Raw genomic sequence first — 57,671 nt, forward strand, 5'->3', positions numbered from 1 at the left:
GTGGCTCGTATATTCACATAAACACGTATCCGCAATGACGACTAGATCTTTGTGTTCGGCTTTGATTTGGCGGATCGCCCGCTGAACAATCCCTGTTTCGCAATACGCCTGCGAACCGACTTCATCTTTTTCATTCGGCACGCCAAACACCATGACGGCGGGAATGCCAAGCTTGGCGATGTCGTCCACTTCCTCGGATAAGCGGTCAAGCGACAAATGGTAAACCCCTGGCATCGACGGCACTTCCCGCTTAATGCCGCTTCCCTCGACCACAAACAGCGGATAAATGAGATCCTCGACGCGAAGATGCGTCTCACGCACCATCGCCCGAATCGCAGCCGTTTGCCGCAGACGGCGATGGCGGTCAAATGACAGTGCCATTCATCGTCCCTCCATGGAAAAATATTGTTCCATCGCTTTGATTATACCATCCGTGGTGTAATCCGTCGGACAAATATGGACCGGAATGCCCGCCCGCTCGGCCGCTTCTTTCGTCACCGGTCCGATGCAGGCGACCGCAACACCGGAAAGAAGGACATCCGCTTCTTTGTCGAGAAGGCGGACAAGGCTGTCAACCGCCGACGGGCTCATCAAGGTGACCGCATCAAGCTCCCGCCGGCGCAGCAGCGACAACAACCGCTCCCGGCCGCTTTCATCAGGCTTGGTCTCATACACCGTGAGCTCGTCGACCGCGGCGCCGGCGTTTCGCAACGCCTCAGGCAAGGTCGGGCGCGCCAAATTGCCTTTGACAAACAGCACCCGGTCGCCTTGTTTGACGCGCGGCATGAGCAAGTCAGCCAGCCGTTCAGCCGTGTAATCATCCGGCACGAGCGCCGGGGAAAGACCATGCTCGGCGAGCGCCGCCGCTGTTTTCCGGCCGACGACAGCCATCTCCGGCAGCGGCCGCGGCAACGAAACATGTGGAAAAAAGAAGCGGACGGCGTTCGCGCTTGTGAAAACGAGCCAACGGTATTCGCCAAGCTGCTCAACCATAGAAGCGATTTCTTCCGGCGCCGCCGGTCGGATGGCAATGAGCGGGATCTCGACCGGCACGGCGCCGACAGCGCGCAGCTTGGCAGAAAATGACGCGGCCTGCTCTTTGCCGCGCGTCACAAGCACCGTTTTGCCGGCGAGCGCGCTGTGTGTCATGATTGGCTCAACTCCTGTTTCACCCGCTCGATGAGCGCTTTCGCCCCTTGTTCGATCAAGACAGCGGCCGCCTGCCGGCCGACGGCCTCCGGATCGGCGCCCGTGACCATTTCTTTATACTTTTCTTTTCCATCCGGCGAAGCGACAAGGGCCGTGAGGCGCACCATGCCGCCGTCTGCTTCAGCGTAGCCGGCAATCGGCACTTGACAGCCGCCTTCCATTTGCTGCAAAAAGGCGCGCTCCGCCCGAACAGCCCGCTCGGTTTGCTCGTCGTTTAACCGGCTGAGCCATTGGCGCAATTCGTCATCATCCTCCCGGCATTCGACCGCCAGCGCCCCTTGGCCGACCGCCGGAACACAGACATCAAAAGGAAGATAGTCGCTGATGACGTCATCGCCCCAACCCATGCGCGCAAGACCCGCCGCCGCCAGCACGATCGCATCGTACTCTTCGCTTTCGAGCTTCGCCAACCTTGTGTCAATATTGCCGCGAATCCATTTGATCGTCAAATCCGGGCGATAGGCAAGCAGCTGCGCCGAACGGCGCAAGCTGCTCGTGCCAATGACCGACCCAGGCGGCAAGTCGGAGAGCATCCGGTTTCCTTTGCTGACAAGCACATCGCGTGCATCTTCGCGGCGCGGAACCGCACCGATCACTAAACCTTCGGGCAGCACAGCCGGCATATCTTTCATGCTATGGACCGCCATATCGATGCCGCCGGCGAGCAATTCATGCTCAATCTCTTTCACAAACAACCCTTTGCCCCCGACTTTCGAGAGCGTAACATCAAGCACCCGATCTCCTTTCGTGACGATTTCTTTCACTTCAAACGTAAACGGCGCCCCAAGCTGTTTCAATTCGTTGATCACCCACTTCGTCTGGGTCAAGGCAAGCTTGCTGCGCCGCGAGCCAACGACAATGTTCCGCATCTCGTTCCACCTCAATTACGAATACCAAAAATGAAATTTTGACAAACTGCCAAACAAGAAAAAGTTGACAAGCAAAAATAAAAACGAACCGATATTCCATAGCGCGATCGCCTTCCCTTGCATCTGCCGGACGGCTCGCTTGTAAAAATAGACGCCATAGACGAGAAGAACGACAAACGACCCGAGCACTTTCGCATCATACCAATGGAAATGGTCGATTTGAATATACGCCCAAATCACGCCAAGAATGAGCCCTAATAACAACATAGGCAAGCCGAGCGCATTTAAAACATACGACAAAAAATCAAGCCGCAACAAATCCGCCATGCGCCAAAGGCGCGCCCCCCACTTTTTCTTTTTCAGCAAACTGTACTGCAACATGTAAAGCACCGAAAACAGAAACGACAGCGTAAACGCCGCATACGCTCCGAGCGAAAGGGTGATGTGGATGATAAGCAGCTCCGAAACGAGCCGCTCCGCAACAGCCGGCGACTGCGAAGACGGTGCGAACGTATGAATGGCCAAAATAAAAAAAGCAAGCACGTTCGTAAAAAAGACGATGAAATCGACGCGCAGCAGCCGATTGATGACGAGCGACAGCGTAATGAGCAGCCAAGCGTAAAAATAAAGCCCTTCCGACATCGTTAAAATCGGAAAGCGCTTCGTCTCCATGATGCGAGAAACAAACGTCACTGTCTGCAAAAGCCACACAATAGAAAGCAACCAGAAGGCGATGTCGTTCGCCTTCCGGTTTTGTTGCAAAAAATCGATGAAATAGAATAGGATCGAAGCGATGTAAAGCAAAATAGACAACTCATACAACAGCGCCACCATCCATCCCACCTTACAGCTGCCATGATGGGCGGGCGGCACGGACCGCTTCCGCGTCTTGTTCATCGTATTGCACGGATTTCGCCTGCTGCATATGCCGCTCGGCTTTCACCGCATCTTCGATATTGAAAATTTTCATAAACAGCAAAAGCGCCTCCTCGGCATTCGGGCCGGCAGCGAGTTCCTTCGCCTGCAAAATCGGATCGCGGAGCAGCTGGTTAATAATGCTTTTCGTATGCTTATTCAACACTTTCCAGTCGCGCTCCGACAAATGCGGCAGTTTCCGCTCCAAACTTTTCATCGTTTCCGCTTGGATGGCCAGCGCCTTTTCGCGCAATGCGGCAATGACTGGCACGACGCCGAGCGTCTGCAGCCATTGGCTGAACGCCATAAGTTCCGCTTCGATCATCATTTCAATGCGAGCCGCTGCCTTTTGCCGTTCCGCCAAGTTGGCCGCCACCACATCTTGCAAATCGTCAATGTCGTACAAAAACACCGTTTCCAAATCAGCCAACGCCGGATCCAAATCGCGCGGCACCGCGATGTCAACCATAAAGAGCGGGCGGCCTTTGCGCATTTTCTCAAGCGGCGCCACCATTTCCTTCGTCAAAATATAGCCTTTGGCTCCCGTCGAGCTGATGACGATATCCGCTTCCAGCAAAGCGCATGACAATTCGCCGAGCGGCTTCGCTTCGCCGGCAAACTGCTTAGCAAGCTGTTTCGCTTTTTCAAGCGTCCGATTGACGACCGTCACCTTCCCGACGCCGCTGCCGTACAAGTTTTGCGCCGCCAGCGTCCCCATTTTGCCGGCCCCGATAATCAAGACGTGCTTGCCGGCAAGGCGGCCGAAAATCTTCTTCGCCAGCTCAACCGCCGCATAGCTGACCGATACAGCGTGCGCGCCGATGCCCGTTTCCGAGTGGGCGCGCTTCGCAAACGTCACCGCCTGCTTGAACAGATGATTGAAAATCGTGCCGCTCGTCCCGACCTCTTGAGCGAGCAAATAGCTGTCTTTCACCTGCCCTAAAATTTGCGTTTCCCCAAGCACCATCGAATCAAGGCCGGCCGCCACGCGGAACAAATGCTTTATGGCCGCCTCTCCTTCAAGCACACGCAAATACGGAGCAATCGCTTCCACTTTGACGCCAAACCATTCGGCTAAAAATGCTTTCATATAGTAACGGCCGGTATGCAGTTGATCAACCACTGCATAAACTTCCGTCCGGTTGCACGTCGAGACGATCACATTTTCGAGCACGCTTTTTTGCTTGGCGAGCTGTTTCATCGCCGCACCGAGTTCCGCTTCCGCAAACGCGAGCTTTTCGCGGATTTCTACAGGGGCGGTTTTATAGTCGACGCCAACGACTACGATTTGCACGATGCCAACCCCCTTATTGACCGAATCCCTTTTATCATTATATCACAACCGTCCATCGTTCCGGTTTGAAAAAATTGTGAACATGCCTCCAAAGCTATGCTAAACTGTAGACAGTGATCATTCTATCATAAACATGTCCAAAAGGGAAACGGAGGACGCGACGATCATGAAAACCCGAACGGTATTCGCCGGCATCTTATTCATTGGCCTCGGGCTGTATTTTCTCGCCGGACAGATGGAATCCCCCCTTTTCCATTTCTTCCAAGGGTGGCCGGCCTTGCTTGCCATTTGCGGCGCGGCTTTGCTTGGCCAGGCGCATTCAGCGCGCGAATATGCTTACCTTTTCCCCGGCTTTCTTTTACTCGGATTTGGCGTTGAGTTGCTCCTTGCGAGTGCATTTTCGGCCTGGCCCCGCGGCGTGAACATGTTTTTTTTCCTCATCGCGCTCGCTTTTTTCGCCAGCAGCCGCAAACAAAAAGGCGGGGCCGGCTTTGGCGTGCTTTTTTTGCTTCTCGCTGTCGTGCTGACGTTTTCCGGGCGCGGCCAGCCATTCTTTCACCTCGTCCAAGCCGGACTTTCCTCTGTCTGGAAGTTTTGGCCGCTCGGACTCATCGCCATCGGCGTCTATATATTATGGACTAGGCGAAAATAGCCTTGGAAGTGAAAACACCAGCGGAATCGCTGGTGTTTTCGTCATGAGGCCACAAACGGCAAAAGCGCCGCCCATGCTTCGTCTTTCCCTTGTCCGGTCTCGGCGGAAAACAAAATGAGCGGGTCGCCGTCAGCCATCCGCAGCGTCTCGCGCGCGATTTTCGCGTGTTTTTGATGCTTGCCGCGCGGCACTTTATCCGCTTTCGTCGCGATGACGATCACCGGGATCTCGTAATGTTTTAAAAACTCGTACATCATCACATCGTCTTTCGTCGGCGGATGGCGCAAATCAACGAGCAGGACCGCCGCCTTAAGCACCTCGCGCGTCGTAAAGTACGTCTCCATCATGTTCCCCCATTTTTGCCGCTCCTGCTTCGACACGCGGGCGAACCCATAACCTGGCACGTCCACAAAGTAAAACGAGTCGTTAATCAAATAAAAATTCAACGTTTGCGTTTTACCTGGCTTTGAGGAGGTGCGCGCCAAGTTTTTCCGGTTGATCATTTTGTTGATGAATGATGATTTGCCGACGTTCGAACGGCCGGCGAGCGCCACCTCCGGCCGTCCGCCGTCCGGATATTGTTCCGGCTTGACGGCACTGGTCACAAGCTCTGCTTTCTTCACATTCATCGCTTCCACCCCACCAGCGCGTGCGGCAGCACCTCATCGAGATGAGAGACGAGCACAAAGCGCAAGTCGCGCTTCACCGTTTCCGGAATGTCAGCCAAATCTTTTTCATTGTCTTTCGGCAAAATGACGGTTTTCAATCCGGCACGATGGGCGCTTAACGTTTTCTCTTTCAGCCCCCCGATCGCAAGAACGCGGCCGCGCAGCGTAATTTCCCCGGTCATGCCGACAAAGCGGCTCACCGGCTTGCCCGTCAAAGCGGAAATGAGTGCGGTCGCAATCGTAATGCCGGCCGATGGCCCGTCTTTCGGCACCGCTCCTTCCGGAACGTGGATGTGAATATCATATTTCTCATGGAACTTCGGATCAATGTCAAGCTCCTCAGCGCGCGACCGCACGTAGCTGAACGCCGCTTGCGCTGATTCTTTCATGACATCGCCGAGCTTGCCGGTCAGCACGAGTTTCCCATTGCCTGGCGCGAGCGACACTTCGATGGCGAGCGTATCGCCGCCAAACGCCGTATACGCCAGCCCGGTCGCCACGCCAACTTGGTCTTCCGCCTCCGCTCGGCCGTAGCGGTATTTTCGCTTCCCTAAAAATTCCTCAAGATTGTTTTCTGTGATCACAACCCGCTTTTTCTCGCCGGAAACGATGAGGCGGGCCGCTTTTCGGCAGATAGCGGCGAGCTGCCGCTCAAGCTCCCGCACCCCGGCTTCGCGCGTATAATGGCGGATGATATCGAGCATCGCGTCATCGCGAATTTGCAACGCCGCCTTTTTCAGCCCGTGCTCGGTGATTTGTTTCGGCAGCAAATGCCGCTTGGCGATATGCAGCTTCTCCACTTCTGTGTAGCCTGGTATGTGGATCACTTCCATCCGGTCCAAGAGCGGCTGCGGAATCGCCGCCAAATGGTTGGCCGTGGCGATAAACATGACTTTCGATAGATCGTACGGCTCTTCAATGTAATGGTCGCTGAACGTATGATTTTGCTCCGGGTCAAGCACCTCCAGCATGGCCGCCGATGGATCGCCACGGAAATCGCTCGACATTTTGTCGATTTCATCAAGCAAGAAGACGGGGTTGATCGTGCCTGCTTTTTTCATCCCCTGGATAATGCGTCCCGGCATGGCGCCGACATACGTGCGGCGATGGCCGCGAATTTCTGATTCGTCGCGGACGCCGCCGAGCGAAACGCGGACGAAACGGCGGCCGAGCGCTTTGGCAATCGAGCGGGCGAGCGACGTTTTGCCGACCCCCGGCGGTCCGGCGAGGCAAAGAATCGGACCTTTTAACGATTTCGTCAGCTGCTTGACGGATAAAAATTCAAGCACCCGTTCTTTCACTTTATCGAGCCCGTAATGCTCCTCGTTTAAAATCGCTTCCGCCCGCTTAATGTCGTGGATGTCTTCCGTTTCTTTCGACCACGGCAAGGCGATGAGCCAATCGAGGTAGTTGCGAATGACTGCGCTTTCCGCTGAGGTCGCCGGAATTTTTTCATAGCGGTCAAGCTCTTTCAATGCCGTTTGTTTCACATGCTCCGGCATGCCGGCCGCCTCGATTTTTTCTTTCAGCTCCTCGACTTCGCCCGTTTTTCCTTCTTTTTCGCCAAGCTCTTTTTGAATCGCCTTCATTTGCTCGCGCAAATAATACTCTTTTTGCGTCCGCTCCATCGACTGCTTGACGCGGGCGCTGATCTTTTTCTCAAGCTGGAGCACTTCTTTTTCGTTGTGCAAAATTTGGATGATTTTGTTGAGGCGCTCTTTCACGTCGATCGTTTCTAAAATGCGCTGCTTTTCCTCAAGCTTAAGCGGCAAGTGCGAGGCGATGATGTCCGCCATTCGCCCCGGCTCATCGATGTCGACGATCGAGGCGTAAATGTCGACCGACAGCCGCTTGGACAAGTTTATGTACTGCTCGAAATATTCAAGCATCGTCCGCTTGAGCGCCTCATCTTCTAAATCTTTCGCCGCCCGATCAGCAAACTTTTCGACTTTGACGAGAAAGTACGGCTCCTCGCTGATCACTTCCGTAATGAGCGCCCGAGCGACGCCTTCGACAAGCACGCGGAACGTGCCGTTCGGGAGTTTTAGAAGTTGCTTGACGCGCGCGATCGTTCCCATTTTATATAAGTCATCCATGTCCGGTTCGTCGATGGCAACGTCTTTTTGCGACGTCAGCAAAATCATATGATCCTCAACCATGGCTTGTTCGAGCGCTTTGACCGATTTCTCGCGCCCGACATCCAAATGGAGCACCATCGTCGGAAACACGAGCAGCCCACGCAGCGGCAAAAGCGGAACGACCGTCTCCTTTTTCTTTCCGTTCACGCCGAACACCTCCATCTCTCGCTTCTATTCGTTTATTGTATAGTACGGCAGCCGGGTTTGTAAAATTTGACGAACGAAAAAGCGCGCGGCGCTCCGTCTGCAGGCAAAGAAAAACCGACTTCAGCGACGATCCGCTTGCGCCGAAGCCGTACATAAAAGAGAGGCCGGGCGAACCGCCCGACTCGGTTACGAGCGGACCGCCCGCTTTCGTTGCCAATCGTTCGCCTTGCCGCCGTTTCCTTTGGCTAGACGAGCTTTTTCTCCGAGCGGTCCATAGCCGCTGGCAGCAGCGCGGGGCCGCGGCGGAGCGCCTCTTCGCCGAACACATGGACGAGCACTTCCTCGAGGCGGCGGACGGCGATGATTTGAATGCCGCTGACTTCGCCTAGCAACGATTGCATATTCTCAATCGGGATGATGACTTTTTTCGCCCCGGCTTGTTTGGCCGCTTTGATTTTGGCGAACACGCCGCCGACCGGTTTCACGCAGCCACGGATGCTGATTTCTCCGGTCATCGCGACCGTATGATCGACTGGCAGCTGGTAGATGGCGGAATAAATGCCGACGGCAATCGCCACCCCGGCTGACGGGCCGTCAACCGGCACCCCGCCCGGAAAGTTGACATGAATGTCGTAGCGGTCCGCTGGCACGCCCATCGCCCGCAACACCGTAATGACGTTTTCCGCCGAGCCGCGCGCCATGCTTTTGCGCCGCACCGATTTTTCTGCACTGCCGATGCTTTCCTCCTCGACAATGCCGGTGACATTGATCGACCCTTTCCCTTTGGCCGGCAAAGCGGTCACCTCAATTTCCAACAGCGCGCCGGTGTTCGGGCCGTACACGGCAAGGCCATTGACGACGCCGACCGCCGGAGCGGAAGCGATTTTCTTCTCATAGCGCGGAGTCATTTGGCTCGATTGAATGACCCATTCAATATCTTTGTCCAAAATGTTTTCTCGGTTTTCCGTGATGGCCAGGCCAGCGGCAATTTGCATCATGTTGACCGCCTCCCGCCCGTTGCGCGCATAGGCGGCAAGGAGGCGAATGCCGCTTTCTGACACGTTCAAGCGGATTTTTTCCGCCGCCTTTTTCGCGATGAGGGCGATTTCATCTTGGTCCAATTCACGGAAAAATACTTCCAGGCAGCGAGAGCGAATGGCCGGAGGAATTTCGTTCGGCGTGCGCGTCGTCGCCCCGACAAGACGGAAATCAGCCGGCAGTCCATTTTGGAAAATATCGTGAATATGGCTTGGGATTTGCGGATTTTCTTTGCTGTAATAGGCGCTTTCAAAAAATACTTTCCGGTCCTCAAGCACTTTCAACAACTTGTTCATTTGGATCGGATGAAGCTCGCCGATTTCGTCGATGAATAAAACGCCCCCGTGGGCGTTCGTCACCGCCCCTTGCTTCGGCTGAGGAATGCCGGCTTGCCCCATCGCCCCGGCCCCCTGGTAAATCGGGTCGTGCACCGAGCCGATGAGGGGGTCGGCGATGCCGCGCTCGTCAAAGCGCGCCGTCGTCGCGTCAAGCTCCACGAACACCGCATTTTTCTTAAACGGGGAGAGCGGATTTTTTTTCGCTTCCTCAAGCACGAGCCGAGCAGCTGCCGTCTTGCCGACGCCGGGCGGCCCGTAAATGATGACATGTTGCGGGTTGGGGCCGCATAAAGCAGCTTTTAACGCCTTGATGCCGTCTTCCTGACCGACGATGTCGTCAAAACTTTTCGGCCGCACTTTTTCCGCCAGCGGCTCGGTGAGCGAAATCGAACGCAGCTTGCGGAGCTGTTCCATCTCTTTGCGCGACTCTTTATCAATCGAAACTTTTTGCACACGCTGCCCTCTTAGCAAATTCCAAAAATAAAGGCCGATGATGACCCCGAAAAACAGCTGGATGACCAGTACGATGTTCGTCCAATCCATGCCCCGATATCCTCCTGCCTTTAGATGGTATGTAGTATGATAGTATCTCCGCGAACTGGCGGGAATAAACCAAAAAAGCGCCGACCGGCGCCCAGGGCATGGGCGGCAAAAAAAGAAACCGCCGAAAAAAGGCGGTTTTCCCATCAGGCAGATGTTTTCCGTTCCAGCTCGATGACGGTGCCATCATGACGGATCAGCGTCGGCGGCTTTGTGCCGCGCACCGTGTCGAGCGTGATGATGCACTTTTGCACATCTTCGCGCGACGGCAGCTCAAACATCACATCGAGCATAATGCCTTCGATGATCGAGCGAAGGCCACGCGCGCCCGTTTTCCGCTCAATCGCTTTTTTCGCGATTTCACGGAGCGCCGCTTCTTCAAACTCGAGCTCAACGCCGTCAAGCTCAAGCATTTTTTGGTATTGCTTCACAATGGCATTTTTCGGTTTCGTCAAAATGTCGATCAACGCCTGTTCGTCGAGCGGCTCGAGCGTCGTAATGACCGGCAGACGGCCGATGAACTCCGGAATAAGTCCGAATTTGAGCAAGTCTTCCGGCAGCACTTTCGACAACAAGTTTTTCTCGTCGACATCCGTCTGGTTCATTTCCGCGCCAAAACCGATCACTTTTTTGCCAAGACGGCGCTTGATGATCGGCTCAATGCCATCAAACGCTCCACCGCAAATGAACAAAATGTTCGTCGTATCGATTTGAATGAATTCTTGATGCGGATGTTTGCGGCCGCCCTGCGGCGGAACGCTGGCAATGGTGCCTTCTAAAATTTTCAACAGCGCCTGTTGCACCCCTTCGCCGGATACGTCGCGAGTGATGGAAGGGTTTTCCGATTTGCGGGCGATTTTGTCAATTTCATCGATGTAAATAATGCCTTTTTCCGCCCGTTCGACGTCATAATCAGCCGCTTGGATGAGCTTTAACAAAATGTTTTCGACGTCTTCGCCAACATAGCCGGCCTCTGTAAGCGAGGTGGCATCGGCGATGGCAAACGGCACGTTCAAAATGCGCGCCAATGTTTGCGCCAGCAGCGTTTTCCCGCTCCCGGTCGGCCCGATCATCAAAATGTTGCTTTTCGACAGCTCAACATCATCGATTTTGCTGCCGGAATTGATCCGTTTATAGTGGTTGTAAACAGCAACGGCGAGCGATTTTTTCGCCTCGTCTTGACCGATGACGTACTCATCTAGAATTTCCCGAATTTCCAACGGTTTCGGCACGTCTTTAAATTCAAATTCCTCTTCATTGCCGAGCTCCTCCTCGACAATCTCGGTGCACAATTCGATGCACTCATCGCAAATGTAAACGCCTGGACCAGCGACGAGCTTTCGCACTTGGTCTTGTGTTTTGCCGCAGAACGAACATTTCAATTGCCCTTTTTCATCATTAAACTTAAACATGTCATTTCACCCCTTGCCAACGAAATCGCGCCTGCTTATGTATCCATTTCCGCCATCTCTTATGTCGTAAAAACGTATGTATTCGCTATTTTACCATAAATGTTCCTGAAAAAGCGAATGAAAAAAACTGTTATCTGTTTAGAAAAGTTTGAAAATTGCCGCTCAGGCGCTATTGTTGTGGATAAAGAACAAGGCACGAACGTCTCGCGCCTTGTTCTTTCCTTACATTTATTATTATGCCGCAACCTTGCTGTGCTCTACAAGAAAATCGACTGTTTTCCGCCATTTCAAATCTTCTTTGACGCCATCTAAGCTGCCGAGCAGCTCTTTCAGCTTGTCCACGCTCAGCTTGTAGGCTTCCGCCATTTTTTCGAGCTCTTTGTTTACTTCCTCGTCGGTTACTTCAATGTTTTCGGCCTTCGCGATCGCTTCAAGCGTCAACGCCGCGCGCACCCGTTTTTCGGCATCTTCTTTCATTTGCTCGCGCAACGACGCTTCATCTTGGCCGGAGAATTGGTAATACAACTGCAAGTTCAGACCTTGCATTTGCAGGCGTTGGTCAAATTCGCGAAGCATCCGGTCGGTTTCATTTTTGATCATGACCTCTGGAATATCCATTTCGGCGTTGGCTGCCGCTTTTTCGACAACCGCATTGCGCAAGGCAGTCTCCGCCTCGTTCTTTTTCGCCTCTTCCAAACGGGCGCGAATTTTCGCCTTCAGTTCGTCAAGCGTTTCGACTTCTTCATCGACGTCTTTGGCAAACTCATCGTCAAGCGCCGGCAACTGTTTCGCTTTCACTTCGTGCACTTGCACTTTAAACGTCGCCGGTTTGCCGGCCAATTGCTTCGCGTGGTATTCATCCGGGAATGTGACTTGGATTTCTTTTTCCTCGCCGGCTTTCATGCCGACAAGCTGTTCTTCAAACCCCGGAATGAACGTTCCAGAACCGATTTCAAGCGAATAGTTCTCCGCCTTGCCGCCTTCAAACGGCTCGCCGTCGACAAATCCTTCGAAATCGATGACGACCGTATCGCCGTTTTCCACCGTCCCGTCTTCTTTCACGACAAGTTCAGCGTAATCTTCTTGCAGGCGTTTCAGTTCGTTTTCGACATCTTCGTCCGTCACGGTTGTATCCATTTTTTCCACTTCAAGCCCTTTGTATTGACCGAGCTTCACTTCCGGCTTTACGGTCACTTTCGCTTTGAAAATTAAGCTTTTGCCTTTTTCCATTTGCTCAATGTCAATCTCCGGCATTGACACCGGTTCGATGCCTGCCTCTTCGACGGCTTTTGCATACGCCTCTGGCAGCAAAATGTCGAGTGCATCTTGATAGAGCGCTTCGACGCCGAAGCGTTTTTCAAACAGAACGCGCGGCACTTTCCCCTTGCGGAAGCCCGGAAGCGTGATGTTTTTCACCACTTTTTTAAATGCGGCGTCCAAGCCTTTGTTCACTTTCTCGGCGTCGACCTCAACGGTCAATACGCCTTCGTTCCCTTCAAGCTTTTCCCATTTGACTGACATCCTTGTTCCCTCCACCTGAAATCATTGCTCGGACCATAGCGCACTCCGCTTGTCCAGATCTTTTTATGATGCCCGATTATGTAGACAAGTATGCGAAAACAGATACATAGCACAGCCATTATATTATAACATACAACAGCCATGTTTCAACAGAGAACGAGCCATTAGAGGGAGGAAAGTTCCTCTATTTCGTATAGCTTTTGGCAAAGCCTTGCCATCTCCGCCGCCTCCACACCGTAGCGGTCGGCCAAGGCGGTCGCGTCAGCATCCAAGCCTAAAAACCGGCTCGCCATCCAATGGAGAGCAGCAAGCCAGGCCGCTGCATCCGCCGGCTCCGGCGGAAACGGGTACAACACATATGCATAGCGAAGCCAAATTTCCGCCGCCGTTTCGTACAAACTCGGGCTTTCCGCCGCGAGCTGCTGTTCAAGCCGACCCAGCAGCGATGAAGCAAATTCCGTTTCCGTCTGTTCGTCCAACGCTGACGGGACAACCTCCATGCAACGGCCAAATTTTTCAACCGTCACCGTTTCATTGACTCGCTTCCCTGTCAACAGGCGAAGAAGCATCGTTTTCGCCATCGGGCTTTTTTCCGGTGCGCGTAAATATTGCTTGAGCAACGGCAGCACCGGATCGATGTCTTCTTTTTCCAGTTGTTTAATCAGTTGCAGCTGCTCAGCAATGTCCCCGGACTCAAGCAGCCGTCTCACCCGCTTCCACTCCGCGGGCGGAAGCGTGCGGGCATTCATTTTTTCACTGAATCGAAGCAGCTGGTGAAGCTGTTCGCGCAGCGAAACGGATAACGACGGACGGCGCAAGGCGTGGCGGATCACGGTTTCGGCCTTGCTGTATCGATTCGTTTGCAACAATATGGCAATATACATTTGCAACAGTTCACCGTTGCCCGGTCGCTCGTCAAGCAAACCGGCAAGACGCCGCTCCGCCTCATCATATTCCCCAAGCTCATAGCAACAGACAGCCAACCCAAGCCGAACCGGAAAGCTGTGGTCGCCAAGCTGTTCGGCGGCGCGCAAAAAGCGGAGCGCTTCTTTATACCGCTTCGCCTCGAGCGCAGCAAACGCCTCTTCCATCAGCCGTTCTTTCGTTTGCGGAAACATGATGATTTTTCCTTTTTTCCCGGCCATCTTCGCCCGCTCCCATTTGCATTTACCATCAGTGTAACAAGTTTTCCCTCGCGAAACAACCCGCGCCTTGCTGGGTAACACAAACCGGTTGTTTGCCGAAAAGCAGCCGGCCCCTGGACGCAGGCGCCGTCAAACACGAAAAAGGCTGCTCCCGCCGATTGGCAGAGCAACCCATCTCTCCTTGCCGCCCGGAACACATGGCGCTTACGGCCGTGGACAATGCCGTCGTTCGTAGGCGGCGATATGCGCTTCGTACACAAACGTCAAATCAATTTCGTCCCATCCTTTTAGCAACAGCTGTTTTCGATACGGGTCAATGTCAAACGGACGCGAAAATCCTTCATCGTCAAATACCCGCTGTTCTTCAAGCGAAACCGTCAGTTCATAGTCTGCGCGCTCGCTTTGGCGCAGCAAGTAGCGGACATCCTCTTTATCCAGCCGGATCGGCAACAGCCCATTTTTTAAGCAGTTGTTGTAAAAAATGTCGGCAAACGATGGGGCAATGATTACGCGGAATCCGTAATCTTGCAGCGCCCACGGCGCATGTTCGCGCGATGAACCGCAACCGAAATTTTCGTCGGCAACTAAAATCGTCGCCCCTTCGTTTTCCGGGCGGTTGAGCTCAAACTCCGGATTTGGCGTGCCGTCGCTCAAATACCGCCAATCGTAAAAGAGAAACTGGCCAAAGCCGGTGCGTTCAATCCGTTTCAAAAACTGCTTTGGAATGATTTGATCGGTATCAATATTCGCCCGATCGATGCCGGCGGTTTTTCCGCGATGGATCGTAAACGGCTTCATCGTCCTTTCCCCCTTCCGTTATGGATGTCACTGATGGCAAAGGAGCTCGGCTTCCTAGGATGCCGCGCCGCCTCTTTTGCCATCACGATCGTCAATTTAACAGACCGGCTCGGCTTCAAGCTGGCGCACATCGACAAAATGTCCGTAAATCGCAGCCGCCGCGGCCATCACCGGGCTGACGAGATGCGTGCGCGCCCCTTTTCCTTGCCGCCCTTCAAAGTTGCGGTTCGACGTTGACGCACAGTGCTCGCCTTCTGGGATGATGTCCGGATTCATGCCCAAACAGGCGCTGCAGCCGGAGTCGCGCCATTCAAAACCGGCGTCGATGAAAATTTGCGCCAACCCTTCCGCTTCGGCTTGTTTTTTCACTTGCTGCGATCCAGGCACGACGAGCGCCCGTACACCCGGAGCCACTTTTTTCCCTTTCACGATGCTCGCCGCCGCGCGCAAATCGCTGAGGCGTGAGTTGGTGCACGAACCGATGAAGACGTGCTGCACCGGAATATCCGTAATCGGCGTGCCCGGCTCAAGCCCCATGTACTCAAGCGCCCGGCGCACCGCGTTTTGCTCTGTTTTGCTTTCAAATTGCTCGGGATGCGGCACGACGCCATCGACGGAAGTGCTCATCGCGGGGTTCGTCCCCCACGTCACCATCGGAGCGATCGTCGACGCATCGATTTCAATCGTTTTATCGTATTCCGCCCCCTCATCGCTTGCAAGCGCCCGCCACCGTTCCACCGCCTTGTCAAACTCCTCGCCTTTTGGCGCATATTTGCGGCCGCGCAAATAGGCAAACGTCGTTTCATCCGGGCTGATGAGGCCGGCTCTCGCCCCAGCTTCAATCGACATGTTGCAAATCGTCATTCGCTCTTCCATCGACATGCGTCGGATCGCTTCGCCTGTAAATTCGATAATATAACCGGTGCCGACGCCAACGCCATAGCGGCCGATAATGGCCAAGATGACGTCTTTGGCGGTCACTCCTTTGCCGAGGCGGCCGTTGATGCAGATTTGCAGCGTTTTCGGCTTATGCTGCCAAAGCGTTTGTGTAGCCAGTACATGCTCGACTTCGCTCGTGCCGATGCCAAACGCCAAGGCGCCAAACGCCCCGTGCGTCGACGTATGGCTGTCGCCGCAAACGATCGTTTTTCCCGGCTGGGTCAACCCGAGCTCTGGGCCGATGACGTGAACGATTCCTTGCTCTTCGCTGTTTAGGTCGGCGAGCGGAATGCCGAACTCGCGGCAGTTGCGCTCAAGCGCAGCGATTTGGTTGCGCGCCACTTCGTCGGTAATCACAAATCGGTTAACGGTCGGCACGTTATGGTCCATCGTCGCAAAGGTCAAATCCGGCCGCCGCACCTTCCGCCCTTTTTGCCGCAACCCTTCAAACGCTTGCGGCGAGGTCACTTCATGCACTAAGTGCAAATCGATGTACAATAAATCCGGTTTGCCCTTCTCACGGTAGACGACGTGGTTTTCCCAAATTTTATCGATGATCGTTTTCGGCTTCATTGGCTTTCACCTCGCACGTCTTAGGCATAAACGGTCATAATTTGAGCAATGGCCGTATAATCCAGCACCGCCGCTTTGATTTCTTCGACCATTTCGTTCGTTGATACGATGCGGCCGCCGCTTGGCGCCAAGTCGGCGGTGCGCAAACCTAGGGCGAGCGCCTGCCACACCGCGTGCTCTACCGCCTCCGCTTCCGCGGTGAGCCCGAACGACAGGCGAAGCATCATCGCTGCTGACAAAATCGCTGCAATCGGATTGGCTTTGTTCATGCCGGCGATATCAGGCGCTGAACCGTGCACCGGCTCATACAAGCTCGGACCGGAAGCGGATAAGCTGGCTGACGGCAGCATCCCGAGCGAACCGGACAACATGGAGGCTTCATCGCTTAAAATGTCGCCAAACATGTTTTCTGTCACAATGACATCAAACTGCTTCGGCGCGCGGATGAGCTGCATCGCGGCATTGTCAACAAGCATATGCTCAAGCGTGACGTCCGGAAACTGCTTCGCCACCTCTTCGGCCACTTCCCGCCATAGACGGCTTGACGAAAGGACGTTCGCCTTGTCGACCGAAGTCACTTTTTTCTTCCGCCCGCGTGCGAGTATAAACGCCATGCGGACGATCCGCTCAATTTCTTCCTTTTTATATAACAAGGTGTCCACTGCTTTTTCTTCGCCGTTTTCGACGACGCGGCCGCTCGGCTGGCCGAAGTAAATGCCGCCGGTCAGCTCGCGGACGATGACAAAATCGACGCCTTGCACGAGATCCGGTTTTAACGGCGAAGCGGAAACCAAACTGTCATAGCAAACAACCGGCCGCAAGTTGGCATATAAGTCGAGCTGCTTGCGAATGGCAAGCAATCCTTTTTCCGGGCGCAAATGCGGAGGGTTGTCATCCCACTTCGGACCGCCGACCGCCCCAAGCAGCACCGCATCGCTTTCTCGGCAAAGGCGGAGCGTTTCCTCGGGGAGCGGCGTCCCCGCCTCATCGATCGCCGCTCCACCGATCAATCCATATTCAAACGTAAACTCGTGGCCAAACCGGATGCCGACCTCTTTCAATACCTCGACCGCTCCGGACGTCACTTCTTTGCCGATGCCATCCCCTGGCAAGACGGCAATCCGATAGTTTCCCATTCTGAATCCCCCCGTTTTATGGTGTTGCCACTTTCTCGTTTTCGCCGCGCATCGCTTCGATCATAAACACACGGTTGATGGCGTTGATGTACGCTTTCGCCGATGCTTCCAACACGTCTTGTGCAGTGCCGCGCCCGCTCGTCTCGATGTCATGGGCGCGCACTTTGACGAACACTTGGGCCAACGCATCGCGGCCGCCGCCGACCGATTCGATCCGGTAGTCAAGCAGCGTCACCGGCGTTTGGAAGCAACGTTCCAATGTATTGTACAGCGCCTCGACGCTGCCGGCGCCGGTCGCCGCTTCTTGGATTTCATTCCCCTTCCCGTCTTTCAGTACAACTACCGCTGTCGGAATTTGATTCGTCCCGTATTGCACTTGGATGGAAGACAATTGGTAAAAATCTTTAAAGTGGTCGAACTTCTCTTCGAAAATCAACGCGATTAAATCGTCGTCGGTAATGTCCTTCTTTTTGTCCGCCAATTCTTTAAAACGGACAAACAGCTGATTGATTTCTTCATCGGACAACGTGTAGCCGAGCTCCTCGACCCGGTTGCGAAGCGCATGGCGGCCGGAATGTTTGCCGAGCACCATCGAATTCGACGGCACGCCGACGAGCTCGGGCGAAATGATTTCGTATGTCGTTTTTTCTTTTAAGACGCCGTCTTGATGGATGCCCGATTCATGCGCAAACGCATTTTTGCCGACGACCGCTTTGTTGGGTGGAACGACGACCCCGGTCAGCTTGCTGACAAGATTGCTTGTGCGCTTAATTTCCTGCAAATTGAGGCGCGTTTCCACTTGATAGTAGTCTTTGCGGATGTGAAGGGCGACAGCGATTTCCTCAAGCGCCGCATTGCCGGCCCGCTCGCCGATGCCGTTGATCGTGCACTCGACCTGCGTCGCTCCATGTTCAATGGCCGATAGCGAGTTCACCACCGCCATGCCCAAGTCATCATGACAATGAGCGGAGAGTGAAACATTTTCAATATTCGGAACATTGTTTTGCAAATAGAGGAAAATTTCCCCGTATTCTTTCGGCGTAATATAGCCGACCGTATCCGGAATGTTGATTACCGAGGCGCCGGCTTTGATCACTTCGGCGACGATTTTCGCCAAAAACGGCAACTCGCTTCGGCACGCATCTTCCGCCGACCATTGGACGATCGGGAAAAAGCGCTTCGCGTATTTCACCGCCTCAACCGCCGCTTCAATCACTTGTTCCGGCGTCATCCGCAATTTATGCACCATATGGATCGGCGAGGTGGCGATGAATAGGTGGAGCCGCGGCTCCGCGCCGCCTTTTAACGCCTCCCACGCCGCATCAATATCGCTTCGGACCGAGCGCGACAGCCCGGTGACCGAGCATGTTCTCACCGTTTCGGCAATTTGTTTGACCGCCTCAAAATCGCCTTTCGATGAGGCGGGGAAACCCGCCTCGATGATGTCAACCCGCAGCCGTTCAAGCTGACGGGCAATTTCCAACTTTTCTTGCAAATTCAAGTTCACACCAGCAGATTGTTCCCCATCGCGCAATGTGGTATCAAAAAACTTAATTTTTCGCACCTGGCACCACCGCCTCGATTTGTTTTGCCTTCACAAACGGCATCATGCTTCGCAGTTCGCGTCCGACAATCTCAATCAAATGCTCATTCTCACGCCGGTTGATGGCGTTGAACTCCGGACGGTTCGCTTGGTTTTCCAAAATCCAGCTCTTCGCGAATTTGCCAGTTTGAATGTCATGCAACACCTTTTTCATTTCCGCTTTCACAGCGTCGTTAATAATGCGCGGTCCGGTGATAAAGTCGCCCCATTGCGCCGTATCGGAAATCGAATAGCGCATCCACGACAAACCGCCTTCGTAAAGGAGATCGACGATGAGCTTCATCTCATGCAAACACTCAAAATAGGCGACTTCCGGCTGATACCCGGCTTCAACGAGCGTTTCAAACCCGGCTTTGATGAGCGCCGTCAGCCCACCGCACAGCACCGCTTGTTCACCGAACAAGTCGGTTTCCGTCTCTTCTTTGAACGTCGTCTCCAACACCCCAGCTCGAGCAGCGCCGATCGCTTTCGCGTAGGCGAGCGCCGTTTCTTTCGCGTGTCCGGTCACATCTTGGTAGACGGCGATGAGCGCCGGCACGCCCGCTCCTTCCGTATATGTGCGCCGCACGAGATGGCCTGGGCCTTTCGGCGCAACCAAGAAGACGTCAACATGATTCGGCGGGACGATTTGGCTGAAATGGATGTTAAAGCCGTGCGCAAACACAAGCGCATTGCCTGGCTCGAGTTCCGGCTCGATTTCCTCTTTGTACACGGCCGGCTGCTTCTCATCCGGCAGCAGCACCATGACGATATCAGCCTGCTTCGCCGCTTCGCGGACCGAGTATACGTCAAAGCCGTCTTGTTCCGCTTGTTCCCATGATTTTCCTTTTCGTAATCCAACGATGACGCGGACACCGCTGTCGCGCAAGTTTTGCGCATGGGCGTGGCCTTGCGAGCCGTAGCCGATGATCGCGACCGTTTTCCCTTGCAAATATTGTTCGTTTGCATCCCCGTTATAGTAGACTTTTGCCATGATTACCCTCTCCTTTGTCCTGTAGTTTGACACTCCACACGCCTAAAGGCGTGGGATTCTTGGGTCGTTAACGCCCTCATCCATTTCTGGTTCAGACAACGCCCAAGTTCCAACACTGGCAACGGCGATATAACGAAGTCCCAAATCAACGCCCATTACCTTGGTTTCTTCCCATTGTTGGACTTCAAATGTGATCGCAACAGCCAAGTACCATTTCTTTCTCTTTTTGTAGAGCTTGGCCGCCCCTTGTTTGGCGGTTCCATGAAACAATCAGCGCTGTTTTGTATGATAGCTGTTAAATAATAAACGCTGTTTTCTGGTTCGTCGTCGCTTTTTGCGCCCCGCGGGTGAACGCGGTCGTTCCCGTGCGCGCCACTTCCTTAATGCCGTACGGGCGCAATAGTTCAATCAACGCCTCGACTTTCTCCGGCTCGCCGGTCACTTGAATGACGAGGCTGTCTTTGCTTACGTCGACGATCGAGGCGCGAAACGGCTCGATGAGCGTGTAAATTTCCTGGCGGACCGCCGGAGGAGCGGCAACTTTAATGAGCGCCAGCTCGCGGGCGACGATCGCTTGGTCGGTGATGTCATTCACCTTCAACACATCAATCTGCTTGTTCAGCTGCTTAATGATTTGCTCCGCCGTCCGTTCATCGTCAACGTTGACGACGAACGTCATCCGCGAAACGCCCTCGATTTCCGTATGCCCGACCGTAATGCTTTCGATATTGTAATGCCGCTTTGTAAACAACCCGGTAATGCGGTTTAAGACGCCGGGGCGGTTGTTGACTGTCATCGTGATGATTCTTCGCATGCTTTCACCCCCACCATTTCATGAAGCCCTTTGCCGGGCGCCACCATCGGATAGACGTTCTCGTCGGCGCGGACATGGAAATCAAGCAACACCGGCCCATCCATCGCAAACGCTTGTTTTAACACTTCGGCCGCTTCCGCCTCCGTCTTCGCCCGCAGACCTGGCATCCCGTATGCTTCGGCAAGCTTGACGAAATCCGGTTGGTTCGGAATGAGCGAATGGGAGTACCGTTTGTCATAGAACAGCTCCTGCCATTGCCGCACCATGCCGAGCGCCTGGTTGTTGACGATGACGATTTTAATCGGCAGCCCTAGCTCCTGGATGACCGACAGTTCTTGGAACGTCATTTGGAAGCCGCCGTCGCCGACGATCGAAACGACCGTAGCGCTCCGGTCGGCGAGCTGGGCGCCGATCGCTGCCGGAAGCCCGAAGCCCATCGTGCCGAGCCCCCCGGACGTCACCCACCGGTGCGGCCGGTTGAACTTGTAATATTGCGCCGCCCACATTTGATGCTGGCCGACGTCCGTCGTCACGATCGCCTCGCCGTTTGTCATTTCATAGATCATCTCGATCAGTTTTTGCGGTTTGATCGTGCCGGCTTCCGGCTCATAATGGAGCGGGAAGCGCCGCTTCCATTCGTCAAGCTGCGCGAGCCACGCCGCGGTGTCCGCCGGCTTGCCTTGCTGGGCGATCAGCTCTTGCAAGGCGGCTTTCGCATCGCTGACGATTGGAATTTTCGTCGGCACGTTTTTGCCGATTTCCGCCGGATCGATGTCGATATGGGCGACGGTCGCTTTCGGCGCGAAATATTTTAAATTGCCGGTGACCCGGTCATCGAAGCGGGCGCCGATGTTGATGAGCAAATCGCATTCACACAGCGCCATATTCGCCGTATACGTACCGTGCATGCCGGCCATGCCTAAAAACAGCGGATGGTCGGCCGGGAAACCGCCAAGGCCAAGGAGCGTATGAATGACCGGAATGTTTTGCTGTTCGGCGTATTGCCGCAATTCATTGGACGCATTGGCGTGCAAGACGCCAGCGCCGGCTAAAATGACCGGCCGCTTTGATTGGCTGACCGCCTCGACAAGCCGGCGGATTTGCCAATGGTTCGGCTGCGTCGTCGGCTGATAGCCAGGCAAATGAACGTCTTGATCGTAATCAAACTCCCCTTCGGCCGTCGTAATGTCTTTTGGAATATCGATCAACACCGGTCCGGGGCGCCCGGTCGTCGCGATGTGAAACGCCTCTTTAATGATTCTCGGCAGCTCGCTGATGTCGCGCACTTGGTAGTTGTGTTTCGTAATCGGCATCGTAATGCCGACAACGTCCGCCTCCTGAAACGCATCCGAGCCGATGACGCTCGTGGCCACTTGCCCGGTAAAGACGACGAGCGGCAGCGAATCCATCATCGCGTCGGTCAACCCGGTGACGATGTTGGTCGCTCCCGGGCCGGAGGTGGCGATGACGACCCCCGGTTTTCCAGAAATGCGCGCATATCCTTCCGCCGCATGGATGGCCCCTTGCTCATGCCGCGTCAGCACGTGGAACACGCCGGCTTTATACAACTCGTCATACAGCGGGAGCACCGCCCCCCCCGGATAGCCGAAGATGACTTCGACTTTTTCTTCCTTGAGCGCTTCAATGAGCATCAGCGACCCGCTCATTCTCGCCTTCGTCCTCGCTTTTTCTTGTTCCTCGACCATTTTTGCCATCGTCGATCCTCCCTGTGATTTGTCATCCATATAAAAAACCTTTCCGCCCACGATGGCTGTCATTTCCAGCCAAAGGGGCGAAAAGGTTTCCTTTCCGCGGTACCACCCTTCTTCACGGCCGTGACGGCCGCCTCAGGAGCGGCCAGCCGAAGCCGGCCGCTCATTTTGGTAACGAGTGAAGCGCGCGTCTCCACTCGTCCAGCCCTACTAGCCGTCCGGCGTTCAGGCTGGCGCTCAGAGGTGAGTTCATCAAGCGGCAACATCACCGGTTCGCAGCTCCCCCGGCTCTCTGTGGATGTTGACCCCGCTGACTACTTATCCTCGTCAACGCTTTTTCGCTATCCACTTGTCATGGACGATCAACCGACATTGGCGTTCGTCGGATACACCTTTACTCCTTCGACGACCACGCGGCGGCGGAATTCTTCAAGCAACCGCTTGGTATGCGGTCCCGGCGTCCCGTCGCCGATCGTCCGGCCATCGACTTTAATGACCGAAATGACTTCGGCCGCCGTCCCCGTCAAAAACACTTCATCCGCGACATAGACGTCATGGCGGGTAAACGGCTCCTCTTTCACCGTATAGCCGAGATCCTCCGCGATTTCGATGATCGCTTGACGCGTAATGCCTTCAAGCGCCCCGACATACCCAGGCGGCGTGTAAATGACGTCGTTTTTGATGATGAAAACATTGTCTCCCGAACCTTCCGCGACATAGCCTTGATCGTTTAAGATCAGCGCTTCGCTTACGTTCGCCAAATGCGCCTCGATTTTGACAAGCACATTGTTTAGGTAGTTGAGCGATTTGACTTTCGGGCTCAGCACATCAGAGCGGTTGCGGCGCGTCGCCACTGTCACCACTTCGATGCCGGTTTCATATAAATGCTTCGGGAAGAGCGCGAGCGGCTCGACGATAATCACGATTTGCGGCGTTTTGCATTTGTACGGATCCAGTCCTAAATCGCCGACCCCGCGCGAAACGACCAGGCGGATGTATGCATCTTGATAGCCGTTGCGGCGGATCGTTTCGAGCACGTGGCCAATCATTTCTTCCTTCGTGTACGGAATGTCGAGCAAAATCGACTTCGCTGAATTGTATAGCCGATCTATATGTTCTTCGAGGCGGAATACGTTGCCGCTATAGACGCGAATGCCTTCAAATACCCCGTCGCCATACAAAAATCCATGGTCATACACGGAAATTTTGGCGTTTTCTTTTGTCACAAATTCTCCGTTTAAAAAGATCCATTGTTCGCCCACTTCGGTTCCCCTCTTCCTTGATCAGTCAGCAGTTGCTTTGAACGGCTCGATCATTGTATTGAGTCGTTTCTCTTATTTGAAAATTATAATAATCCGAAACCTTTGCGCCGTCAATAACGTTTTTTGAAAATTCCGATTGGTCGAACTATTTGAATGCGCTTACATTATGATAGAATCAAGGTTTTGCCGATTCAAAAAATTTTTTCTTTCTTGGCGGCTCATAGAAAGCGGACGCGCTCTAACTGCCAAAGACGAAAAACAAAAAATAGCGGACGTTTTGTCCGCTTAGATCGAAAAGGTTCGTTCCATTCCGGAAACGGGCTGCCCATTCACTTCATAAAATTGGACATGCGCGCGCCCGCCGCCGATGGTCAACACCGCGTACGTTTTTTCTTTTCTTCCGCGCGGCAAAGCAATGCTGCCGGGGTTGATGAACAATAACCCATCCATTTGCTCGGCGCCAGCCAAATGCGAGTGGCCGAAACAAACGACGTGAGCCCCTGTTTCTTGCGCGCGATAGGATAAACGCAAAAGCGACGTTTTCACCCCGTATAAATGGCCGTGGGTGACAAACAACTGAACGCCGCCCACCTCTTCGATGCGCTCAGCAGGAAACGCAGCGAAATCGCAGTTGCCGCGCACGACGGCAAACGGGGCGATCTCGTCCGCCCCCACCTCCAACTCCGAGTCACCGCAATGGATAAACAAATCCGCTTCATGGCGATGACGGTTGACAATTTCAGCAAGTTCGGCAGTCAGCCCATGGCTGTCGCTCACAATCACCGCCTTCATTCCGTCCGCCCCTTTCCACTGACGATCTCCTCCCACTGCTCATCGAGCTTCGTCAGCGCCTTGGCGCGATGACTGATTTGATTTTTTTCCTCCGGCGCAAGCTCCGCCATCGTTTTTCCCCACTCCGGAAGGTAAAAAACCGGATCATAGCCAAAGCCCCCCTCCCCACGCGGCGCTTCGGCGATATAACCATCGCATGTCGCTTCGACAACGGCGGTCGGCCGCCCCGGGATCGCGACGGCGAGCGCGCAATGAAAACGAGCCGTGCGCTGCTCCATCGGCACCCCGTCAAGCTCGCGAAGCAGCTTGGCGATGTTGCGTGCATCGTTTTTATCTTCCCCGGCATAACGGGCCGAATGAACGCCCGGCCGGCCGCCGAGCGCATCGACCACGAGCCCGGAATCATCGGCGATCACCGGCCGCTTTAGACGCCGCGACGCCGCTTCTGCTTTGAGCACGGCATTTTCCGCAAACGTGCTTCCCGTTTCTGCGACATCCGGAGCGTCCGGAAAGTCAAGCAGCGATTTCACTTCGACGCCCCGCTTGGCGAACAAAGCGGCGAATTCGCGCACTTTGCCGGCATTTTTTGTAGCGATGACAATCTCCTTCACTCTGTGTCCTCCTCTGCCGCTTCTTTTTTTTCGCCGATGCGCGCCGCCCACTCGCCCAATGCGCAGCGCTGAACGGCGATGAGCTGCTCGATGCCTATTTGCGCCGCTTCAAGCAATTCATCGAGCTCGGCGCGCGAAAAAACCGCTTCCTCTCCGGTCCCTTGAATCTCAACAAATTGACCGGCTCCGGTCATGACGACGTTCATATCCACTTTCGCCCGCGCATCCTCGTTGTAATCTAAATCAAGAATCACCCCATGCTCCGGATCGATGCCGACCGAGGTAGCGGCGAGAAAATCGCGGATCGGAAGCGCCTCGAGCTTCCCTTCTTCCACCAGTTTGGCAAGCGCCAACACAAGCGCCACATACGCACCGGTGATCGACGCCGTCCGCGTTCCGCCATCCGCCTGAATGACGTCGCAATCGATCCAAATGGTCCGCTCGCCAAGCTGTTCAAGATCAACAACCGAGCGAAGCGCGCGGCCGATTAAGCGCTGAATTTCCATCGTCCGCCCCGACACTTTTCCTTTGCTCGCTTCCCTCACATTCCGCTGCTCTGTCGCCCGCGGCAGCATCCCATATTCGGCCGTAATCCATCCTTTGCCGCCGCCGCGCATAAACGATGGCACTTTCTCTTCGACCGTCGCCGTGCAAATGACTTTCGTGTCGCCGATTTCAATGAGCACCGACCCTTCAGCGTGCTTCATGTAATGCGGGTGTATATGTACAGGGCGCAGCTCGCAACTGCTTCGTCCGTCCGCTCTCATCAGCTGAGTCCTCCTTTTCTCCATCTTCAACGGAATGCCAGACGCCGCATTTCTTTCCGCCTAGCGAAAAAAAGAAAGAGGCGGAATACGTTTCCACCTCTTTGTTATACCATAACGTCCTATTCGTTTCCAGCCTGTCAGCACCAACCGGTTAAAATGTCCCGGTATTGACGTTTTGCGGCCGAGCGACCGGTTTGGTGAGCGGCTTGCCGTCTTCCGTGACAAGATTGGCTTTGCCATTGACTGTGATCGCCACGCTTTCGACTCCTTTTTGCTCCGTGAGCGACAAAACGAGAGAATTCAACACGACGTCGGAAATGACATTTTTCTTGTTGCTTCCATAAATGCCTTCGTTAAAGTTGAGCGTCACTTTGCCATCCTCGTATTTCGGGGCATCGACAAGCTTCGCGTCCGGCTGAAAGACGCCGACAAGCCCGCTCCCTTGCTCTGGTCCTTGAATCAGTTCGTTGACGGCCGCTGCGATATCATCCTTTTCTTTATTGGATACGCGCCGTGTCACCGGCACATAGTATGTGCTGTTCCCTTGTTGGGCGACAAAATAAACGGTGACCGGATGCGTATTCGTAATGTCTGGCACGCCGTTCGCTTCCATATTGATGCCATCGGCGCGGCTTACCCCATCTTGGATCGGCGTTTTATTGACCGGCATCACGTTTTGATCGTAGCCGTTGATGCGGATTTTGACGCGCTTGATATTGTCAAATTGCGTCAATGTCCACGTAATGGACTGCAAAATTCGCTTTTCGTCCTCCGGCTTATAGTTTTTAAATTCCGGCGAAAAGTCAGCGATCAACGTTCCGTCTTTTTCCAATTTTGTGCCAAGCACCGTCGTTCCGGCCGGAATGACCGCGCGGAAGCCGTTCGGCAACATTTCTGACACGGGTCCGTCTTCAACCAAATATTCGAGTACTTGTTTCGCCACGGCCTGCGTTTTCGGCAATTCCACTGTTTGCGGCACGACAAAGCCGTTTTTGTCAATCAAGTACAGCTCTCTTTTCACCGTCTCGGTGGCCTTCGCTTTCTCTTTCCCTTCCTTTTGGCTTTCCGTTGCTTCCTGAAGCGCTTGGCCGTCTTTGACATAACCCGTCTCTTGCGGCGGATCGATCTCCTTCACCGCCTCATCTCGCCCAAACAAACCGCAGCCGCCAAGCAACAACAGCGAGGCGAGCAGCGGCGCCGCCCATATGTGAGTCGTCCGTTTCATTGACGTTCCCTCCTACTCGTAGTTTGTACTACTATGTATACGAGCCGTTTTCCAAAATAGAATAAAAAAAATCCTTTAGCGCATGGACGCTAAAGGATTTGTTGGTTACAGCCGAATCGCTTCGACCGTGCCGATCGGCTTGCCAAACCACTTCCCGGAAATCTTTTCAAACAGCTCTTTCGGCCCGGTCGTGAAAAACAAATGCTCCGGTTCGCGCTCGCCGGTGTAAAGGAGCTGGCTGTGGTGCAAAATCGCGCTCACTTCACGAGCCGTCTCACCGCCCGAGCAAATGAGCTTCACGCGTTTGCCCATATACGTGCGAATGAGCGGCGCGAGCAACGGATAATGCGTGCAGCCTAAAATCAGCACATCGATCGGCAGCGGACGGAGCGGAGCGAGCGATTCGGCGACGATCGCCATCGCCTCCTGCCCTTCAAAGTCGCCGCTTTCCACAAGCGGAACGAATTTCGGACAGGCCAAGCTCTCGACTTGGACGCGCGGATTGATGGATTGAAGCGCCTTTTCATACGCCCGGCTTCGGATCGTGCCAATCGTGCCGATGACGCCGATGTGCCCGCGCCTAGTCGCTTTCAGGGCGGCGCGAGCGCCGGGATGAATAACGCCAAGCACAGGAATGTCAAGCTTCGCCCGCACGTCGTCAAGCGCGACCGCCGTCGCGGTGTTGCAGGCGATAACAAGCATTTTCAAGGGATATTGCCGCAAGTAATCAATCATTTGCCACGTAAATCGACGGACTTCTTCCACCGGCCGCGGCCCGTACGGGCAACGAGCGGTGTCGCCTAAGTAAATAATTTGTTCTTTCGGCAGCTGCCTCATAATTTCTTTGGCGACGGTCAAACCGCCGACTCCTGAGTCAATGACACCAATTGCTCTTTCCAAGTGATCGCCTCATTCTTTCGTCATTTCTTGATGCAATTTGCGCAAACAACGCTCAAAGACGACGATTTCCTCGTCTGAAAAGCTTTCCAGCACATTGGCTAGATCGCGCTGGCGTTTCTCAATCACTTCTTCGATAATGCGCTCTCCTTTTTCAAGAAGGCGAATGCGGACGACGCGGCGGTCGTGTTCATCGCGGACTCTGGCGACAAGTCCGTTCCGCTCCATGCGGTCGACCAAGTCGGTCGTCGTGCTGCACGCCAAATACATTTTGTTCGATAACTCGCCGACCGTCAAGTCCCCTTCTTCAAGCAGCCACTGCAGGGCGACAAATTGCGGTGGGGTGATCGGATAGTTGGTTAAAATTTCACGGCCGCGCTGTTTCAAATTTGCGGCGATATAGCGAAGCAATTTTTCCAACTCGGCGACCGTTCTTTCATTCATCGCAGACGGCATACCATCTCTCCTTGATCGTTTCCGCGGCCAGCCTCAAACGGCGGCTTGCGCCGACAGCTATTCTTACTTTTCATTTTACAACACCGGCAAAGATAATCAACAAAAAAATGCGGCGGCCGCCGCGGACGAAGGCCGGACGGGCGCCAAGCCTCGTCCGGCCGCAAGGGAACATAACAGCCGGCTGTCCAACAAGGAAAGCCGGCATCGTTTATAGTTCAAGTTCGCCCATTCGAAGCAATTCAATGACAGCTTGCGAGCGCCCCTTGACCCCAAGCTTTTGCATCGCATTCGAAATATGGTTGCGGACCGTTTTCTCGCTGATAAACAGCTCTTTGGCGATCTCTTTCGTCGTCTTGTCTTGCACGAGCAATTCGAAGACTTCTTTTTCTCTTTTTGTCAAAAGCGGCTTCGATTGAAACGATTTGTCCTTCAACGGTTGTAACCCTCCTTGCTCTCAATGGGCCCGAACTGCCGGATGGGTATTTCCTTGCCATATCGTATGTGAGAGCAAGAGCGGCGGTGACGAAAATTTGCTTATCTAATAGAAAAATGGGTCTTTTTTTCTTTATCTTTCGATTCGCCGGAGACGGTTGGCTGCCGCTTGTCTAGCAAAACAAAAAATCCCCCTCATGTCTGTTCGAATGAAGGGGATTTTGATTCTGCCGCTACACTTCGTCGCTGCCAAAGAAATCGCGGAACATTTGAATCGTCGTTTCGCGGTTTAACGCCGCGATCGATGTCGTCAACGGAATGCCCTTCGGGCACGATTGCACGCAGTTTTGCGAGTTGCCGCAGTTGGCCAGTCCGCCGTCGCCCATAATCGCCCGCAACCGTTCGGCTTTATGCATCGCCCCGGTCGGATGGGCGTTAAACAGCCGCACTTGCGACAGCGGCGCCGGGCCGATAAAGTTCGACTTGCTGTTGACGTTCGGGCACGCTTCCAAGCAGACGCCGCACGTCATGCATTTTGACAGCTCGTACGCCCATTGCCGCTTCCGCTCCGGCATGCGCGGCCCCGGGCCCAAGTCGTACGTTCCGTCGATCGGAATCCATGCTTTCACTCGCTTCAACGCATCAAACATCCGGCTCCGGTCGATGACCAAGTCGCGGATGACAGGGAATGTGCGCATCGGCTCAAGGCGGATCGGCTGCTCGAGTTTGTCAATGAGCGCGGCGCACGCCTGGCGCGGTTTGCCGTTAATGACCATCGAACAGGCTCCGCATACTTCTTCCAGACAGTTCATTTCCCAAGCGACCGGCGTCGTTTTTTCCCCTTTGGCGTTGACTGGATTGCGGCGAATTTCCATGAGCGCCGAAATGACGTTCATGTTCGGGCGGTACGGAATGACAAACTCCTCTTCATACGGCGCAGAATCCGGACGATCTTGGCGCGTGATGATCAAACGAACCGTTTTGTTCTCGCTCATCTTACTTCACTTCCTCTTTCTTTTTGCTGTAGTCGCGCTTGCGCGGTTTAATCAACGAGACGTCAACGTCTTCATAATGGAACGACGGACCATCTGGCGTGTAGCGGGCCATCGTCGTTTTCAGCCATTCTTCGTCGTTGCGCTCCGGAAACTCCGGCTTGTAGTGCGCGCCGCGGCTTTCATTGCGATAGTAAGCGCCAAGCGTAATGACGCGGGCAAGCTGCAGCATGTTGTACAGCTGGCGGATAAACGTCGCTCCTTGGTTGCTCCATCTCGACGTGTCGGTGACGCTGATGTTTTTGTACCGCTCCATCAGCTCTTGAATTTTTTCATCCGTTTTGAGCAGCCGGTCGTTGTAGCGGACGATCGTCACGTTCGCCGTCATCCATTCACCGAGCTCTTTATGCAGCACATAGGCGTTTTCCGTGCCGTCCATCGCCAAAATGTTCTCCCATTTTTCCTGCTCCCGTTTCACATAGCTGTCGTATAACGTCGACGGCATCGCATCCGCCGATTTCTCGAGGCCGCGGATGTAGCGGACGGCGTTCGGGCCGGCGACCATTCCGCCGTAAATCGCCGACAGAAGCGAGTTTGCCCCGAGGCGGTTCGCGCCATGAATCGAATAATCGCACTCGCCGGCAGCAAACAACCCTTTGATGTTCGTCATTTGGTCATAGTCGACCCATAAGCCGCCCATCGAGTAGTGAACGGCCGGGAACACCTTCATCGGCACTTTGCGCGGGTCTTCGCCCATGAACTTCTCGTAAATTTCGATAATGCCGCCGAGCTTAACATCCAACTCTTTCGGATCTTTATGTGACAAATCCAAATACACCATGTTTTCGCCGTTGATCCCGAGCTTCAAATCGACGCAGACGTGGAAAATTTCCCGTGCGGCGATGTCGCGCGGCACCAAGTTTCCGTAAGCCGGATATTTTTCCTCAAGGAAGTACCACGGTTTCCCGTCTTTATACGTCCAAATGCGTCCGCCTTCCCCGCGCGCCGATTCGCTCATAAGGCGGAGCTTGTCATCGCCCGGAATGGCGGTCGGGTGAATTTGGATGAACTCGCCGTTCGCGTAGTAAACGCCTTGCTGATAGGCGATCGAAGCCGCTGAACCAGTGTTGATGACCGAGTTCGTCGATTTCCCAAAAATGATCCCCGGGCCGCCGGTCGCCAAAATGACGGCATCGGCTGGAAACGCTTTGATTTCCATGGACCGCAAATCTTGTGCGACGATGCCGCGGCAAATTTGCTCGTCATCCAAAACGACGCCTAAAAACTCCCAATGCTCGTACTTCGTGACGAGCCCGGCCACTTCATGGCGGCGCACCTGTTCATCAAGTGCATACAAAATTTGCTGCCCGGTCGTGGCTCCAGCATAGGCGGTCCGGTGATGCTGCGTCCCCCCGAAACGACGGAAATCAAGCAACCCTTCCGGCGTCCGGTTGAACATGACGCCCATCCGATCGAGCATGTAAATGATCCCCGGCGCCGCTTCACACATCGCTTTGACCGGAGGCTGGTTCGCCAAGAAGTCCCCGCCATAGACGGTGTCGTCAAAATGCTCCCACGGCGAGTCGCCTTCCCCTTTCGTGTTGACCGCTCCGTTAATGCCGCCTTGGGCACAGACGGAGTGAGAACGCTTTACCGGAACGAGCGAAAACAGCTCGACAGGCACTCCCGCTTCGGCGATTTTAATCGTGGCCATCAAACCGGCCAACCCACCGCCAACAACGATGATTTTCCCTTTTTTCATAGCTACTCACTCCCTAATAGATTGCTGCTTTTGCTTGCATGCCGCACGTTTTGCCTTGCCGGCCCGCCATCGACCAAGCGATCGTTCGGAGGCGGCTGAGACGTGATCCACCGCGGGCCAACGCAACGATTCGTCGTCGAATTGATCTCACACCAACCTAAGTGACTTCAACCGCTTCCTTTTTAGAAGCGACGTCGTTCCCCGTCAAATTGATTTCACGCAAACGCCAAAATGGCGCGAATGCCCACAATCGAAAGCGCAACAAAAATGATCATCGTAATGTACGTAAATACTTGCTGCGAACGAGGGGACACCGTCAATCCCCAACTGACGCAGAACGACCATAAGCCGTTGGCGAAGTGAAAGACCGTGGACAAGATTCCAACAATATAAAATCCGAGCATAAACGGATTGTCGACAATGTTGGCCATCATGTCGTAGTTCACTTCGGCGCCGAATGCAGCCTGCACCCGCGTTTCATACACATGCCAGACGACAAAAATCAATGTAATGATGCCGGTGATCCGCTGAAGCATGAACATCCAGTTGCGGAAATAGCCGTACTGGCGAGTGTTGAATTTGGCTGTAAACGCGATATAAATGCCGTATACAGCGTGGAACAACAATGGAAGAAAAATAACAAAAATTTCAAGAAAATAGCGGAACGGCAAGTTTTCCATAAACGCCGCCGCCCGGTTAAACGCTTCCGGCCCACGGGTCGCAAAATGGTTGACGACCAAGTGCTGCACTAAAAAGATGCCGACGGGAACAACCCCCAGCAGCGAATGGAGCCGGCGATAGTAAAACTCGCGATTCCCTGCCATTATGTAAACCCCCTTCAATTGAATAAAAAATATGTCCCTCTCGCTCGCCATGCGGAAACGGAAACGTCTTCCATTCCCCTATTCGCTTGTCACATTCATTGTACTCCCACATTGTACAAGCGTCAAGAAAACACTGACACAAAATGTTCAAACATTCTCATAGTTGCGCCACCTTAGGAAAGAGGATGCACTCCGGCAGCAATTCAGCTATAATGGGGAAATGGATAGAAAGAGGGGAAAACGATGAAACAGCCACCATTAGAGGACCAATATCAAATGTTTGGGTCGATTGCGCTTTCCGCATTCGGGGCTGAGCTGCTTCGCCATTCGCTTCTTCCCGAGCTGCTTGGCAAAGATGCCGCTTCGCTGCTGTACTGGGCCGGCAAACAGCTGGCGCGGCGCTATCCGCTCGGAACGCTCGATGACGTCGCCGTATTTTTTGAACGGGCGGGCTGGGGGGAGCTATCAACCGGCGAAGAGCGAAACGACGAACTATATATCGAGCTGTCGGGCCCCATCATCGCCGCCCGCTTTTCCTTGTACGGCAGCTGCTCGTTCCAGCTTGAGGCGGGATTTCTCGCCCAGCAAATCGAACAACAAAAGCGGTTCGTCACCGAAGCGGTCGAACTGCCGCCAAAGCGGGACGGCAAAGCGCGCATTTTGGTGAAATGGGATCGGAAGCAGGCGATCGAATGACAGGCAAAGAACGGGCGTCCGCTCGCAAAACGGGCGCCCGTTCAGCCATTATTCATGCAGTTTTTCATAGATTTTCTCCGCCACCGCTCGCGGAATGTTCGCCCGCTGCAACTCTTCCACCGTCGCCTCTTTCATCTTTTTCACCGAGCCGAAATAATTCAAGAGCGCTTTTTTCCGCTTTTCCCCGACGCCGGGGATGTCATCAAGCACGGAATGGAACATCGTTTTCTGCCGCGTCTTTCGGTGAAACATAACGGCAAACCGATGCACTTCATCCTGGATGCGCTGCAATAAATAAAACTCTTGGCTTTGCCGGTCAAGCGGCACGACATCCGGCGGGTCGCCGGCCAAAAGCTCTGATGTGCGATGTTTTTCGTCTTTCGCCAATCCAGCCAGCGGCACATCCAGTCCAAGTTCGTTTTCGAGCACATCCCGCACCGCCGACAAGTGGCCTTTGCCGCCGTCGATGATGATCAAATCGGGAAGCGGCAATCCTTCTTTCAACACGCGCGTATAGCGGCGGCGCACGACTTCGCGCATCGTTTCATAATCGTTCGGCCCCGCGACCGTTTTCACCTTATATTTCCGGTATTCTTTTTTCGCCGGCTTGCCATCGAGGAAAACGACGAGCGCCGAGACCGGATCGGCCCCGTAAATGTTCGAGTTGTCAAACGCCTCGATGCGGCGCGGCGCCGGAATGCCAAGACGCTCTCCGAGACGTTCGACCGCTTTGATCGTCCGTTCTTCGTCCCGCTCGATGAAATAAAATTTTTCTTTCAGAGCAATGGCCGCGTTTTTGCTCGCCAGCTCAACAAGCTCTTTTTTCTTCCCTTTTTTCGGCTGGACGACGGCAACGCCGAGCAATTCGCGGGCGAGCTCGCCGTCAATGTCGGACGGGAGGACGACTTCTTTTGGCTTCAAATGATGCGCTTTCGCATAAAACTGACCCAAAAACGTAAGCATTTCCTCATCCGGGTCTTGGTAAAGCGGGAAGATCGACACGTCGCGCTCAATCAGCTTCCCTTGGCGAAGGAAAAACACTTGCACGCACATCCAGCCTTTGTCGTATGCATAGCCGAATACATCGCGGTCGATGAAGTCGTTGAGCATCATTTTTTGCTTTTCCATCGTCATCTCAATCGCCGCGATTTGATCGCGGTATTCTTTCGCCCGTTCAAACTCGAGCGCTTCCGCCGCCTCGTGCATTTTCTCGGCCAACTCCCGCTTCACGTCTTCATACCCGCCGTTTAAAAAGCGGACGATTTGTTCAACCATCGCCTTATTTTGTTCGTCCGACACCGGGTGGACGCACGGGGCGAGGCATTGGCCCATATGGTAATACAAACAGGCGCGCGAAGGCAGCGTCGAACATTTGCGGAGCGGATATAAGCGGTCGAGCAGCTTTTTCGTTTCGTTCGCCGCCTGCACGTTTGGATACGGGCCGAAATATTTGCCGCCGTCTTTTTTCACTTTGCGGGTGATAAGCAGGCGCGGATGCTTTTCCGCGGTGATTTTAATAAACGGGTAGCTTTTATCATCTTTCAGCATGACGTTGTATTTCGGATCATGCTTTTTGATCAAATTCATCTCCAAAATGAGCGCCTCGGCGTTTGACGAGGTGACGATGTATTCGAAATCAGCGATCTCCTCAACAAGCCGCTGCGTCTTGCCGTCATGCGTCCCGGTAAAATACGAGCGGACGCGCGCTTTCAGCGACTTCGCTTTGCCGACGTAAATGACCGTTCCGTGTCTGTCTTTCATCAAATAGCAGCCCGGCTGTTCCGGCAGCACGGCCAGCTTTTCTTTCAGCCGCTCGTTCATTGGCCATCACCTCACTGCTCCATCAACCCATTCGTACAGCGTAATCGTCCCATACACTGGATCAGCAAGCAGACTGGAACGATACGTTTTCACTTTGCGCACATGGCGGGAAACATCGATCCCTTGAGCCTCGAACCCTTGGACAACGTGATTGGTCATATATATCGTAGCATGGCGGTAGTTTTCTTTGTCTTGCAAAAAGAAGGAAAAATGGAGCACGTCTTTATGTGGAAAGGGCACGTTCAAATAGTCTAGGACGCGCGTCTCTTCCCACGTATATACCACAAACGGCTGCCGTTTGTCACGCAAATCGTCCGCAAGCTGATACACTGCCGGCGGCGTCTTTGCCTGCTCGTGCAGCTGCCCGATGCCGATTGTAGACTGCAGCAGCACAACCGCCGCCAACACATGCTTCCATGATCGCGGTGCAGCCAATACGCGCCCCCACACGAAAACGAGCGCAATGTGAACGAGCGGAAGGAGATGACGCGGCTTGTCAATGTTTTGTCCGAAAAGCGCCCACAAAGCATACAGCAACGCGGAAACGACAAGCGGGCGCGGCAGCCGAAACGGCCCAGTGCGCCAGGCGATGGCGCCGACCACTGCATAGGCAGCCAGCAGCCAAGCATTTCGGCTGGCCATGCCGGTCCAAAGAAAGTTGTCAAGGACAAAGCGGCACACCCGCTCCCAAAATGGAAGCGGGCTCGCCGCCGCCGTTCCCCCCCAGTCGCTGAAATGACCGACGACAAACGCCCAGCCAAGCTTGAAAAACGGCCAAAGGCCGCCTTCCGTCGCCGCGACCGCCGCCACCCAAACAAATTGAAAGGCGGCCGCCGCCAACAGCGATGCCGCCACGCGGCCGAGGCGGCGGTGCGTTTTCCAGTCTTCATGCCAAAGGATCAACAACGCGGCAGCAAACGGGGCATAAGACAAACGGATGCCCATGAGGATGCTAAACAACGCAGCCGGCCAAAGCTGCGCCATCCATGTTGTTCGCCGCCGCGCCCATTCCAAAGCCCATACGTACCACCAAAGCACGCCAAGCGCCGCGCCGTCCGACATCGGTCTGGCGGCGGCAAGGAGCACGTAGCTTGAAGAAAGCACCGAAAGCGCCGCCCATAGCGCCGCTGAACGCGGCATATGGCGAACGAGCAGCCAAACGATGGGAAAGGCGGCGGAAAACAACACGAGCACATTCAAGATCGAAAGCGCTTTGGCCGGATTGGCGACCAGAGCGTGCACTGCCATGCCGCCAAGAATAAAATACGGATAGCCCGGGAAATGCGGCTGCATGGCCAACACATCATAGCGCCTAAGCGCCAAGGCAAAATCAACTTCATCCCATGTGGCCGCATACGGGCTCGCCCAATACAAACAGGCGCCAACCAACCAAGCGGCTGTTCCGACACCAAAGCCAATCCAAAAGCGATCGCCGAACCGTTTGTCCACCGTGTCCCCCTCCAAAGAAAACGTACAAGGCGCTGCAGCCTTGTACGTTTACATGACGCGTTTTTTATTTTCATCCAACGCGGCAGCCGGCGGTTTCTCGACCACAGCGCTCTTTTGACCGCGGCGGCTCGCCACCAACAAATACACGACGACGAAGTAGCCGATATAGGCGATCACTTCTTCAAGCGACGGCATCGCTGAATAGCCAAACAGCGCTTTTAAAAAGACGCCGACTTCGCCGGAAAAGACGGGGGCGACGCCATGATCGCGCACGTAATGTTCGTAATCGATCGGATGTTCTGGAAGCAGCCATGTCAAATCATATACGTGCGGCATGACGCTGCCAATGAGGCCAATGTCCTGCATCATCGAAATCGCTTGCACGAGCAACCCGGCGGCGATCAAGACGATAAAGGCTCCAGTCACTTTAAAGAACGTTTTCAGCGGAATGCGCATCGTTCCTTTAAAGAAGAAGTAGCTGACCAAAGCGGCAATGGCGATTCCTGTCGCCGCCCCCCAGCCTTGTATGGCCGCGCCGATGTTGCCATGCGTAATCGCGGCGAAGAAGAAGACCGTTTCCACTCCCTCGCGCAGCACGACTAAAAACGAGTGAATGACCATGCCGGCGACATTGCCGGCGGTAATAAACTGGTCCATTTTCCCTTCGACGTTTTTTTTCATGTCCCGGCTATGCTCGGCCATCCAAAACACCATTTGCGTCAAAAGCAACGCGGAGACGATCATGATGCCGATTTTTAAGTAGATTTCACTGCCCATCGCGGCAAATCCCGTGAACACGACTTGAAACAAAATGGCCGCGCCGATGCTCGCCAACACGGCCAAACCAGCACCAAGCCATACGTACTTCGTGTATTCGCGGTGATCGACCCGTTTCAAATACGATGTAATGATGCCGACGATAAGCAGCGCTTCCAGCGCTTCGCGAAACGTAATGAGCAGCGCTTGGACTTCCATGTCTCCGCCTCCCCTTTATATTTGGACTAAGCCCGCTTCCGACGCCGCACATAAATGAGGGCCGCGCCGAGAACCACGACAACGATGACAATGAGCGGAATCCAGTTTTTTGCTTTGGACAAATCGGTCCACTCTTTCTTTTGCACTGCATCCGGCTTTTCTGCAGCGCTTTCCGAAAAATGGCCGACTTTTAGGCTTTTTAGGCCAAATTGCTTTTGCAGCATTGTTAAAATCGTCTCTTTGCTTTTTTTAAACACGTTGATATCCGATTTTTTCTCGCCGACGCCGAACAGCCCCGGGTTGCCAAGCGACTGAAGCGCCTTGTCAAACTCGGTGCGCAGCTGTTTGTCAAGCGCAGGGTCTTTCCCTTGGATGATCGGCGACAGCGCTTCATACGTCGCAAACGCCTTCGCCAACAGCCGCTTGCTCGTGTCGTACTGATCAAAGTTCGCCTCAATATTGTCCAAACGTCGGGCGATATTGAGCACTAAAATGTTTTCCATGTCTTTGATCACCGCCTGGCGGTCCTTCGCTTCGATGGCTGCAAGCACGGCCTTGGACGGCTCAGGTCCCATGTGCATGTCGATTTCTTCTTTTATGGTTCCGAAAATTTCCTTCGCTGCGGCAAAGTTCGGCGGCTGCTCGTTCAACTTTTCTTTCATCTCTTTATACGCCTCAGCAACCGCTTCTTTGTTCGGATCTCCATACGAATAGGCGAACACTTTCAGCGGAATGAGATTGAGAATAATGATCACTGCTATGTAAAAAAAGAAACGGGATGTTTTCACATTTCTGCCCCTCCTATCAAGATCAATGATAATCATTATCATCATCGTTGTCAATATAGAAAAAAACGGCCGGCGGCCAGATGCGGCCGCCCCTCACGAACAATGGCGCTCCCGCTCCAAAGAAAGCACATGCGCTTTGGGGTCAATGACAGCTTTTTTGACCGGGCGGCGCATTTCCTTCCAGATGCCCGGGATGACCGCGGTTATATAGGCGGTGAACTTGATGAACGAGCGGCCGGTCGTCCGCACTTGATAGCGGATCGGCACTTCTTTCAAGCGAAACCCTTTGCGCACTAAATTGAGCGTCAACACTTGGGCGTAATTGTAATCATGAATGATTTCCGCCTCTTCCATCGCTTGGCGGGAAAACGCGCGCATCCCCGACTGCCCGTCATACAACCGCTGGCCGAGAAGGAGCGACTGCAGCCACGTGAACAAATAATTCCCGAGGCGTCGGTGCCATTTCATGCCGCGAATCGTGCCAAGGAAGCGCGAGCCGATCGTATAGTCCGCTTCACCGGTGAAAATCGGCGCCAAAAGGTCGGGAATTTGTTCCGGCGGATATTCGTTATCGGCATCGATCATCACGCCGATATCCGCGCCAAGACGGACACACTCTTCAAGCCCTCGCCGCACCGCCGCCCCGAGGCCGCGGTTTTCCGGCCAGCGGCAAATGTAATCGGCTCCCGCTTCTTGCGCCGCTTCAGCAGTCCGGTCGGTCGACCCGTCATCAATGACCAAGACGCTGACCTCTACATCGGGATGGAAATGACGCGGAATGCGGCGAATCACTTCCCCAATCGCTTCTTCTTCATTGTGCGCCGGCAAAAAGACGATGACGCGCTGCTTCTTCATCGCTCTCCTCCTTTCGCATCGCTTCGATCAAAACCGGACCTCGGCTATGGCTCGGATACGGCGCACCAAGCAAATAGGCGATCGTCGGCGCCAGCGAAACGAGGCTTTTTTTCTCATCGACTCGTTTTCCTGCTTCAATCGCCGGGCCGTATAAAAAAAACGGCACATACCGCTCCCCTTCATCGAGGTGGCCGTGGCCGCCGATGCCATCCGCTTGGCCATGGTCGGCGCAGACAATCAATGTCGCGCGCTCGAGCTCGCCCCGTTCCTCAAGCCAGCCGACAAACTCCGCGATCAACGCGTCGGCTTCTTCAATTTTTTCGATATACTCGTCATACAGCACACCGCGGCTATGGCCGGTCTGGTCGGTGGCGATCAATTGCACGACAAGCAAGTCCGGGTGCTGCTCTTCCACAATGCGTTTCGCCCGCTCGATAATATAGCGGTCAGCTAGTTCGTTAGGCATGACGGCCGTCACCGTTTCGACATCATCTCCGAACGAATCGACCAAATGAGCGATGCCAAGCAAGCGGCCTGTTTTCCCTACTTTGCGGAGCGAGTCGAAGATCGTTTCCACTTTCGCTCCGAGCTTCCATACCATATTCGAGCGAATGCCGTGCTCAAACGGATACGTGCCCGTCAACATCGATGTAAAGCAAACGACCGTGCGCGCCGGATAGACCGTCTCCATTTGCGCAAATTCCGTCCCTTGAGCGCGCAACCGTTTCAAAAACGGGGCGTTGGCCGCTTCAAACCGGTCTTTGCGCATCCCATCAATCACGATGACATACACTTTGTCACTGATCGGCACGGTTGGACTCGGCACATTGTTCGTATAAGTCGGAATGATCTCCGGCTGCCAGTCGAACAAATTCCGATGCAAAATCCATGAAAACAGCCACACCCCAGCGGCAAACAGCCAAAGCGCCCCGCACAGCGGCGCCAAAGCCGCTCCTTGATCGATCTGCCGCGAAGCGTATTCCCATACGGACAAAAGAAGAAAACATTTCGGCAGCTGCTCTTGGGCGTTGCCGCTGGTCGAATCGCTGTTTTTCAGCACCAGCTTCCAAAAGCGGGTGAAATTCCACCACGACGTGCCGATTCGCAAATGATAGTAAAGCGTTCCCCAAAAAAAGACCGTAAAGAAAAAGTAAAGCCCCGACGCCAACAACAACAACGACGCATCAGCGAACGACCAAACGATGAGAAACACGACATAAGGGATCCATAAATAATTGCGCAAAAACAGTGGATAATCGTACACATAATAGACAACAAACAACGGCAGCACCGCCGTCAGGCCAATCAGCCATGTCCATGCATGGCTGCCCATCAAATCAGCGGCATGGTAGATGCTCATCGTTCCCGCGACAAAAATCGGCGTGAACGGCTTTCCTTCATTCAGCAAATTCCAGCAGCGCGCCGCCATTTTTTCGAATCGTGACGCTTCTTTCATCGCCTCTCCCTTTCCTTTCTCCATACGCTCCGCACCGCTTGCCAGTCGGACCGCCAAAGCCACAATACCGCGGCACCAGCGGCGTAAGAAAACAGAAATTTAAACGCATGTGTCAACACCGCGGCCATATACGCCACATCCCACGGTGCACCAACCGTAGTTAAGGCAAACCCCATCACCGCCTCATACGTTCCGAGTCCACCGGGAGCGATTTGGGCAATTTGTCCGGAAACGGTCGCGCTTTTAGCCGCCGGTTTACCGCTCATATTCGCGCGCCCACGCCACCGTGCGGGCGAGCCCTTCGGCAAACGCCACCTTCGGCTTGTAACCAAACGCCCGCTCCGCCTTCGTGATGTCCGCCCATGTCGCTTTCACATCGCCTTTCCGCTCCGGCGCGTGCACGATTTTCATATCGGGAAAGTGCTTCCGCAACTCAGCGAGCAGCTGCTCCATGGTGACGGGCGCCCCGGCGCCCAAGTTGAACACTTCGCTTCGCCCGCCGCTGCGGTGAAGTGCTGCGATCATGCCCTCCACAATATCATCGATATACGTATAATCGCGCGCCGTCCCCTTGCCATACACGACAATCTCCTCGCCCGCCAGCAATCGGCGCAAAAACGTGCCGATCGCCATATCCGGACGACCCCACGGCCCGTAAACGGTGAAATAGCGGAAAATCGTCATTTGGTAGCCATACAAATGGGCATAGGCATGACAAAACGATTCCGCTCCGTATTTCGCCGCCGCATACGGCGACACGACGCGGCCGTCAACCATCTCTTCCCGGAGCGGCACATTGCCTCGGTCGCCGTACACCGATGACGATGAGGCAAACAGCACGTGCGCCGCACCCGCTTCCCCCGCCGCCGCCAACACATTGACCGTCGCTTTGATGTCATAATCGATATACGCGAGCGGCTCCTCGAGGGAATACGGCACGCCCGGCAGCGCCGCCAAATGGTAGACGACATCGGGACGAAACTCGACCAGCCACCTTTTCGTTCGCTCCCCATCAAGCAAATCCAAGCGGACAAGCGGCACCCGACCGCCGGTGAGCGTCTGAAACTGCCGCTCTTTCCGTTCAGCAGAATAATATGGATGAAAACAATCCACTGCAGCCACGTCATATCCGAGTCCGCTTAACCGGGCGGCTAGATGGCTGCCAATAAATCCGGCTCCTCCAGTAACAACGATTTTCAACGGTTTCACCCCATTACAAAATTGGCTGTCCATCAGCATCTTACCACAGCCGCTCGGAAAAGTCGCGGCGCCATGAAAAAAACCAAACGTTTCCGGACAGACGGCTGCCCTGAAGGCACACAAGCTGCCTGACATCACCATCGAGCACTCTGCCGACATCAAATCTGCTGCCTCCTTCGTCAAACAAGGGCGTCCACAGGACGCCCTTGTTTGCTAGGTTATTTCGCTTTTTCGATCACTTGTTGCAGGGCGGCTTCAATTTGCGGCAGCCATTTGTCACCCTCAGCTTTGTTTTTTGCCTTTGCCGCCTCTAGGTAGCGTGTCGCCTGTTCGTTCAAGTCGGTGTATGCCTTGTCGCCGAGCAGCGTTTTGATATCATTTTCGATCATGTTAATAAAGAGCGCGCCTTCTAAGGCGGTGATCACCGACTTGTCTTGCCCCCAATTTTCTTTGCTTTCTTCATATTCGTGAAGCGCCACTTTCGCCCATCCGCGCACGAACGCATGGTTCACCGCTTTCGGATCGAGCGTTTTGACATCGGTTTGCAGGTCAAACTGTTTCAAAATGTAGTCCGCCTCCTCCGCGGCATGCCGTTTCATATACGGATAGACGGACTGATAAAACGCCCAGCCTTCCGCCTGCTCCACTTTGGCTTCTTCGGCGTTTTCCTTGGCCGCAGCCGCCGCCTTCGCCGCATAGCCGTGCGGCAGCGCTCCGCTCGCTAAATAGAATGTTTTCATCAATGTTTTGTCCACGACTTGCTTGCCGAGGGCAAATGAGAGCGCATCATCGTTTTGGACCGCTTGCTCCATTTGGGCAAACGCCCCGTTGATCGCGTCAACCAACTTCGTTCCGTAAGCCGCATCGCGCTTTTCCACGGTCGACTGCAAAATCGCGTAAAATGCCTTCGCTTCCTCAAGCTCTTCCTTTACTTCTTCCTTATTGGCCCAATGCTCTTCTGCTTCGGTAAACTCATGTTTGATCGTCGTGTAAAACACTTTTTGCATCAGCTTGTCAAAAATTTGCTTGACGACCAACGGCTCAAGCGACCCGTCTTTGCCGGCGGCCAGTGCGTTGGTAATATGTTGGTCAAGCGTATCTTCAAATTCCGCGTCACGTTTTTGTACAAGCGGCTGCAGCTTTTCTTTGTAGATGCTCTCCACTTTGCCGAAGTCGACCGCCCCGCCTTGCTTCGCCTTCTCAAGCTCCGCGAGCGCTTCGCTGAACGCTCCCGCATAATCGACTTCCGCTTCTTCCTTCTCGTTCTCCGTCTTCTCTTCCTCTTTCGGCTTTTCTTGTTTTTCCACAGCCGTTTGGTTGCTGCTTTCTTTTTCTGTTCCCGCCGTCTGTTTGCTCTGGCCGCACGCGCCAAGCGCCAACGCCGCGGCGGCGAACACGGCGAGCCACTTCCATTTCAATGACATTATGTATCCCCCCGTTCACACATCCAAAAATGATAATCAATATCAATACAATAAGATTATAAGAGAAAATGAATTTCAATGTCAACACATGATGAAAAAGTGAGGACTCCCCTCTTGCTGAAAATCCTCTCTTCCTGGCTGATCACACCTTAAATAAAAAAATCCAGAGGCTTCTTCCCCTCTGGATTTCCTTCTTTCTCCGTTATGACACATGTTTGCCAACCAGCTGCACAAGCGCCTCTTTCGGCTGATAGCCGACCGCTTTGTCGACAAGTTGGCCATCTTTGAACAGAAGCAGCGTCGGGATGCTCATGACGCCGAACTTCGACGCTGTTTCTTGGTTTTCATCGACATTCACTTTGACGATTTTCACTTTGTCGCCCATTTCGCGGTCAAGCTCTTCCAGCACCGGAGCGATCATGCGGCACGGTCCGCACCATGGCGCCCAGAAGTCAACGAGCGTGAGGCCGTCTTTCGTTTCTGCGGCGAACGTTTGGTCAGTGGCGTTGACAATCGCCATATCGATTCCCTCCCATCTTCTTGAATGCTGCAAGCAAAGTATACCATGGAATGCAAGTCGGCGCGAATGTTTTGCTTCGTTTCTACTATTCGCTTTTGCCGCGGAATTTATCCGTCAAAAAACGGACGGCTGCAGCCGCCCGTGTTGTTCATTACGAATGCACTTTCAGTTTTTTGAATTCTTCGGTGAGGAGCGGAACGACTTCGAACAAATCGCCGACAATGCCGTAGTCCGCGACTTTAAAGATGTTGGCTTCCGGGTCTTTGTTAATGGCGACGATGACTTTCGAGTTGGACATCCCCGCTAAATGCTGGATGGCGCCTGAGATGCCGCAAGCGATGTAAAGGTCCGGCGTGACGACTTTCCCCGTTTGCCCGATTTGCAGCGAGTAGTCGCAATAGCCGGCATCGCACGCCCCGCGCGAAGCGCCGACCGCGCCGCCCAACACTTCGGCGAGCTCTTGGAGCGGCTTGAAGCCTTCGGCGCTTTTGACGCCGCGGCCGCCGGCGACGATCACTTTCGCCTCGGTCAAGTCGACGCCTTCCGCCGTTTTGCGGACGACTTCTTTGACAATCGCGCGCAAGTCTTTAATCTCGACGGCGAGCGCTTCCACGCTGCCTGTGCGCGACTCGTCGCGCTCAAGAGGCGCGATGTTGTTCGGACGCACCGTCGCAAAGATGATGCCGCTTGTCACGATTTTCTTTTCAAACGCTTTGCCGGAGTAGATCGGACGGGTAAAGACGATGTTGCCGCCTGCCTCTTCGACGGCGATGACGTCGGAAACGAGGCCGGCGTCGAGCTTGATGGCCAATTTCGGCGACAAGTCTTTGCCGAGCGCCGTATGGCCGAAGACGATGCCTTCCGGCTGCTCTTTGTCAATCACGGCTTTTAACGCTTGCGAATAGCCATCTGATGTATAAAATTTCAAATTCGGATGTTCGATGACGACGACGCGGTCCGCACCGCGGTAAATGAGTTCGTTCGCATGCGCCTGCACTTGGTCGCCGACGAGCACCGAGACGACTTCCCCGCCTTCGGCGATCGTTTTGGCCGCTGCAATGGCTTCAAACGAAACGTTCCGCAGCGATCCATCCCGCACTTCTGCTAAGGTCAATACTTTACGTGCCATGTTTCAGTCCCCCTATCCTTTGATTCCCCGTTGTGCTTCATCCGAACGCCGACAGCGGTTTCCGCTTATACCACTTTCGCTTCGGAGCGGAGCAGCTGAACGAGTTCCTTCACTTGATCAGCGATCTCGCCTTGCAAAATTTTGCCCGCTTCGCGCTTCGGCGGCAAGAACACTTCGATCGTTTTCGTTTTTGCTTCGACATCCTCTTCATCAAGATCCAGGTCGTCAAGCTCCAACTCGTCAAGCGGCTTTTTCTTCGCCTTCATAATGCCCGGCAGCGACGGATAGCGCGGTTCATTCAGCCCTTGTTGAGCGGTGACAAGGAGCGGCAGCGACGTTTCGATGATTTCCTCATCCCCCTCGACGTCGCGCACAACGGTCACTTTGCCGCCGTCGGCAATGTCGAGCTTCGTGATCGTCGTCACATACGGAATGCCGAGCAATTCCGCAACGCGCGGGCCGACTTGCCCGGAACCGCCGTCAATGGCGACGTTGCCGGCTAAAATCAAGTCCGGGTTTTTGTCTTTTAAGTATTCAGCGAGCACTTTCGCCGTCGTATATTGGTCTTGTTCTTCGACATCATCGTCAATGTTGATGAGCACCGCTTTATCGCAGCCCATGGCGAGCGCCGTGCGCAGCTCTTTTTCCGCTTCCTCGCTGCCGACGGTGACGACCGTCACTTCGCCGCCGTGTTTGTCGCGCACTTGAATCGCTTCTTCAATGGCGTATTCATCGTACGGGTTGATGATGAATTCTGCACCTTCCTCGTTGATCTTGCCGTTGACAATGGAAATTTTTTCCTCCGTGTCAAACGTCCGTTTCATCAACACAAAAATGTTCATGTCGTTCCCCTCCTCGGTTTGGTCGAACATTGTTTCATGTTCCAACATTCAGATATTTACAGGGATCATTTCCCTTTAAAGACAGGCGGCCGTTTTTCCAAAAACGCCTGCACGCCTTCTTTTGCATCCTCGGATACAAACACGCGGCCAAACCATTCCGCCTCCTCGCGCACTGCCTCGGCAAACGATTTTTCCTTCGCGGCGTTGAGCAGTTCAATCGTCGCACGGACGGAAAGCGGACTTTTGGCGGCGATCTTTTTCGCCAACGCTTTTGCTTCATCAAGAAGCCGCTCTTCCGGCACCGCCTTGTTGGCAAGCCCCCATTCAACCGCTTCGAGTCCGGTGATCGGCTCGCTCGTCCACATCATTTCCGCCGCTTTGCCAAAGCCGACGTAGCGCACAAGCCGCTGCGTGCCAGCAAATCCAGGGATGATGCCAAGCTGCAGCTCCGGAAGGCCGAGTTTGGCGTTTTCCGCCACCACACGAATGTGGCAGCTCATAGCCAGCTCCAACCCACCGCCTAATGCGGCGCCGTGAATCGCCGCAATGACTGGTTTGGAAAAGCGTTCGATCCGCTCCATCACGAGTTGGCCGTTGCGCGACAAGCCGGATGCCTCCTCAGCGGAAGCGATGGACGTGAATTCTTTAATATCGGCGCCGGCTGAGAAAAATCTTCCTTCGCCATGAAGCAGCACGACGCGTACTTCCGGATCGGTCTCGAGCTCGTCCAACACGGTTGAAAGCTCTTTCAAAACCGCTGATGAAAGGGCGTTCGCCGGCGGCCGCGAAAACGTCACGACGGCGACGAACTCCTCTTTCGCCAAACGAAAAAAGTCCATGAAGCCTCTCCCCTTTCTGCCTTTCCTAACGTCCGGCGGCGCACCCTTTGACGAGCAGTTCGTACACCGGGTCGGCGAGGGCGGCCAAGTCATACTTTTGCTCGTTCATCACCCACGTCGTCACCGTTTCATCAAGGGTGCCAAAGATCATTTGCCGAGTGAGCCGGACGTCTAAATCTTGGCGAAACTCCCCTTTTTCCATCCCCTCCATGATGATGCGGTCGATGAGCCGCAAATATCCTTTCAGCACCTCATTGATGCGATGGCGCAGCTCTTTGTTCGACTGGCGCAGCTCAAGCTGCGTCACGACCGCCATATGCGGATCAGCGGCGAGGGCGGAAAAATGAGTTTTCACCAATACATACAATTTCTCTAGGGGGCTTGAAATTCCTTCTGTCTCTTGTTCAATTTTCTCGATGAACGCCCCCATCTTTTCCTGAAAAAGCGAAATTAAAATATCCTCTTTGTTTTTAAAATAAAGGTAGATCGTGCCGTCGGCGACACCGGCCTGCTTGGCGATTTTCGACACCTGTGCTTGATGGTAGCCGTGCTCGGCGATGACGACGACGGCAGCGTCAATGATTTGCTTAAATTTCGGCTTTTCCCTCCGCAATATGGATTCTCCTTTTCTCACTTTCCATCCGCCAAATGAATGAACCATCATTCATATTTTCATTTTACGGGCAATTCTGCCGATTTGTCAAGCTTCTTTTTCTCCTCTTCCACCAACACGCGGCGCAAAATTTTGCCGACCGCCGTCTTCGGCAATTCGCTGCGGAACTCGTAGATGCGCGGCACTTTGTAAGCAGCCAGGCGCTGGCGCATAAACGCGTCAAGCTCCTGTTCGCTGCACATCTCCCCCGGCTTTAACACGACGAACGCTTTCACCGTCTCGCCGCGGTACGGATCCGGAACGCCGATCACGGCCGCTTCCTGCACTTTCGGGTGCTCGTACAGCGCTTCTTCGACTTCGCGCGGGTAAATGTTGTAACCGCCGGCGATAATGACATCTTTCTTGCGGTCGACGATATAAAAATACCCCCGCTCATCCATATATCCAATGTCACCTGTATACAGCCATCCGTCGCGCAGCACTTGCTCGGTCTCTTCCGGACGATTCCAGTAGCCTTTCATCACTTGCGGCCCGCGCACGACGAGTTCTCCACGCTCTCCCGGCTTTGCTTCCTCACCCGTTTCCAAGGAAATGATTTTCGCGTCCGTATCCGGCCACGGGACGCCGATGCTTCCTTTCACCCGCTCCCCGTCCCAAAGGAAGTTGCTGTGGGTGACAGGGGACGCCTCGGTTAACCCATAGCCTTCAATCAATTTTCCGCCCGTCGCCCGCTCAAACTGCTCCTGCACCTCGACCGGCAGCGGAGCGGAGCCGCTGATGCAGACGTTGATCGAGGATAAATCATATTTCGGCAAATCCGGATGGTTCAACAAAGCGATGTACATCGTCGGCGCGCCTGGGAACATCGTCGGCCGGGTGCGCTCGATTGCTTTTAATGTTTGCTTGACATCAAAGCGCGGGAGCAGCACCATTTTGCTCGCCATCATCACGGACAAATTCATCACCGTCGTCATGCCGTACACGTGGAAAAACGGAAGCACACCGAGCACCGTTTCTTTTCCTTTTTCGCATTTATACACCCAATGGGCGCACATGAGCGTATTGGCGATCAAATTGCGATGCGTCAACATGGCCGCTTTCGGATGCCCCGTCGTGCCGCCTGTATATTGCAGCAGCGCCACATCTTCCACCGGATCGATGTCCACCCCGATCGGAGCGGTTTCCTTCCGACTGACGATCGTGCGGAACATATGAACGGTTTCGCTTTCCTCGATGCGGACGATGGGCATGTTTTGCTTCCGCTGCACAAGCGGATACAGCCATTTCTTCACCGTGGGCAAATAATCTTGCATTCTCGTGACAATCCAATGTTTGACTGGCGTCCTCCCTTTCACCTTTTCCGCCTTTGGATACAGAAGATCCATCGTCACGAGCACCGAGGCGCCGCTGTCGTTCAGCTGGTATTCAAGCTCATACTCGGTGTAAAGCGGGTTCGTCTGCACGACGATGCCGCCGGCTAGGAGCGTCCCGTAGTAGCTGATGACCGCCTGCGGGCAGTTTGGCAGCATCACCGCCACCCGATCCCCTTTTTTCAATCCGATCGTCCGCAAATAATGCGCGAATGTCAATGCTTGCTCGTACAGCTCGCGAAACGTCATCGTCTTTCCGAAAAAGTCGATCGCCTCATGGTCTCCGAATTGTTCCGCCGTCTCCCGCAAATAGTCGGAAAGCGTTTTCTTTGGATAGTCGAGCGTATGCGGAATCTCCGGCGGGTAGTGAGCGAGCCACGGTTTTTCCATATGCAATCCCCCCTTGCTTCTATTTTATTTTACTTTTTCTAATTTTTCATCAAAAAAAAGAACGCCGGGCTTGAACCGAGCGTTACCAAAACCAGTACACCAAACCAACGAAGAAAAAGCACGCGCAGATGACAAACAAGATTTTCGCCAGCACATCGACCGATCGGTTGCGCACGGCCATATAGACGATGCCGGCGATCAAAAACAGCCCGACCGCAATCAACAACCATTTCACTACTGCGTTCATTCGTTGTTCCCCTTTACTGAATGCCTTCGCCGATGACAAACGACAAGCCGACGGAAATCACCATGGAAATCAAGCCGACGGCCCGGTTGTCATTGGCAATTTCGTCATCAATATTGAATTTCGGCGTCAAAAATTCGTAAATAAAGTACGCGGCGAGCAGAAGCAAAAACCCGTACAGCCCCCAGCCAATCATCGACGGCAGCGACTCATGGCGGGCGAGCGCATAGCGAAAAATGTTGGCGATGCCGAAAATTTTCCCGCCGGTTGCCATCGCCACCGCCACATTGCCTTTGCGAATCTCTTCCCAGTTTTTGTACTTCGTCACCAATTCAAATACGGCTAAAAAGACGACGATGCACAACACGGCGACGCTGAAATTGGCCGCCGTTTTCACCATGTCGTGCTCCCAAAACGACGCCATTGCCATCGCCCCCATCATTTCAGTTCCACGATCGTCACCCCGGTGCCGCCTTCATTCGCCTCTCCGAACCGGAAGCTTTTCACCGCCCGGTGTTGTTTTAAAAACTGCTGCACTCCTTGGCGGAGCGCGCCCGTCCCTTTGCCGTGGATGATCGAAACGCGCGCATATCCGGCGAGCACAGCATCATCCAAGTATTTCTCAAGCCGAATGAGAGCGTCTTCGTACCGTTCGCCGCGCAAGTCAAGCTCGAGACTCACATGGGCGTCCTTGCCTTTCACCGTCGCAATCGGCGTCACATCTTTCGCCGACGCGCTGCCGATATACTCCAAATCGCGTTCACGGATTTTCATTTTTAAAATGCCGAGCTGCACTTGCCATTCGTCGTCCGACACTTTTTCGATCAAATAGCCTTTTTGGTTGAGGCTCGTCACCTTCACTTCATCACCCGGCTGGAACACATGGCGTGAAGCAGCCTTTTTCGCCTTTTTCCGCTTCTCCACTTTCGGCATAGCGGCAGCGAGCCGCTGTTTCGCCTCGACGAGCTCATGCTCTTTCACTTCCGCCTGCTTTTCTTTTTGCAAGCGGCGCAGCTCTTGAATGATCCGCTCGGCTTCGCGTTCCGCGGCGCGGATGATGTCGGCTGCTTTTTGCGTTGCTTCCGCCAGCCGCTCCGCTTTTTCTTCTTCGAGCTCTTCCCATTTTTGTTCCCATTCGGCGCGCAGACGCTCAGCCTCCTCCAGCGCCGCCCGCGCCCGCGCTTCCTCTTCCTCCGCTTGCTTTTTGCTCCGTTCAAGCGACGCGATCATGTTTTCGACGTTATGGCTTTCCGCGCTCACTTGCGCTTTCGCCCGCTCGATGATGCGTTCATCAAGCCCAAGGCGGCGCGAAATATCAAAGGCGTTGCTGCGGCCGGGGATGCCGATCAACAGTTTATACGTCGGGCGGAGCGTTTCGGTGTCAAACTCGACGCTGGCGTTCACGACACCGGGACGGTTGTAGCCGTACGCTTTCAATTCGGGATAATGCGTCGTCGCCACCGTCCGCGCCCCGCGCCCGTGCACTTCATCCAAGATGGCGATCGCGAGCGCCGCCCCTTCCTGCGGGTCGGTGCCAGCCCCAAGCTCGTCAAACAGCACAAGGCTTTCACCATCGACAAGGCGCAAAATATCAACAATATTGACCATATGGGACGAGAACGTGCTCAAGCTTTGTTCGATCGACTGCTCGTCGCCAATATCGGCGAAAACGGAACGGAACACCGCTGCTTCCGATCCGTCGGCCGCCGGGATGAACAGCCCCGCTTGCGCCATGAGCGTCAACAAGCCGATCGTTTTTAACGTCACCGTTTTTCCGCCGGTGTTCGGCCCGGTGATGACGATCGTCGTATAGTCGCCGCCGAGTTCAATGTCATTGGGCACCGCCTTTTCTTGATCCAGCAGCGGATGGCGTGCCTGCAAAAAGCGAAGATAGCCTCGGCTATTGACCGCTGGCTTCGCGGCTTGCAACCGGCGGGCGTATTTCGCCTTGGCGAACGCAAAATCAAGCGCCGCGAGCGCTTCGACCGCCCGAGCAAGCGGCTCGGCCTGCTCAGCGACTTTTGCCGAAAGTTCGCGCAAAATGCGTTCGATTTCTTGCTTTTCTTTCGCCCGCGCTTCGCGGAGCGCATTGTTCAACTCGACGACCGCCTGCGGTTCAATAAACAGCGTCGCCCCGGACGCCGACTGGTCGTGGACGATGCCGCCGTAGGCGCCGCGATACTCTTGTTTCACCGGGATGACATATCGGTCATTGCGGATCGTAATGATGGCGTCCGACAGCCGCTTTTGCGCCGACGGCGAGCGGATGATGCTTTCGAGTTTCTCGCGGATGCGCGCTTCCAATGACCGAATTTGCCCGCGCAGCGAGCGGAGGCGGTCGCTTGCGGCATCCAGCACTTCGCCATGGTCATCGATCGAGCGGCGAATGTCATGTTCAAGCGCCGGCACCTCCACGAGCTCATCGGCATAAGTGGACAGACGGTCCAATCCCCCGTGCTCTTCATGCAGATCCATAATCAGCCGCTTCATTTGCCGGCTTGCGGCCGAGGTGGCCGCCACTTCAAGCAGCTCTTGCGGGCTGAGCGTGCCGCCGATCGCCGCCCGTTTCAAATGAGGGCGAATGTCCACCGCTCCGTCAAGCGGCGCATAGCCAGCAAGCCGCAAAACGGCAGCCGCCTCATCCGTTTCCTCAAGCCAAGCGGCCACCTCCTCCAAGTCGGATGACGGCATGAGAGCGTCGATTTTTTCCAAACCGAGCGGCGAGGACGCATGCTCAGCCAACTGCTCTTTCACTTTATCGAACTCCAAGGTGTGAAGCACTTTTCGTTGCACGTATCTGACCCCCAGCTGATTCATTTCTTTCGTTTGTCGCGCAAAAACTGTTGCAGCTTTTCAAGCGGCCATGTGTTGATGACCGTTTCCTTATAGATCCAACCTTTTCTTGCCGTCGCTACGCCGATCGCCATATCCTCGAGCATGTCCAAATGGTGGGCGTCCGTGTTAATGGCAATATACGCCCCCGCTTCCTCGGCTTTTTTCACGTAGGCCGCCGACAAGTCGAGCCGGTTTGGGTTGGCGTTTAACTCAAGCACCGTGTTCGTCTCCGCCGCCAGCTCGATGAGCCGCTCGATATCGACGTCATAGCCGTCGCGCTGGCCGATCAGCCTTCCGGTCGGGTGGGCAATGACATCGACGTACGGGTGGCGAAGCGCCGCCTCAAGCCGTTTCATGATCGTCTCGCGCGGCTGTTTGAACGCAGAGTGAATGGCGGCGATGACAAAATCAAGCTCCTTGAGCACGTCATCGTCGTAATCGAGCGTCCCGTCCGGCAAAATATCCATCTCAATGCCGGCCAAAATCGTAAAATCCGAATAGCGCGCGTTCAGCCGCTCAATTTCCTCGCGCTGGCGCCGCAACCGATCCGGGGTCAAGCCGTTGGCGACTTTCAAATAGTGCGAATGGTCGGTGATGGCGATATACCGGTAGCCGCGGCGGCGGCACGCCTCAGCGAGCTCCGCAAGCGAACATGCTCCGTCGCTCCACGCCGAATGCATATGCAAATCGCCTTGAATGTCTTCAAGGCGCACAAGCGGCCGATCAGCGGAAAACCGCTCGATTTCCGTGCCATCTTCACGCAGCTCCGGCGGAATGTGCGGCAGCCCGAAATGGGCGTAAAACGCCGCTTCATCCGGGAACGTTTTCACCTTGCCTGTCGCTTCGTCTTCCACGCCGTATTCGCTGATTTTCTCGCCGCGCTCTTTGGCGAGCTGGCGCATGCGCACGTTATGCTCCTTCGATCCGGTGAAATGATGAAGCGCGGTCGCGAATTGCGCCTCGCTGACCAGCCGAAAGTCAACGGCCACTTCATCCTCATACTGGAAAAGAAGCGACACTTTCGTCTCCCCAGCGGCGAGCACCCCGCGGACGCGCTCAAAGCCGAGCAGCCCGTCGCGCACCTCGGCCGGACGGTCGGTAGCGATGACATAATCCAAATCTTTCACCGTTTCGTTCAAGCGCCGCAAGCTGCCGGCCCGCGAGAAGCGAATCACGCCTTCAAGACAAGCGAGCTGGCGTTCAATGTCCGCCGCGATCGCGAGCACCCGAGCGAGCGGCAGCCGCTCGGGGCGTTTGCCTGCCTTTTCAATGGCCGCAAGCAGCTTTTCTTCCGTTTTCGCGCCAAAACCGGCAAGCGCGCGCACTTTTCCAGCCAAGCACGCTTCTTTCAATCCGTCCATATCGACAATGCCAAGCTCCTGATGCAGCTTGGCGATTTTTTTGCCGCCAAGCCCCGGCAGTTTGAGCAAGGCGAGCAGCGTCTCCGGAACATCGTGTTTTAGTTCATTCAGCACCGACGACGAGCCGCTCTTGATAAATTCGGTGATGATCGCCGCTGTGCTTTTGCCGATGCCAGGGATGGCGGTAAAGTCGCTGATTTCCGTCAGGCTTCGTTCATCCGCCTCCAACGCGCTTGCCGCCTTGCGGAATGCGTTCACTTTAAACGGATTCTCCCCTTTGATTTCCAAATATAACGCAATCGTTTCCAACAGGCGGATGACATCTTTTTTGTTTATGTCCATGCCGTCCCCTCTCTTTCCAACACCACGGCCACATTCCAGCAAACACAGTCATGAATCGGTGAAAGCGTTTGTCGTCCTTCAAGCAGGTCATCAGACGCGGCCATGAATCCACCAGTTGCCAAGCATCTCCGACAACACCGGCGTATGTTTCACAATCACGGTCGCCATGAGCGAATGCTGCAGCTGCTCCTGCACGCTGTCAATCGGCACGAGCGCCCCGATATACAAAAGCAAAAAGACGAGCAAATACACTTCCGCAAATCCGAGCGCCGCCCCCGCCAGACGGTTGACGCTGCGCAACAGCGGCAGCTGGGCGACGAAATCGAGCATCGAGCCGACGATTTGAAGCACGATTTTCACCACAAAAAATAAAAGAGCAAAGGAAATCGCTCGATAATAGGCATCGTCTAAATGGGTGCTCTGAAACAGCAGCTTCATCGTCTCCGGATCGCCGAACGTCGGATATGGAATCCAAAGGCGCAATGTCGGTACAAACCGCTCATAATACTGATAAGCAGCGAAAAAGGCAATGAAAAACCCGGCCATATGAATGAATTGGAGAATAAAGCCGCGCTTCAGCCCGATCATCGCCCCCAGCAGCAGGATAAACAGCAGCACGACATCAATCATCCTGTTTCCCGTCCTTTTCCTGTTTCAGCTTTTCCGCCAGCCGTTGATATTCTTCTTTCAATTTGAGATACTCACTGGCGATGTTGACGGCCGTCAACACGGCCAGTTTCGGCACATCGAGCATCGGATTTTTCTCACTGAATTCATGCATTTTATCGTCAACGAACGCCGCCACGAGCCGGATATGGGCCGGGCTTTCCGCGCCGACGATCGTGTAGTCTTGACCATAGATGCGGACGCTCACCCGCGTTTTTGGCTGTCCTGTCAAACTTTCTCCCCCATTTCGCAAAATCCTACTGTTTATCATATCATGAACGCTGGTATAATGGAAAGATGCGACACACAGCGACGATAGAGAAGATAAAGGAGCGACGGAACGTTGTCAAACTATGTGATTCAAGCCGACCAACAGCTGCTTGACGCCTTGCGCGCCCACTACGAAGACGCCTTGTCCGACCGGCTTCCGGCTGGAGCTTTGTTTGCCGTCAAGCGCCCGGATGTCGTCATCACCGCCTACCGCTCGGGGAAAGTGCTGTTTCAAGGGAAAGCGGCGGAGCAAGAAGCAGCGAAATGGATGGGGAAGAGGGGGGCTGATCCAGGCAAACGACAGGAGAGAGAGACCGCCTCGCCCCCATTGGAACGTAGGCTCGAGAAGCTTTCTGCGATCGGTTCGGATGAAGTCGGCACCGGGGACTATTTCGGCCCGATCGTCGTCGCCGCCGCCTACGTTGATCGGTCGCATATCGCCAAAATCGCGGCGCTTGGCGTGAAAGATTCGAAACAATTGAACGATGAGGCGATCAAACGGATCGCGCCAGCCATCATGGAAACGGCGCCTTATGCCGTCACCGTGCTTGATAACGCCGAATACAACCGCTGGCAGCGAAGCGGCATGCCGCAGACGAAAATGAAGGCGCTGCTTCACAACCGGACGCTCGCGAAACTCGTTGACGCCATCGCGCCGATCGAACCAGAAGCAATCATCATCGACGAATTTTTAAAACGGGATTCGTATTTCCGTTACCTTTCCGATGAAGATCGCATCATCCGCGAGCGGGTGCACTGCCTTCCAAAGGCGGAAAGCGTGCACGTATCAGTCGCCGCCGCCTCGATCATCGCCCGCTATGTGTTTTTAGACGAAATGGAGCGATTATCCCACTCCATCGGCCTCCCGCTTCCAAAAGGCGCCGGCGCCATCGTTGACGAAGCCGCGGCCCGGATCATCCGCGAGCGAGGGGAAGAGATGCTCGAGACGTGCGCCAAGCTTCATTTCGCCAATACGAAAAAGGCGCTTGACATCGCCAAGCGCCGGTAGTGGTTTCCTTCACACCCATGGGAAACGGCAGCGTTGGCTCCGTTGCACAGGTCGCCCCGTAGTAACTGAACGACACCGTTTCCCCCCATACCACATATTGGGGTGTTATGAAGAAAAATCGTTTTTCATCCGCAAACAACCAAAAGGCTGTCCCCATCCAGCCTAGTGAGCCGGGATCATTAGACAGCCTATTCTGCCGCGCCATCGATGGCCTTCGATTTTTCCGTTGCTCGTACAAAATAATCCATTCCAGCAGAACGTGAAAGAATTGTAATCCCGGTACGGTACGTCAAAATATCCCTTATCTTCATCAGTCGTCCGGGATGCCGCCCCATTAAGCACTGTCAGTTCTTCGGAATTTTGTTTTGGTGTAAAAAATCGATTGCAGCTTCACTACCTTACCATGACAGATGAAAGTCCAAAAACGCTTACGACATCAATACATAAAAATGGTTTGCTAACTGGTGGTCGACAACATACGTGGTGAACCGAAAAGAGTTCTCCACAAACTCTTGACTGACCGGGATTCATTTCCGGACAACGGCCAGAAAATCGTGCCAAAAAAACAAGACGCGCCAAAAGAGAGGCAGCGTCTTGCCTATGAATGAACGAGTTCAGCCGATATCGCTCACGCCAGTTCTTCCAGCGCGGCGACGACTTTCTCCGCCGTGCTTCGGCTCGATTGCGGGTTTTGCCCAGTGATCAAGTTGCCGTCGCGCACGGAGAAATCGGTCCACTTCCCGCCGCGGACGAAATTCGCCCCGCGCAGGCGCAAGGTGGACTCCAACAAAAACGGCATATGGACGTCAAGCCCGACTTCGCGTTCTTCTTCGTCTGTAAACGACGTGACCGTTTTTCCTTTCACAATCGGCGTACCGTCTTTGTATGTGGCGTTCACCAGCCCCGACGGACCGTGGCAGACGGCGGCGATGATCCGGCCGTCTTCGGCAAACTGCTGCAAGACGTATTGCAGCGTTTCATTGTCGGGAAAATCGAACATCGTCCCGTGTCCACCGGGAAGGAAAATGGCGTCAAACCCGTGTGCATCGTCTTTGCTTAAGCGCGCTGTATGTTTCAGCGCCGCTTCCGCCTCGGCCCAAGACGGATCTTTTTCGTTGATGCTGCGCGGGTCAAGCGGCACCTCGCCGCCTTGAATGCTCGCCACTTTCACGTCATACCCTTTTTCTTGAAACACCAAATACGGCACGGCAAACTCTTCCAGCCAAAGCCCGGTTTTATGGTCGTCGGTGATCGTCGTATGGTTCGTCACCACCATGAGCACTCGTTTCGACATGCGGCAGCCCTCCTTTAGGTTCTGGAATGTTCTCTACTACTCATCATACTTTACGTTGGGCAAAAGCGGAAAAAATATGCTTGTGAAATGGAATCATTATTGAGGGGAATCAAGCAACACGAATAGAACATATATTCTCTTGATTAGAAGGACGACATCCTTTCCGTTCTCCCTAAAAAAGAACGCCGCTTCCTGGATCTCGGGAAGCGGCGTTGGCCCGCCTTCTTAACTGATTTTTTGTTGTTCCAGTCCGGTTGTCTCGCTTGCCGGCTGCCGAAACGGCCACCAGTTCGCGCGGCCGAACGTGCGGACCATGACCGGCACGAAAAGCGGCAGGACGACGAGGGCGTAAAGCAGGAGCCCTGTCAGCACAATCGTCGCAATTTGCAAAAGCGACAAGACGCCGGACGGATACATCGCGGCGAACGTTCCGCCCAAAATGACGGCGGCCGAGATGATGACCGTCCCCATATGGCCCATCGCCGACAGCATCGCTTCCTTCACCGGCCGGCCGCGGTATTCGTTGAACCGATCCATGAGGAAGATGCTGTAGTCGATGCCGAGCGCCAAAAGCAACACAAAGGCGAAGAACGACACCGCCCAGTTCAAGCCGGCATAGCCAAGGCCGTTGACGAAAATGAGCTCGGTGACGGCCATCGACGTGTAGTACGTCAACACGAGCGACAAGATCAAATAAAGCGGCATGATAAGCGAACGGAGCAGCACCGTCAACACGATGGCAATGCCGATTAACATGAGCACAGCCGTCCGCTGATAGTCGGCGTTCGACATCGCCTGCAAATCGGCATACGTGCTGGTGACGCCGCCG

54 protein-coding genes, 2 pseudogenes and 1 other annotated feature (2 of these 57 cut by a window edge) are annotated in these 57,671 nt (G+C 54.4%); of the genes and pseudogenes, 3 read left to right on the forward strand and 53 right to left on the reverse strand.

The genetic code is table 11. The features are described from left to right. The 5 genes in view from hemB to hemA are tightly spaced (at most 15 nt apart) and all read right to left on the reverse strand, a layout consistent with a single transcriptional unit that may run on beyond the window. On the reverse strand, positions 1 to 381 hold the beginning of the coding sequence (gene hemB / locus GYMC52_RS13430) for a porphobilinogen synthase (RefSeq protein WP_013144588.1). Its footprint begins 594 nt before the window's first position; 381 of the gene's 975 nt are visible here — the first part of the coding sequence; it begins with the start codon at positions 379 to 381; its stop codon lies beyond the left edge, outside the window. After that, the gene (locus tag GYMC52_RS13435) at positions 382 to 1,149 is read right to left on the reverse strand and encodes a uroporphyrinogen-III synthase (protein ID WP_013524256.1); all 768 of its coding nucleotides are present in this window, start codon (positions 1,147 to 1,149) and stop codon (positions 382 to 384) included. Further along, a complete protein-coding gene (gene hemC, locus GYMC52_RS13440; RefSeq protein ID WP_013144586.1) occupies positions 1,146 to 2,078 on the reverse strand; it encodes a hydroxymethylbilane synthase in 933 nt (310 codons plus the stop codon). Before hemC ends, GYMC52_RS13435 begins: the two co-directional genes overlap by 4 nt. A gap of 15 nt (positions 2,079 to 2,093) precedes the next feature. Beyond that, positions 2,094 to 2,912: a cytochrome c biogenesis protein CcsA gene (gene ccsA, locus GYMC52_RS13445; protein WP_013524257.1), complete on the reverse strand. Its 819-nt coding sequence runs from the start codon at positions 2,910 to 2,912 to the stop codon at positions 2,094 to 2,096. 10 nt (positions 2,913 to 2,922) lie between these two features. Then, positions 2,923 to 4,287, reverse strand: a complete 1,365-nt coding sequence (gene hemA / locus GYMC52_RS13450) for a glutamyl-tRNA reductase (protein ID WP_013524258.1) — start codon at positions 4,285 to 4,287, stop codon at positions 2,923 to 2,925. 166 nt (positions 4,288 to 4,453) lie between these two features. On the opposite strand from hemA, the gene GYMC52_RS13455 reads away from it, so the two are divergent. After that, positions 4,454 to 4,939 (forward strand): LiaI-LiaF-like domain-containing protein, encoded by a 486-nt coding sequence (locus tag GYMC52_RS13455; protein WP_013144583.1) that lies wholly within the window; start codon positions 4,454 to 4,456, stop codon positions 4,937 to 4,939. Between the two features lie 41 nt (positions 4,940 to 4,980). On the opposite strand, the gene yihA is transcribed toward GYMC52_RS13455, so the two are convergent. From yihA to GYMC52_RS13585, 25 genes and pseudogenes are all read right to left on the reverse strand, one after another. Beyond that, positions 4,981 to 5,568, reverse strand: coding sequence for a ribosome biogenesis GTP-binding protein YihA/YsxC (gene yihA / locus GYMC52_RS13460; RefSeq protein ID WP_013144582.1), 588 nt, complete (start codon positions 5,566 to 5,568; stop codon positions 4,981 to 4,983). Beyond that, positions 5,565 to 7,907, reverse strand: coding sequence for an endopeptidase La (lon, locus tag GYMC52_RS13465; RefSeq protein WP_031212304.1), 2,343 nt, complete (start codon positions 7,905 to 7,907; stop codon positions 5,565 to 5,567). The genes yihA and lon overlap by 4 nt, the downstream gene beginning before the upstream one ends. 230 nt (positions 7,908 to 8,137) lie before the next feature. Next, complete coding sequence (gene lonB / locus GYMC52_RS13470; protein ID WP_013144580.1) at positions 8,138 to 9,811, reverse strand: ATP-dependent protease LonB; 1,674 nt, start codon at positions 9,809 to 9,811, stop codon at positions 8,138 to 8,140. A 143-nt stretch (positions 9,812 to 9,954) separates the two neighbouring features. Then, positions 9,955 to 11,220, reverse strand: coding sequence for an ATP-dependent protease ATP-binding subunit ClpX (clpX, locus tag GYMC52_RS13475; RefSeq protein ID WP_011232128.1), 1,266 nt, complete (start codon positions 11,218 to 11,220; stop codon positions 9,955 to 9,957). Between the two features lie 234 nt (positions 11,221 to 11,454). Beyond that, positions 11,455 to 12,741 (reverse strand): trigger factor, encoded by a 1,287-nt coding sequence (tig, locus tag GYMC52_RS13480; protein WP_013144579.1) that lies wholly within the window; start codon positions 12,739 to 12,741, stop codon positions 11,455 to 11,457. Between the two features lie 164 nt (positions 12,742 to 12,905). Beyond that, on the reverse strand, positions 12,906 to 13,886 hold the full coding sequence (locus tag GYMC52_RS13485) for a tetratricopeptide repeat protein (RefSeq protein ID WP_013144578.1): 981 nt from the start codon (positions 13,884 to 13,886) through the stop codon (positions 12,906 to 12,908). A gap of 204 nt (positions 13,887 to 14,090) precedes the next feature. Next, complete coding sequence (gene leuD, locus GYMC52_RS13490) at positions 14,091 to 14,684, reverse strand: 3-isopropylmalate dehydratase small subunit (RefSeq protein WP_011232131.1); 594 nt, start codon at positions 14,682 to 14,684, stop codon at positions 14,091 to 14,093. A 96-nt stretch (positions 14,685 to 14,780) separates the two neighbouring features. After that, complete coding sequence (gene leuC, locus GYMC52_RS13495; protein WP_013524260.1) at positions 14,781 to 16,196, reverse strand: 3-isopropylmalate dehydratase large subunit; 1,416 nt, start codon at positions 16,194 to 16,196, stop codon at positions 14,781 to 14,783. Between the two features lie 20 nt (positions 16,197 to 16,216). Beyond that, a complete protein-coding gene (gene leuB / locus GYMC52_RS13500; RefSeq protein WP_013524261.1) occupies positions 16,217 to 17,332 on the reverse strand; it encodes a 3-isopropylmalate dehydrogenase in 1,116 nt (371 codons plus the stop codon). Positions 17,333 to 17,348: 16 nt separating this feature from the next. Beyond that, the gene (locus GYMC52_RS13505) at positions 17,349 to 18,896 is read right to left on the reverse strand and encodes a 2-isopropylmalate synthase (protein WP_011232134.1); all 1,548 of its coding nucleotides are present in this window, start codon (positions 18,894 to 18,896) and stop codon (positions 17,349 to 17,351) included. Next, on the reverse strand, positions 18,883 to 19,908 hold the full coding sequence (ilvC, locus tag GYMC52_RS13510; RefSeq protein ID WP_013144575.1) for a ketol-acid reductoisomerase: 1,026 nt from the start codon (positions 19,906 to 19,908) through the stop codon (positions 18,883 to 18,885). The genes GYMC52_RS13505 and ilvC overlap by 14 nt, the downstream gene beginning before the upstream one ends. 96 nt (positions 19,909 to 20,004) lie before the next feature. After that, positions 20,005 to 20,178 (reverse strand): annotated as a pseudogene (locus tag GYMC52_RS13515) (RNA-guided endonuclease TnpB family protein); the annotation flags it as partial. Between the two features lie 25 nt (positions 20,179 to 20,203). Further along, complete coding sequence (ilvN, locus tag GYMC52_RS13520) at positions 20,204 to 20,722, reverse strand: acetolactate synthase small subunit (RefSeq protein WP_013144574.1); 519 nt, start codon at positions 20,720 to 20,722, stop codon at positions 20,204 to 20,206. Next, complete coding sequence (gene ilvB / locus GYMC52_RS13525) at positions 20,701 to 22,437, reverse strand: acetolactate synthase large subunit (protein ID WP_013524262.1); 1,737 nt, start codon at positions 22,435 to 22,437, stop codon at positions 20,701 to 20,703. The genes ilvN and ilvB overlap by 22 nt, the downstream gene beginning before the upstream one ends. Positions 22,438 to 22,507: 70 nt before the next feature. Next, positions 22,508 to 22,774: a binding site (T-box leader), on the reverse strand. 22 nt (positions 22,775 to 22,796) lie between these two features. Then, positions 22,797 to 23,696, reverse strand: a complete 900-nt coding sequence (ilvE, locus tag GYMC52_RS13535; protein ID WP_013524263.1) for a branched-chain-amino-acid transaminase — start codon at positions 23,694 to 23,696, stop codon at positions 22,797 to 22,799. 285 nt (positions 23,697 to 23,981) lie between these two features. Beyond that, positions 23,982 to 24,488, reverse strand: coding sequence for a metallophosphoesterase family protein (locus GYMC52_RS13540; protein ID WP_041469289.1), 507 nt, complete (start codon positions 24,486 to 24,488; stop codon positions 23,982 to 23,984). Further along, a complete protein-coding gene (locus GYMC52_RS13545) occupies positions 24,485 to 25,099 on the reverse strand; it encodes an XTP/dITP diphosphatase (RefSeq protein ID WP_013524265.1) in 615 nt (204 codons plus the stop codon). Before GYMC52_RS13545 ends, GYMC52_RS13540 begins: the two co-directional genes overlap by 4 nt. Further along, positions 25,096 to 25,866 carry a ribonuclease PH gene (gene rph, locus GYMC52_RS13550; RefSeq protein ID WP_013524266.1) on the reverse strand — a complete coding sequence of 257 codons (771 nt, stop codon included), beginning with the start codon at positions 25,864 to 25,866 and terminating at the stop codon, positions 25,096 to 25,098. The genes GYMC52_RS13545 and rph overlap by 4 nt, the downstream gene beginning before the upstream one ends. 151 nt (positions 25,867 to 26,017) lie before the next feature. Then, positions 26,018 to 27,091, reverse strand: coding sequence for a GerMN domain-containing protein (locus GYMC52_RS13555; RefSeq protein WP_013524267.1), 1,074 nt, complete (start codon positions 27,089 to 27,091; stop codon positions 26,018 to 26,020). Between the two features lie 105 nt (positions 27,092 to 27,196). Continuing rightward, complete coding sequence (gene racE / locus GYMC52_RS13560; RefSeq protein ID WP_011232143.1) at positions 27,197 to 27,991, reverse strand: glutamate racemase; 795 nt, start codon at positions 27,989 to 27,991, stop codon at positions 27,197 to 27,199. Positions 27,992 to 28,000: 9 nt separating this feature from the next. Then, positions 28,001 to 28,444 (reverse strand): MarR family winged helix-turn-helix transcriptional regulator, encoded by a 444-nt coding sequence (locus tag GYMC52_RS13565; RefSeq protein ID WP_013144569.1) that lies wholly within the window; start codon positions 28,442 to 28,444, stop codon positions 28,001 to 28,003. A gap of 208 nt (positions 28,445 to 28,652) precedes the next feature. Beyond that, complete coding sequence (locus GYMC52_RS13570; protein ID WP_008881129.1) at positions 28,653 to 28,877, reverse strand: helix-turn-helix domain-containing protein; 225 nt, start codon at positions 28,875 to 28,877, stop codon at positions 28,653 to 28,655. Positions 28,878 to 29,109: 232 nt separating this feature from the next. Beyond that, positions 29,110 to 29,871: a succinate dehydrogenase iron-sulfur subunit gene (gene sdhB / locus GYMC52_RS13575; protein WP_011232145.1), complete on the reverse strand. Its 762-nt coding sequence runs from the start codon at positions 29,869 to 29,871 to the stop codon at positions 29,110 to 29,112. Between the two features lies 1 nt (position 29,872). After that, positions 29,873 to 31,630, reverse strand: coding sequence for a succinate dehydrogenase flavoprotein subunit (gene sdhA / locus GYMC52_RS13580; RefSeq protein ID WP_013524268.1), 1,758 nt, complete (start codon positions 31,628 to 31,630; stop codon positions 29,873 to 29,875). Between the two features lie 215 nt (positions 31,631 to 31,845). Further along, positions 31,846 to 32,454, reverse strand: coding sequence for a succinate dehydrogenase cytochrome b558 subunit (locus GYMC52_RS13585; RefSeq protein WP_013144567.1), 609 nt, complete (start codon positions 32,452 to 32,454; stop codon positions 31,846 to 31,848). A 243-nt stretch (positions 32,455 to 32,697) separates the two neighbouring features. Between GYMC52_RS13585 and GYMC52_RS13590 the strand changes: the two genes are divergently transcribed. Then, complete coding sequence (locus GYMC52_RS13590; RefSeq protein ID WP_013144566.1) at positions 32,698 to 33,150, forward strand: YslB family protein; 453 nt, start codon at positions 32,698 to 32,700, stop codon at positions 33,148 to 33,150. Positions 33,151 to 33,198: 48 nt separating this feature from the next. On the opposite strand, the gene uvrC is transcribed toward GYMC52_RS13590, so the two are convergent. From uvrC to zapA, 21 genes and pseudogenes are all read right to left on the reverse strand, one after another. Continuing rightward, positions 33,199 to 34,971 carry an excinuclease ABC subunit UvrC gene (gene uvrC, locus GYMC52_RS13595; RefSeq protein ID WP_013144565.1) on the reverse strand — a complete coding sequence of 591 codons (1,773 nt, stop codon included), beginning with the start codon at positions 34,969 to 34,971 and terminating at the stop codon, positions 33,199 to 33,201. 6 nt (positions 34,972 to 34,977) lie between these two features. Next, on the reverse strand, positions 34,978 to 36,420 hold the full coding sequence (locus GYMC52_RS13600) for a hypothetical protein (protein ID WP_013524269.1): 1,443 nt from the start codon (positions 36,418 to 36,420) through the stop codon (positions 34,978 to 34,980). A gap of 48 nt (positions 36,421 to 36,468) precedes the next feature. Then, a complete protein-coding gene (locus GYMC52_RS13605; RefSeq protein ID WP_013144563.1) occupies positions 36,469 to 37,395 on the reverse strand; it encodes an FTR1 family iron permease in 927 nt (308 codons plus the stop codon). Between the two features lie 26 nt (positions 37,396 to 37,421). Further along, positions 37,422 to 38,183 (reverse strand): hypothetical protein, encoded by a 762-nt coding sequence (locus tag GYMC52_RS13610; RefSeq protein WP_013524270.1) that lies wholly within the window; start codon positions 38,181 to 38,183, stop codon positions 37,422 to 37,424. Positions 38,184 to 38,276: 93 nt separating this feature from the next. Beyond that, the gene (locus GYMC52_RS13615; protein WP_013524271.1) at positions 38,277 to 39,038 is read right to left on the reverse strand and encodes a glycosyltransferase family 2 protein; all 762 of its coding nucleotides are present in this window, start codon (positions 39,036 to 39,038) and stop codon (positions 38,277 to 38,279) included. After that, positions 38,995 to 40,494, reverse strand: coding sequence for an alkaline phosphatase family protein (locus tag GYMC52_RS13620; protein ID WP_013524272.1), 1,500 nt, complete (start codon positions 40,492 to 40,494; stop codon positions 38,995 to 38,997). Before GYMC52_RS13620 ends, GYMC52_RS13615 begins: the two co-directional genes overlap by 44 nt. Continuing rightward, positions 40,491 to 40,742 (reverse strand): annotated as a pseudogene (locus GYMC52_RS13625) (UPF0104 family protein); the annotation flags it as partial. The pseudogene GYMC52_RS13625 and the gene GYMC52_RS13620, both read right to left, overlap by 4 nt. A 7-nt stretch (positions 40,743 to 40,749) precedes the next feature. Then, complete coding sequence (locus tag GYMC52_RS13630) at positions 40,750 to 41,694, reverse strand: NAD-dependent epimerase/dehydratase family protein (protein ID WP_041469532.1); 945 nt, start codon at positions 41,692 to 41,694, stop codon at positions 40,750 to 40,752. Positions 41,695 to 41,912: 218 nt separating this feature from the next. Next, complete coding sequence (locus GYMC52_RS13635) at positions 41,913 to 43,118, reverse strand: hypothetical protein (protein ID WP_013524274.1); 1,206 nt, start codon at positions 43,116 to 43,118, stop codon at positions 41,913 to 41,915. 202 nt (positions 43,119 to 43,320) lie between these two features. Next, a complete protein-coding gene (gene trxA, locus GYMC52_RS13640; RefSeq protein WP_013144557.1) occupies positions 43,321 to 43,638 on the reverse strand; it encodes a thioredoxin in 318 nt (105 codons plus the stop codon). Positions 43,639 to 43,789: 151 nt separating this feature from the next. Next, entirely contained in the window at positions 43,790 to 44,767 is a 978-nt protein-coding gene (locus GYMC52_RS13645; protein WP_013524275.1) for an electron transfer flavoprotein subunit alpha/FixB family protein, read from the reverse strand. 65 nt (positions 44,768 to 44,832) lie between these two features. After that, complete coding sequence (locus tag GYMC52_RS13650; protein ID WP_013144555.1) at positions 44,833 to 45,609, reverse strand: electron transfer flavoprotein subunit beta/FixA family protein; 777 nt, start codon at positions 45,607 to 45,609, stop codon at positions 44,833 to 44,835. A gap of 65 nt (positions 45,610 to 45,674) precedes the next feature. Then, positions 45,675 to 46,448: an enoyl-CoA hydratase gene (locus tag GYMC52_RS13655; protein WP_013524276.1), complete on the reverse strand. Its 774-nt coding sequence runs from the start codon at positions 46,446 to 46,448 to the stop codon at positions 45,675 to 45,677. A gap of 25 nt (positions 46,449 to 46,473) precedes the next feature. Beyond that, complete coding sequence (locus GYMC52_RS13660) at positions 46,474 to 47,061, reverse strand: TetR/AcrR family transcriptional regulator (protein ID WP_011232163.1); 588 nt, start codon at positions 47,059 to 47,061, stop codon at positions 46,474 to 46,476. Between the two features lie 59 nt (positions 47,062 to 47,120). Further along, a complete protein-coding gene (locus GYMC52_RS13665) occupies positions 47,121 to 48,821 on the reverse strand; it encodes a long-chain-fatty-acid--CoA ligase (RefSeq protein ID WP_013524277.1) in 1,701 nt (566 codons plus the stop codon). Positions 48,822 to 48,903: 82 nt separating this feature from the next. Further along, positions 48,904 to 49,068, reverse strand: a complete 165-nt coding sequence (locus GYMC52_RS19800; protein ID WP_011232165.1) for a hypothetical protein — start codon at positions 49,066 to 49,068, stop codon at positions 48,904 to 48,906. Between the two features lie 13 nt (positions 49,069 to 49,081). Continuing rightward, positions 49,082 to 49,489 carry a DUF350 domain-containing protein gene (locus tag GYMC52_RS13670; RefSeq protein WP_015375560.1) on the reverse strand — a complete coding sequence of 136 codons (408 nt, stop codon included), beginning with the start codon at positions 49,487 to 49,489 and terminating at the stop codon, positions 49,082 to 49,084. A gap of 14 nt (positions 49,490 to 49,503) precedes the next feature. Next, on the reverse strand, positions 49,504 to 51,858 hold the full coding sequence (locus GYMC52_RS13675; RefSeq protein ID WP_343203257.1) for an endonuclease MutS2: 2,355 nt from the start codon (positions 51,856 to 51,858) through the stop codon (positions 49,504 to 49,506). Positions 51,859 to 51,878: 20 nt separating this feature from the next. Then, entirely contained in the window at positions 51,879 to 53,603 is a 1,725-nt protein-coding gene (gene polX, locus GYMC52_RS13680; protein ID WP_013524279.1) for a DNA polymerase/3'-5' exonuclease PolX, read from the reverse strand. Positions 53,604 to 53,693: 90 nt separating this feature from the next. Beyond that, positions 53,694 to 54,233 (reverse strand): CvpA family protein, encoded by a 540-nt coding sequence (locus GYMC52_RS13685; protein ID WP_013524280.1) that lies wholly within the window; start codon positions 54,231 to 54,233, stop codon positions 53,694 to 53,696. Next, entirely contained in the window at positions 54,226 to 54,501 is a 276-nt protein-coding gene (gene zapA / locus GYMC52_RS13690; protein WP_013144547.1) for a cell division protein ZapA, read from the reverse strand. The genes GYMC52_RS13685 and zapA overlap by 8 nt, the downstream gene beginning before the upstream one ends. 111 nt (positions 54,502 to 54,612) lie before the next feature. On the opposite strand from zapA, the gene rnhC reads away from it, so the two are divergent. Then, positions 54,613 to 55,548 (forward strand): ribonuclease HIII, encoded by a 936-nt coding sequence (gene rnhC / locus GYMC52_RS13695; protein WP_013524281.1) that lies wholly within the window; start codon positions 54,613 to 54,615, stop codon positions 55,546 to 55,548. Between the two features lie 628 nt (positions 55,549 to 56,176). Here rnhC and GYMC52_RS13700 read toward each other — a convergent pair. Continuing rightward, positions 56,177 to 56,842, reverse strand: coding sequence for a type 1 glutamine amidotransferase domain-containing protein (locus GYMC52_RS13700; RefSeq protein WP_013524282.1), 666 nt, complete (start codon positions 56,840 to 56,842; stop codon positions 56,177 to 56,179). Positions 56,843 to 57,067: 225 nt separating this feature from the next. Further along, positions 57,068 to 57,671, reverse strand: partial view of an MMPL family transporter gene (locus GYMC52_RS13705; RefSeq protein ID WP_013524283.1) — the end only. 2,561 nt of this gene lie beyond the right edge of the window; the window shows 604 of its 3,165 coding nt (coding positions 2,562–3,165); its start codon lies off the right edge, out of view; the stop codon is at positions 57,068 to 57,070.

Origin of the sequence: Geobacillus sp. Y412MC52 (assembly GCF_000174795.2) — a bacterium.
Classification (GTDB): Bacteria; Bacillota; Bacilli; order Bacillales; family Anoxybacillaceae; genus Geobacillus; species Geobacillus thermoleovorans.

Coding starts and splice junctions, on each gene's coding strand:
- GYMC52_RS13435 (WP_013524256.1), bottom strand. CDS start 1,149: ATGACACACAGCGCGCTCGCCGGCAAAACGGTGCTTGTGACGCGCGGC.
- hemC (WP_013144586.1), bottom strand. CDS start 2,078: ATGCGGAACATTGTCGTTGGCTCGCGGCGCAGCAAGCTTGCCTTGACC.
- ccsA (WP_013524257.1), bottom strand. CDS start 2,912: ATGGTGGCGCTGTTGTATGAGTTGTCTATTTTGCTTTACATCGCTTCG.
- GYMC52_RS13455 (WP_013144583.1), top strand. CDS start 4,454: ATGAAAACCCGAACGGTATTCGCCGGCATCTTATTCATTGGCCTCGGG.
- yihA (WP_013144582.1), bottom strand. CDS start 5,568: ATGAATGTGAAGAAAGCAGAGCTTGTGACCAGTGCCGTCAAGCCGGAA.
- lon (WP_031212304.1), bottom strand. CDS start 7,907: ATGGAGGTGTTCGGCGTGAACGGAAAGAAAAAGGAGACGGTCGTTCCG.
- lonB (WP_013144580.1), bottom strand. CDS start 9,811: ATGGATTGGACGAACATCGTACTGGTCATCCAGCTGTTTTTCGGGGTC.
- clpX (WP_011232128.1), bottom strand. CDS start 11,220: ATGTTTAAGTTTAATGATGAAAAAGGGCAATTGAAATGTTCGTTCTGC.
- tig (WP_013144579.1), bottom strand. CDS start 12,741: ATGTCAGTCAAATGGGAAAAGCTTGAAGGGAACGAAGGCGTATTGACC.
- GYMC52_RS13485 (WP_013144578.1), bottom strand. CDS start 13,886: ATGGCCGGGAAAAAAGGAAAAATCATCATGTTTCCGCAAACGAAAGAA.
- leuD (WP_011232131.1), bottom strand. CDS start 14,684: ATGAAGCCGTTTACGATCCATCGCGGAAAAACCGCCGGCATCGATCGG.
- leuC (WP_013524260.1), bottom strand. CDS start 16,196: ATGAAGCCGAAAACGATCATCGATAAAATTTGGGAAAACCACGTCGTC.
- leuB (WP_013524261.1), bottom strand. CDS start 17,332: ATGGGAAACTATCGGATTGCCGTCTTGCCAGGGGATGGCATCGGCAAA.
- ilvC (WP_013144575.1), bottom strand. CDS start 19,908: ATGGCAAAAGTCTACTATAACGGGGATGCAAACGAACAATATTTGCAA.
- ilvN (WP_013144574.1), bottom strand. CDS start 20,722: ATGCGAAGAATCATCACGATGACAGTCAACAACCGCCCCGGCGTCTTA.
- ilvB (WP_013524262.1), bottom strand. CDS start 22,437: ATGGCAAAAATGGTCGAGGAACAAGAAAAAGCGAGGACGAAGGCGAGA.
- GYMC52_RS13540 (WP_041469289.1), bottom strand. CDS start 24,488: ATGAAGGCGGTGATTGTGAGCGACAGCCATGGGCTGACTGCCGAACTT.
- rph (WP_013524266.1), bottom strand. CDS start 25,866: ATGAGAGCGGACGGACGAAGCAGTTGCGAGCTGCGCCCTGTACATATA.
- GYMC52_RS13555 (WP_013524267.1), bottom strand. CDS start 27,091: ATGAAACGGACGACTCACATATGGGCGGCGCCGCTGCTCGCCTCGCTG.
- GYMC52_RS13565 (WP_013144569.1), bottom strand. CDS start 28,444: ATGCCGTCTGCGATGAATGAAAGAACGGTCGCCGAGTTGGAAAAATTG.
- sdhB (WP_011232145.1), bottom strand. CDS start 29,871: ATGAGCGAGAACAAAACGGTTCGTTTGATCATCACGCGCCAAGATCGT.
- sdhA (WP_013524268.1), bottom strand. CDS start 31,630: ATGAAAAAAGGGAAAATCATCGTTGTTGGCGGTGGGTTGGCCGGTTTG.
- GYMC52_RS13585 (WP_013144567.1), bottom strand. CDS start 32,454: ATGGCAGGGAATCGCGAGTTTTACTATCGCCGGCTCCATTCGCTGCTG.
- GYMC52_RS13590 (WP_013144566.1), top strand. CDS start 32,698: ATGAAACAGCCACCATTAGAGGACCAATATCAAATGTTTGGGTCGATT.
- uvrC (WP_013144565.1), bottom strand. CDS start 34,971: ATGAACGAGCGGCTGAAAGAAAAGCTGGCCGTGCTGCCGGAACAGCCG.
- GYMC52_RS13605 (WP_013144563.1), bottom strand. CDS start 37,395: ATGGAAGTCCAAGCGCTGCTCATTACGTTTCGCGAAGCGCTGGAAGCG.
- GYMC52_RS13615 (WP_013524271.1), bottom strand. CDS start 39,038: ATGAAGAAGCAGCGCGTCATCGTCTTTTTGCCGGCGCACAATGAAGAA.
- GYMC52_RS13620 (WP_013524272.1), bottom strand. CDS start 40,494: ATGAAAGAAGCGTCACGATTCGAAAAAATGGCGGCGCGCTGCTGGAAT.
- GYMC52_RS13635 (WP_013524274.1), bottom strand. CDS start 43,118: ATGTCATTGAAATGGAAGTGGCTCGCCGTGTTCGCCGCCGCGGCGTTG.
- trxA (WP_013144557.1), bottom strand. CDS start 43,638: ATGGCGATTGTCAACGCCACTGACCAAACGTTCGCCGCAGAAACGAAA.
- GYMC52_RS13645 (WP_013524275.1), bottom strand. CDS start 44,767: ATGGCACGTAAAGTATTGACCTTAGCAGAAGTGCGGGATGGATCGCTG.
- GYMC52_RS13650 (WP_013144555.1), bottom strand. CDS start 45,609: ATGAACATTTTTGTGTTGATGAAACGGACGTTTGACACGGAGGAAAAA.
- GYMC52_RS13655 (WP_013524276.1), bottom strand. CDS start 46,448: ATGGACTTTTTTCGTTTGGCGAAAGAGGAGTTCGTCGCCGTCGTGACG.
- GYMC52_RS13665 (WP_013524277.1), bottom strand. CDS start 48,821: ATGGAAAAACCGTGGCTCGCTCACTACCCGCCGGAGATTCCGCATACG.
- GYMC52_RS19800 (WP_011232165.1), bottom strand. CDS start 49,068: ATGAACGCAGTAGTGAAATGGTTGTTGATTGCGGTCGGGCTGTTTTTG.
- GYMC52_RS13670 (WP_015375560.1), bottom strand. CDS start 49,489: ATGGCGTCGTTTTGGGAGCACGACATGGTGAAAACGGCGGCCAATTTC.
- polX (WP_013524279.1), bottom strand. CDS start 53,603: ATGGACATAAACAAAAAAGATGTCATCCGCCTGTTGGAAACGATTGCG.
- GYMC52_RS13685 (WP_013524280.1), bottom strand. CDS start 54,233: ATGATTGATGTCGTGCTGCTGTTTATCCTGCTGCTGGGGGCGATGATC.
- GYMC52_RS13700 (WP_013524282.1), bottom strand. CDS start 56,842: ATGTCGAAACGAGTGCTCATGGTGGTGACGAACCATACGACGATCACC.